The sequence below is a fragment of the Nostoc sp. genome, from assembly GCF_036917455.1.
Taxonomy (GTDB): domain Bacteria; phylum Cyanobacteriota; class Cyanobacteriia; order Cyanobacteriales; family Nostocaceae; genus Nostoc.
This window is the reverse complement of sequence record NZ_JBALDK010000035.1, coordinates 57,672-115,342: the sequence shown is the minus strand read 5'-3', so window position 1 is coordinate 115,342 and position 57,671 is coordinate 57,672. Positions and strand designations below refer to the sequence as shown.

The following is a 57,671-nucleotide window of genomic DNA, read 5'->3' as shown; positions in this document are numbered from 1 at the left end:
TAGTATCTTCAACTACTGGCAGGAATTTGCTGGGGATAGGTAGCGATCGCACTTCTTGACCTGTAGCTAAGGAAAACTCTTTAATGAAAGGATTGGTAACACGACCAGCATTAAGATTAACCTCGCCTTCAGAAGAGATAAAGACCGTCCCCTTATTGGTTAAAGCAATACCTTCTGGGTCGAGGCTGTTGGTTGCAAAAAAGTTGCCGTTGGTATCCTTTAAAGGTGTGACATTAGTAAAATTCACCCCATCAACAGTATTGAAAGTATAAAAACGGGCAGGGGCAACTTGAGAGCGATCGTCTGAGATAGCATAGTAGCGGTTGTTCTCTGCATCATAAGTAACGCCAGACAATCCACCTAATGGAGTTTCTACTCCATTTACAGTTCCCGCAGCCCCAGCAGGAATAAAGCCAGTAGCAAAGATAGTCTGTCTTTCAAAGCCTACATTAGGAATGGTATTACCTGGTTGAGTCGGCCTAGTTTGCACATCTGCGCACACCAAGCGATGGTCAGAACTGGGGAAGGGAAAAGTACCGACTGGGGAGAATGTCGGGTCAGTATTTAAAGGCCAAAAGATTCCTGAGTTGGTAATTGTTAGGTCAGCAGAGGGTAGGACGTAATCAGTTCGCAGGTTTCCGGGAGTTGTATCGGCAAAGTCTGCGGTATCAAAGCTAGGATTCCCTTTTTGGTTAGTGTTTGCACCACCTTGTAAGTCTGCTTGTTGGGGGCCGCCAAGGCTGGTGGGGATGACATTAGTATTGATATTAGGATTTTGCAATAGTTGCCGGATAGCGTTGTCATAACTATCACCATCTATAGGATCAGCATTTTGATCGCCCATAATCACAAAATCTGAACCAGCAACAATACCGCCCATTTTCCCTGCATCATCATAGATGTAATCATTTTTGCCAGGGGTTATGTAATCTGCCCAAAAGCGGATTTCGTCATGGTTGCGTTTGCCGTTGCGGTCTTCTTCTCCATCAAAGGTTGGTGGTGTAGGGTGGCTGGCGAGGATGTGAATTGTCTCACCGTTTACTTGGATGGGTACATCCCAGTGACTTTTAGAAGAAAGGCGTAAAACTGCCAGTTCATCCTCAGAATACCAATCATTTGGCTGTGGTGTTGTCGGATCGTCGGGAAGCAAAGCATTGGGCATATCCTTCCAGAGGAAGTTTTGGAAGGTGCGGACGTTTGCGGTATCAATGGGATATTTGGACAGCAACAACATTCCATATTGACCAGAAAAATTACCGAATCCAAAGGCATCGTCACCATATCCGGCTGCACCTGGGGTTGTAACTGCTGTGCCGTCGTTGTTCAAGTCAAAACCAGAGGCAATACCCGTGTTGGAAGGAGCGATGTAAAAGTAAGGGTAGTCAACGGGAGTTGAAGCATTCTGGCTGACTGCAAGGTAATTTTGCTTGAATAGTTGAACTGCTTCTGGGGAGTAATCAAACTCATTTAAAAGCAGTACATCTGGATTATTACGCTGGATAATTTCTGCAACTGCTTTTGCTTGAGGATTACCCTGGGTAGACAGATCGGTTACTAACTGCCCTTCTGCGTTGCGATTCAAGGAAGCATTGAACTGAGAAAAGCGAATTGTGTTTGTTGTAACCATAAGTTTAGGAAGTTGATTCAAGATATTAGAGTGTTTGGAAAATTGGATTTATGGAGGAGTTAGGAACCGCAGAGAAGCCAGTGCGCCCTTGCGGTTCCCCGACTTGTAGCAACTGGCGCGACACAGAGAAATGAGAGTTTGAGAGCTATTTTTTCTTGCAAAGCCTTGATTACAAACTCTTTCTCTGCACCTCTGCGTGAGATAAATGATGCGTTAAACAAAGACGAAACGAGTATCTGTTGCCAAATTAGTGTTACGGTTTAACCCGGTTTCTACAACAGCAATCAATTCCGTTCCATTGTTGGTGAAAATGCCCACAGCCGATCTCACTGACCCTAGTGAGTAATTGTTGGGAACTCCCTTAAGCTGAATCCGATCGCTTGCTTGGAAGCTGACAATATCGGCATAATCACTGTTGCGGGAACTGGCATAAAAAACTGAAGTGGCATCACCCAAAACGTAGGTATCTGCTCCTCCATCGCCGTTGAGGAGGTCGATTTCGTTTGTGCCACCCCCCCAACCAGTTAGGCGATCGCTATTATTGCCACCAGATATGATGTCATTACCAAGCCCACCAAAGATTGTGTCATTGCCATCCCCCCCAAGGAGGATATCGATACCGCCTTTACCATCAAGGTAATCATTGCCTGTTCCACCGTCGATCGCTTCACTGGCATTAGTGCCGATGACGCGATCGCTCCCAGCTAGGGCATTGACTATGTATTTGTTCAAACCAGTAAGTTGGTCGATAAAGATGATATCGTTGCCAGATGTCGCCTTATTATTGGCAACAGTCAGGTCAAAGTTATCGCTAACCTTGCCACCTTTACCATCAGCCGCCGTGACTGTGACTGCAAAAATGCCGACTTGGGAAATATTGCCGGATATCACACCTGTGTTTGCAACGATACTAGAGCCAGTGGGTAAACCCGCAGCACTGTAACTGAGGGTATCAGCTCGATCGATGTCAGCAAATTTGTTACTCACATCGAAAGAGAAGGACTTGTTCGTAGAGATAATTTTGTCATCAAGGGGTTGCACTAGCGTCGGGGCATCGTTGACACCAGTGACGGTGACGTTAACGATCGCAGTAGATTGTAAACCTTGACTGTCTGCGATCGCATAACTAAAACTATCACTGCCTGTCTGCCCTTGGGATAGAGAGTTAAAACTTGAGGCTGTGTAAGTCAAGTTTTGCGTAGTTGGGTTAAAGGAAACTTGCCCTTTTGTGCCAGTAGTGTTCACAGAAATGATGTTTTTCGTGTCTCCAGCATCGGGGTCAGTATCGTTACTGAGCAAGGTGGTATAGAGATTAGATGTTGTTGCGGATTCGGCAACGTTAACTATATCAGCTACGGCTGTAGGTGCTTGGTTCGCAGGTAGATTAAACCGAGCTAGGCTAGGGTCGTGGTCGCTATCCTGATCGGCAAACTCGGAGTTGATGTGAACGACATCATACCCATCCAGTTTGTTGAGCAAGCTATTACTCACCAAAATGTGGTCAAGGGTTTGAGCATTGCCTTCAAAGTTGTAGGTATAACGCTCATTTTGAGGCAAAGTTTCAATTAAGGAAGTCAGTCCAGCGCTTTCTACGGTGCTAACAGGGTTGGAAAACTCAAAGTCATTTAAATCACCCGCGACTACTATATTGGCATTGGGGTCGATCGCTAAAATATTCTGAACAAAGTTTTTCACCAACGTTGCTTGTTGCTGGCGCTGCACTTCACTGCTCAAGGTTGGGGGTTGATTTGGCCCGTATAAAGGTTGGTCGCCACCTTTAGAATTAAAGTGGTTGCCAATTACATAAACAGTTTTCCCGTTGAAAGTAAATTGCCCAACTAATGGTTTGCGACTGCTAGTAAAGGCTGAGTTAGTGGGGTCAATCAAACCAGGGCTAGCAGAAACCGTGGGAACACCTCCAACGTTGCTGACTGTGGTGCTAGAGGTAGAAGTACCACCGGGGGTATCTACAAAGCTGACACGATTGGGATTAAATAAGAAGCCGACGCGGATATTTCCACCAGGTTCGCCGCCATTGGTATCATCTACTGGGTTAATTTGGCGATATTGATATGTGGGGCCACCAGCAGCAGTAATTGCATCAATTAATGTTTGGAAGGTAACGCTGGCATCAACTACGCTATCATTCGTTGGCCCATTATTATCCTGAATTTCTTCCAAAGAGATGATATCTGGCGATCGCAGGTTATTGACAATGCGGCTGGCAAGGTTGTTAAACTTGGTGGCACCATCACCGATATCAAGATTTTCGACGTTGAAGGTAGCAACTGTCAGTTGGTTAGTGGTGGGAGTTAAATTAGTGACTTCCTTCGTTAGCGTGTTTGAAGTCACTGTAACCGAGGTGGGTAGAACTTCGTAGTTACTGAAACTATAATCAACCACACCCTTAATCGTGGCGAAAGTTGCACCGACGTTAACCTGCGGTGAGTTACCAGAGGTAAACAGGGTATCATCGATTTGGATTCGCTCTGGATTAAAATCGTTAGGGCTAATAGCAATACCACCGCGGGCTGTGCGTCCGGTGGCATTAGCGCCATTGTCTGCCAGTAACCAAATCTCCCCAAAAGAATTAGTCGGGCTAACTGCGACAGGATTATTTACCTGTACTAGCATTCCTTCCAAGCTTTCGTAGAAATCAATGCCATCCTGGGCAGGGTCGAAGGTGGTGGTTCCTGTTTCGATATTACCGTTAGTATCGTTATCAATTACCGAAGTTGGAATAGTTCTGCCACCATTACCCAAAATCGTCGCAGTTGGTAAAGCATTTCCACTAGAGAGTTTGACAATTGTGGGGCTAATAATTTCTGTGGTGGTCAAGTTGTTAGCACCAGTAGCACCACCAGGACGGAATTCGCTCACCGTACCGCCAACAAGTACTGAGTCGCCTATTTGGACAGTTGGGGCTGATGAGGTGAAAACAAAAATCCCTTCGGAGGTGCGATCGTCGTTATCCGGGTTGGGATCTTGCAAATAGAAGCCGTTAGATTTGATGACTGTAACAATTCCTGGTACATCACCTACTTTTTGCCCGTTTAACCCAGAGATGTGAGATGCGCCTTGGATGTCGTGAATCCGGGGAGTGAGGACTACAGCGCCCAGTGTAATACTATCGGTGCGGAATTTTTTGAAATTGTTCTCTGATAAATCTTTAGCTGCTGTGCCGTCGTTGTAGAGAACGCTGTTGCCATCATCGCTGACGAATTGAATTTGAGAGGTATTTGTCAAATTATCAGGGATGGTGATAATTCCTTCCGGGTTGAAGCTAGCAGGGAATGTAGCCGCCCGTAATTGCGCTTGGCTATGGGGATTGCCATCCCAAGTGTAGAGGCGGAAATCGTTGGGGGCTGTTCCTGCGTCTCCTGCTGGCCCGGCAATAATCGCATACTGGTTATTAGCATTTTTGCGAATTTCCCGAATACCCCGTCCGCCTAAATCTAATTCGATAGGAGCGCCAAATTGTGCCGAGCCTTGTGTACCACCACCACTAGCTGATATCAAGCTAGCAAAGTTGGTAACGGGGACGATGAGCGCGTTAGCTCTTCCAGAGGGGGGAACTTGAGGAGCGCGGAAGGCAATATAAGCTGTGGTGTTGTCGGGGGCAATTTCCAAGCCTTCGATATTGTATCCATCTGATTGTTTTGACCCGACATTAGTTGCAGCACTAGCAGCCAAGCCGTAGTAATTTGCTCCTTTGCCGTGACCATTGGTGACATCCCAATTAATGATGTCTTCTTTTAAAAAGTTGTAGCGACCCACATAGCTGAGTGTGGTGGATGCTCCTGTACCAGTAATATCTGTGGCAAAAATGCGATCGCGGTTAGGACGATTTTTCCCATCATCGCTATTGCTTTGTGACCCCAACCAGAAAATGCGATCGCCTACCTTGGTTGAAGCTTCGAGATCCACCTCTCTGAACGCGCCAGAACCGTCAGTCTGTGTCAGTCCTAGAGAGTTTGTAAAGTCAAAACCAGTTACAGGCAGTCCCGACTTGCTGTAATCGTAAAGGCGCAAAACTTGATTTTCATCATCCGCTTCTAAAAAAAATGTCCCACCCACAGGAATGGCTGTAGAAGCATCGCTTGTACCTGTTAAAAATTGAGTTGTAGCAGTACCATTATTCGCCGATGCTGCATAAGCGATCGCATAATTAGCAGTACTACCACCATCATTGACTGTTACTGTAATATTGGCAGTACCAACACCTACAGGATTAATTTTCAGATTACGGTTGCTGCCAGTGCCAGTTAGTGTAAGATTGCCGTCAGGAACCACAGCCCCATTACTGCTAGTGACTGTTACAGTCAAATTTTCTACAGGAGTATCAGAATCGGCGATGGTAAAGTTTACGCCTAGTGTCTTTGCCGGATCGTTAGCATTGCCAATGGTGCCGCTAATTGCCCCTGTTCCTGTAGTAGCTAAAGCACCGTTAGCATCTAAAAGGTCTGTGGTGCTAGCTGTATCTAGTTGAATAGTTGGTGCTTGTCCCACCATTACATTGTTAACTGTAGTTGCGATCGCAGCAGCACTATTGTTAGTTTCATCACTCTCAGCAATGGTGTTGTTCGGATCTACAATTGCTGTACCACTGGCGAGAGTACCAGCAGAGTTAGGGGTGACGCTAATAGTCAAGGTGGCAGTACTACCAGCATTTATGCTGCCACCAGAAAAGGTGACGACACCACCAGATTGGCTAGCAGTAAAGCCGTTGGCAACAGTTGTACCGTTAAAGATTATCCCACTGGGCAAAGTATATTCTACTGAAATGCCGTTGGCATTGGCAGTACCACTGTTACTGACAGTGAGAGTGTAGGTTAGGGGGTTGCCAACAATTACCGGATCGGGGGAATCTGCTTGGCTGATGGTGAGGTCTGGTTGAGAACCTGCACCGCCGGAAACAGTAATGCTGCCGGTTGGTAAAGTAGTTGCACCAGCAAACGTCCAGTTAGCGGCATTGTTAATTGCTGCTAACCACTCAGCTTTTGTCCCACTGCTAAGTGTATTGAGATTGAATGTGGCGGAAGTTGCCGAGTTGTTAAACAGAACTGCTGTATTACCAGCTTGAGATAAACCTGGGGCTACATTACCAGTATTTGATGAGGTGGCATCTTCAAATGCACCAGTGTAGTCAATTTGAGAAATGGCTGTAAAACCCGATAATAACGGGCTTGTACCTGTAGATTGCAAAGCAATGATTTGGTCGCCGTTAGTTAAACCTGTACCTTGGGAAAGAGATAGATCCGCATAATTACCTGATGCGGGCGGCGCAACTGACCCCGATTTAGCCCAAGTGAAATTAGGTGAAGATGTGTCAATGCTGCGAATAACAGTACCCGCAGGAATATCAACATTAGCAGTAAATTTAATTACGTTCTCATTCCCATCAGCATCAGTGTTAGATACGCCTCGAAAACCTGAACCAGTCCAGCCATTATCAGTGAAGTAAATAACTGTACCTGAGCCAATAGCAGTCAGGTTAACGAAAGAGAAGGAGTCAGGGCTACCATTATTAATGTAACCAACGATCGCTATATCGCCAGGAGTAAAAATTGTTGATGTCATAAATAGTGCCTGTTTAGTGAGAAATTTCTGTGCGGTCAATCTAACTTGGAGTGCCTCATTGTGGAGACATCTGTATTGGTACGATTCCTAAATAATTAAAGTTAGATAGATGTCGATTTCATGAGTCAAAATCTTGCAGCGCCAATACTTTAGAATGTAAATGCCATTGTTATTTGTGAGTAAAAAATGCTTGGTGCCAAGATGAACTTTGCAGTCGGGGGATAGGCTGCGCTGATGGCTTGAGCGATCTTGCGATCGCTGTCAGAAAATTGAGTATGTAGTGTAAAATAACTACAGTTATTACTAGTATTAATTCTTATTTAGCAAACTCAATTTATCTCAGTAATATTAAGAAACAGCTAGGAAAAGGTTAAAAAAACAAATATTTGGCATGGAGTTGCACTTAGCTAAATAAGCTGTTGTTTTGGGTGCATTCAATTTGTAGGGGCGCACAGCTTGGGCATAGAGATGAAAAGTGCTGAGTGTGGCTACAGCGATCGCTGTAACGCTCTCAAGGTAGCAGCTAGTAAAATACTTGTATCATAAATTGCAGCTTCTGATTTTTGATACCCTAATTTTTGCCTATAAGGTATCTTTTTTAGCGATGAGCATACGTGTATGTAGCTGCTTGAGCATTTATAATGCTAGCCTTTAATTATTATTAAAAAAATTAGTTAAAATCAATTATCCAGTAATAATACGTATGCGCTTTTAAGTCTTCTCACTATATGAATAGTAGAATTAGCCCATACAGGAGAAGACTGTGACGCTCTTAAATCAAGCTCAAGTAGAGCAGCTAAAGGAAATAACCACACAATTGCGACAAGTAAGACAAGAAAAATCCATACGCATAGAAGAAATAGCCGCTCAAACATTGATTCGAGCGGGTGTTTTGCAAGCTTTAGAAGAAGAACGATTTGAAGAATTGCCTGAACCTATTTTTCTTCAAGGATTCATCCGTCGCTATGGAGATGCTTTAGGGCTGGATGGAAATGCTTTATCACATACTCTTATAAGCAATGTAGTCCGTCACGACTCCAAGAGCGATCGTAAAAGTTCAGACAACAAACCAAATTCATACATACCTCTTGTTGCCACCTATATTCTCTTATTAGTAGCTGCATCTACGGGTCTTTTATATATACTTAATCCACCACAAATTACATCTGAATCCCTGACTCCAGAAGTCAATACTCAACAGTCAATGGTTACTAATCAGTGAAAAGTAATCAGGGAGTGGGGAGTGGAGAGTGGGGGAGCAGGGGAGCAGGGGAGCAGGGGAAGTATTGATTGATTATTATTGGTCAATTCCCAATTCCCAATTTCCAATTTCAAGATATTTGTGGTTTACGCAGATGCCAAGTTGTAGATTGCTCATAAGCGTAGGCTACCTGAAACAATTGGTCTTCTCGCAGTACATTGCCAATTAGCTGTAATCCTATTGGTAGACCGCGATCGTCAAAACCGCATGGCAAACTTAAACTAGGTAAACCAGCAAGATTTACAGGAATAGTCATCAAGTCAGTTAAATACATACTCAAGGGGTCAGTAGTTTTTTCCCCTGCTTTAAATGCAGTTGTGGGAGATGTAGGACAAATTAACACATCAACCACGCCAAAAGCCTTTTCAAAGTCTCGCTTAATTAGGGTGCGGACTTTTTGGGCTTTCAGATAATAAGCATCGTAATAGCCAGCCGAAAGGGCGTAAGTGCCGATCATAATTCGGCGTTTGACTTCTGTACCAAAACCAGTGGCACGGGTACGAGTGTACATTGATAGCAGATTATCGGCATCAGGAGCGCGGTAGCCATATTTAACGCCATCGTAACGAGCTAGATTAGCTGATGCTTCAGATGGAGCGATGATGTAATAGGTGGGTAAGCCATAGCGAAAGCGCGGACAAGAAACTATATGAATCTCCGCTCCCAAACCTTGTAATACTTCTACTGCTTTAGTAACAGCTTGTTCCACTACAGGGTCTAAACCTTCACCAAAAGTTTCTTTAATGATGCCAATCCTTAGCTGACCTCTGGGTTTTAAGTCTGGTTTTAAGCTGGCGGCGTAGTTGGGAATGGCAACTTTCAGGCTGGTAGAGTCTTTGGGATCGTGACCTGCGATCGCATTTAATAATATTGCCGCATCTTCTACCGTGTTTGCAAATGGCCCAATTTGATCTAAAGACGAAGCGTAAGCCACCAAACCATAACGCGAAACTAAACCATAAGTTGGTTTCATCCCCACAACGCCGCAGAAAGATGCAGGTTGGCGAATCGAACCACCAGTATCAGAACCGAGAGCAACCACACATTCTTCAGACGACACCGCAGCAGCTGAACCCCCCGAAGAACCACCTGGAACTCGTGACAAATCCCAAGGATTAGCCGTCACTTGATAGGCAGAGTTTTCTGTGGAACTACCCATTGCAAACTCATCTAAGTTGGTTTTGCCTACCATTACCGCCCCAGCATCTGCCAGTTTTTGCGTGGCCGTTGATTCATAAGGCGGCACGAAATTTTCTAAAATTCGGGAGGCACAAGTGGTAGGAATTCCCTTGGTACACATATTGTCCTTAATCCCAACAGGAATGCCTGCTAGCAGCCCGATTTCTTCTCCGGCAGCAATTTTGGCATCCACAGCACCCGCCTGCTCTAATGCCCGTTCTGCCGTCACACATAAAAAGCTATGTAATTTCGGCTCTAAGGCTTGAATGCGCTCTAAAGCTTCTTGGGTAATTTCAACGGCGGAACGTTCTTTCTTAACTAGCTGTTGGTGCAACTCGCGGATGGATGCCATTATTGCTCTCTTTGTGACTCAAGTCATTGATTTTAGTACATATTGGTCGATATGGGTATTGGGAATTGAGCAAAACAGTTCCTTTTTTTTGTTAGCGGTAGCGGGGCGTTTAGTCCGTTCTGAATAAAGATGTGAGATTCCCCACTTAACACTCACGACTCATCAATCCTGATTTAGCACTCAGCACTCCAATCCCTCTAAAGAAATAAGTAATTGTGGGGTTGGAAAATTTGCCAAACTTAAACAAAATAATATTAGGAATTTAACATCATCCGTAAATAGAGGGACTACAATCAAAACGGACAAATGTTTCATGCTCCAAAAAGAGAGGATTACAAAGCTATGTCCGATTTAAACCGAGGAATTATGAAATTTGAGGGTGCAGATTCCCCAAAAGTAGTGACTATCTCTACCGTGCTGCTTCTGGGATCGATCGCTGCTCTCATTATCTGGGCGCTGCAAGCTGCATACGCGCTAAACTAAAACCATTAGTACCTTAGAAGGACACTGGTAAAAACGGTTTCCGTTATAGCCAAGTGTCCATTCTATGACTAATAAATAAAAGCGCCCTAATTACCATTAAAAATTTCAGAAAAACTTTAGATTTTAGATTTGAGGTTTTAGATGGAAAATTTAAATCTAAAATCCAAAATTCAGAATGTTTGAACCTTGGGGTGTCTTAGCTATTTTAATTATCTGCCCCCTTTTGGGCGGATTACCCCTGATTGCCTGGATTACTTACGCGCTTACGGGTAAACAATTATCACAAATTGGTACGCGTAACATTAGTGTATCAGCTGCTTTTTACCACGGCGGTAAGTTTGTTGGAATTCTGGCAGTCTTGTCAGAAGCTTTTAAAGGAATTGCGGCAGTTTTTCTCACTCGCGTTTTCTTTCCAGAGGGATCGTTTTGGGAATTGATTGCCCTCATCGCTCTGGTAATTGGTAGATACTGGATAGGCAGAGGAGCAGGTACGACAAATGTAGTCTGGGGATTTGTCGTACACGATCCACTTGTGGCACTATTTGTATCTTTCTTTGCAGGTATTAGCTTTACAATTCTGCAATCCAAAAAGACGGTAAAATTTGGGGTTTTGCTTCTCTTTCCGTTGTTTGTAGCAATTTTGCACATTAGCGATATCCCTAGAATCCTTGCTGCTATCGCCTTAGCTGGTTTAATGGGCTGGATTTATACCAAAATTCCTAATGATATGAACCTACCAATTCAACAGGCGCAAACAGAATCCCAAGCGATGTTGGAATTTTTACGGGGCGATAGCGCGATGATTTCTTTAGATGAAGATTTAGATGCTGCCATTGTCGGAGAAAAAGCGGCTACATTATCCCAAATTAAGCGCTGGGGTTATCCAGTCCCAAAGGGATGGGTATTACCCCCAATTGACGATCCTGAAGTGTTGACAGAATTTCTCCAACCATCAGAATTATCCCCCTTGGTGGTACGTTCCTCCGCCATTGGCGAAGATTCAGAACAGGCTTCTGCGGCTGGACAGTATGAAACAGTTTTAAATGTTACTAGCCCAGAGGCATTACAGCAAGCGATCGCTCAGGTTCAAGCTTCTTACAATCATCCATCTGCTGTACAATATCGGCGCGATCGCGGTTCAAATGATACAGCAATGGCTGTGCTGATTCAACAACAAGTCCAGAGTGTATATTCTGGCGTTGCTTTCAGCCGCGATCCTATTACTCAACAAGGTGATGCAATCATCATTGAAGCCCTTCCCGGTAGCCCCACGCAAATCGTTTCAGGAAAAGTCACACCAGAACAATATCGCGCTTTTGTCGTCGAAACAGAAAAATCTCCCTCTGTGCAATTAGAGGGGACTGGACGAGTTCCATCAGCATTAATCAAGCAAGTTGCATACTTAGCTCATCGGCTCGAAAAACGTTATCATGGCACTCCTCAAGATATTGAATGGAGTTACGACGGCCAAACGCTTTGGGTGTTGCAATCTCGACCGATTACCACTCTACTACCAATTTGGACGCGCAAAATCGCTGCCGAAGTGATTCCTGGAGTAATTCACCCCTTAACATGGTCAATTAATCGTCCCTTAACTTGTGGAGTCTGGGGAGAATTTTTTACTATAGTTTTGGGCGAACGCGCTTTGGGGTTAGATTTTAATGAAACGGCAACTCTGCATTATTCTAGAGCTTATTTTAACGCATCCCTCTTAGGAAATATCTTTCTCCGGATGGGATTGCCGCCAGAAAGTCTGGAATTTTTAACCAGAGGAGCAAAATTAAGTAAACCATCCTTGCAGTCAACCTGGGAAAATTTGCCAGGACTAGGGAAGTTACTGAAGCGGGAATTAAATTTAGAAAAAGACTTCAAGCGAGATTATCATCAACGGTTTATTCCTGGGTTGTCGCAGTTGGCACAAGAAAATGTAGATAGTTTGGAACAAGCCTTGCTGCTAATCAGAATTGACTTTATTCTGGAGTTACTTCGCCACGGGACATATTACAGCATTTTAGCTCCCTTAAGTGCTGCCCTGCGACAGGCGATTTTCCGGGTGAAGGATGGCCAAATTGATAATAGCGTGACTCCAGAGATAGCGGCATTGCGATCGCTCAGTGCAATAGCTACAGATGCCAAGCAGATATTAGTTGAGTTTGAGCCACAGCAAGTATTTGAGCAATTAAAGCAAACCCCAGAGGGAGAGAAAATCCTCCAAGAATTTGATGAATTGCTTCAGGATTACGGCTATTTAAGTGAAGTAGGAACCGATATCTCCGTTCCCACTTGGCGGGAGAATCCCCAAATGATTAAGCAGATGTTTGTGCAATTAATGCAAGGGAACGAACCACAATCAGGTGCTAAAGATGCAATTAATAGCATCTTTGCAGGTAAGCGCAAACGTTCTTTTGTGCAACAGCGTGTGGATATTAAGGGGAGAGTTACTGAAGTTTATTCACGGCTATTAGCTGAATTGCGTTGGAGTTTTGTCGCTTTAGAGAATATTTGGTTAAAATCCGGCTTACTCCAGCAAACCGGAGATATCTTTTTTCTCCACTTTGATGAAGTGCAGCGTTTAGTTGGGGGTGAAGATTCTAAGTTAATTGAGGAGTTAGATAAATTAGTAGAATCGAGGCGATCGCAATTTGTCCAAGATAGCGAGTTTATTCAAATACCCCTTTTAGTCTACGGCAATACGCCCCCTCACCCCTTAGCTCCCTCTCCGCTCTACTCTGACCAAATTTTACAAGGTATTGGAGCCAGTCACGGGCAAGCGGAAGGCAGAGTAAAGGTGTTGCGAAATTTACAAGACGTGCCGGAGATAGACCGAGATACAATTCTAGTAGTGCCTTACACCGATTCCGGCTGGGCTCCTTTACTGTTAAGGGCTGGAGGTTTAATTGCCGAAGTTGGCGGACGACTTTCTCACGGTGCGATCGTGGCTCGTGAGTATGGTATTCCTGCTGTGATGGATGTTCGGGGCGCTACATGGCTTTTGCAAGATGGTCAACGAGTAAGGATTGATGGATCTAGGGGTATTGTGGAATTATCTAATGATTTAAGACCAGAATGATTACCAACTCTCTGAAAGACTTGCCAGAAGAATCTGTCTCTCACAATCCTGAAATCAAGAAAAAGGTGATGCTACGCTTCGGCGATTTACCTCACCTCACAAATTTTTCTCAAGCGCGTTTTGCTCCCGGACAAACCGCACCAGCACACGCGCATCAAGATATGTGCGAAGTATTCTTTGTGGAAGCCGGTTCGGGAGCAATTCACATTGATGGTAAAGAATATCCCTTGCTTCCGGGCAATTGCGTGGCGATAGAGCCGGGAGAAGTACACGAAGTTGTCAATAGTGGCTCAACTGAGCTTGTTTTGACCTACTTTGGTTTGCGAGTGGAATAAATCAGCGTGAATCAGATATATTAACTTCGGATTGAGAAAAAGACGTATGCGGGTAACTCAGAAACCTACATATCTATGGCTTTTCTACTATAATTTGTGCAAAATCCTAATATACCAAGGGTGTTGCACCGCGCATCTGACGTAAAGAATTTATACAGGCAGGACAATCGCAGCCAAATAAGTTAATTGCCACATTACTTTCCTCGTCATTGAACTCCAGCATGGGAGCATCTTCTTGAGAAAACTCGATTTCACGCTGATAGTTAGGAATTTGAGCCAATACGGAAGCCCTTGCACATACCAAACCCACTTTATGTTTATTGCGGATACAAGATAAACGATCTGGGGTTTGGGTTACTGGTTGTGGTCTATAGCTTGTGCTTGATTTAGCATGACTCCCATAGAGAGAATGGAGCTAATCAGCACAGGAGAAGAAAGCAAACTCAGTAGGAATTTATTCATTGATTTCCTTAGACAACAACTGCGATCGCTCAGATTATTCGATTAAATCTTACAGTGCAAGTAAAGCCTATCAGGAATATCACGAGTTTTAACATTCGGTAGCTTCTCTCCTGTTTATTGGTCAATTGTATAGCTAGTTACAGGTGATGCGAAATTAGACCCGTATTGATCGCTTTTGCTTAACTCAGAAGCTCGTAAGCACCCCCACGCTCTAGCGCACGCTGATAGGCCGGATGCGTGTGAATACGATCCAGGAAAGCCATGAGCTTCGGCCGGCTTGCGTCCAGTCCTGCTCGCGCGGCTGCCGCCTCTAGCGGGAAGCTCATCTGGATATCAGCTGCGGTGAATTCATTGCCAGCGAACCACGTGCTTTTTCCAAGCTCCGCTTCCTGGTAATCTAGGTGCTGCGCGATCTGAGGTTCAATAAACGAGTTTTTGACCCGGTTGACGATCGCTTGAGCGATTGGCCGCACGAAAAACGGTATTGGCCCCTTCTCAATTCGATCGAAGACGAGCTTCAGCAGCAGAGGAGGCATAGCCGAGCCTTCCGCGTAATGCAGCCAGTAGGTGTAGCGCAAGCGTTCTGGCGTACCCAAAGGAGGAATTAGCCTTCCGTTACCGTAGCTTTCGACCAGATACTCAATAATGGCACCGGATTCGGCTAGGGTTAGGGTACCGTCGGTAATCACTGGCGACTTACCGAGTGGATGTACCTCACGCAGCGATGCTGGTGCTAACATAGTTTTCGGATCGCGATCGTAGCGCTTGACTTCATACTCAATACCAAGCTCCTCTAGCAGCCAAAGCACACGCTGGGAACGGGAGTTGTTCAAGTGGTGGACAGTAATCATCAGATTATTTTGCTAAACAAAACTTGAGAAAACTTTTTCAAAGCTAGTCATTTAACTAGAGAAAATTTTATTTTCTGCCTCGTTCTTGCATTTCTTGCTGACGCATGGGCATAGCGTCAATTTCCTCAAAAATTGCTGTCGCCTTCACTGGAGTAGCATCACTGCGTTTAACACCACCGTCTTTACCCACCAAAATCACGCGAAAATTTTCTTTCTCAACCCCAAAGCGATCGCGCAACTTGGCAGCAGAAGATTTATCTATTGGCTGTCTGTTGGCATAGCTTTCATCTGTTGCCAAAACCTGAACGAGAACTAAATCCCGGTCTGCAAAATTGCTGTTATGAGCTTGCAATAGTTGCATTTGCTGCTGATAACTCTGGTTGTCAACAGACGGTGCAAAGACTAGTAGCACGCGGGTTTTCCATTTTTGGGAACTGAGGTTAAATGAAGACATTTTGATGGCATGATTGTTTGAATTTTGGACAATATCAGCTTTGCTAACTGGCGACAAGACTATACACGCTAATAGAGGAAGAACAATTAATACTGAATTATTCACAATGGATTTCTATCTGTTTTATCTGCTTTCAAACTATCATCATTTTCTCCATTTTTCCTCTATCTGTTGATGGTTTCTCTTCGTATTCGATAAGTAGATCGGTGAGCATAACTCCAACTACAGCAGGCTGAGAACTTATCAAAATACAGCTTAAAAAGCTCAAAATTTGCCCATGAGATGCGATCGCACTTCCTTAGATAGCAGGAGTGAAATTAAGGGACTTCCAAATAAAATTACTAGCCCAGGGTGGCGGCTGGCAAAAAGGTAAAATCCGAATTCGCTTTGAGTTTATTCCTGACAAGCCAACATCAACAAAACCAGTGATTCCTACTAACTCGACATCTCCACTGGACGATCTGCGATCGCACCTTGAGGTCTAACAGTCACAAATGCATCGCCTGCTAGCAGATAGGAAGCGATATATCCATGAGAAAGCTGTCCTTGCTAAAGCAGCTAGGATGGCTTTAATCTCGTACTTACTGTTCGGTATAGCGACGCGGTGTATAAACCCAGAGATTACCATCGCTGCGTTTGATGGTTCGGGTTTTTGTGGAACCAATGAGAATAATTGTCCGCATATCAGCGTTTGCTGGTGTTAGCTGGTCAAGTGCGATCGCTTTCACCATCTGTCCTGGTCTGCCGAGATTCCGCGCCAATACTACTGGGGTATCTGGTGTTCTATGTCGCAGTAAAATATTTCTCGCTTCTGCCAGTTGCCAGGTACGCTCTTTAGAAACAGGATTGTAAAAGGCGATTACGAAATCAGCCTTAGCAGCAGCAGCAATTCGTTGGGCGATCGCAGACCAAGGCTTCAATATATCAGACAGGGAAATAGCACAGAAGTCATGTCCGAGGGGCGCACCAATGGCTGCTGCTGCTGCTTGCATAGCTGAAATGCCTGGTGCAACATGAATGTCGATATTATCCCATTCGGGTTTAGCATAGCGATCGCATACTTCAAAAACTGCTGTTGCCATTGCATAGATACCAGGGTCGCCAGATGAAACGACAGCGACATATCGCCCAGATGCTGCCAAATCAAGAGCCATTTTTGCCCGTGCTTCTTCTTCGCGGTTGTCAGACTCATGGCGTTGCTTGCCATCAGCCAGAGAACCGATTAAATCTAAATAAGTTTTATAACCTACTAGGTCAGTTGCCGACTTAAGTATTTCCTTGACTTCGGGAGACATCCATTGCGATCCACCAGGGCCAGTGCCAATAATCGCTAACCGTCCGCGTGGCTGACCGATGGTGTTGGGGTCAATTGGTTGGGGGGCAATGGCGATCGCAACGTCAGGAGATGACGAAGATAAGGGAGATGTGCCTGTAGCTGCGATCGCTGCTGCTTGGGCGGGGCTATAACCTTGTGCTAACAGACTTTCTAGCTGATTTGGAGTAAAAAAGCGGGCAGGTACTCCCAAGGCGATCGCTACAGCGTGAATTGCGGGATTAGCTGCGGCGGTCATGGGTGCAAATATCCCGGCGACTGATGTTTTTTCTAGTTTGGCATCAGCTAGTAGCTGCTGTATTAAAGGGATTGCATCATCAATGGTGTCATTAATTGCGATCGCGATCGTTGCTGGGTGATACACAAGACAGTTAGCTGTAGGAGTCACCAAACGTTCCGTAACTTGGATGGTCAAATCTCCCTTGGGATCTATAGGTAGTTTACTATCACTTAACCAAGGCGCTATGCCTTCGAGTTTGACTTGTGTCCCAGCTAACACATCTGAGATAAATTTCTTCGCATCGTCTGGGTTTGCTAAATGGTATCCGGGGGGAGGAGACAACAACGTTGTACCCAAACGTAAATAGCCTGTGGTCGTAATTGCAGGTTTGACAGCAAGCACTTCAGCAATGCGGCGGGCCAAATCGTTTACCCCACCAAGTCCGCCCAAAAGGGGGACAACAGCACTACCATCTTCAGCCACAGCTAACACAGGAGGTTCCTGTTGTTTATCCGAAAGTAGAGGGGCTAACGTCCTAATTAAGATGCCGGCGGCACAAATGCCAATTAGCGGCGTTCCTTGAACAAATAACTCGCGCAACGTCTCGCCAAAATTAGTAAAGCTGACATCAACTCCAGATGTGCGACCCGCTAGACCGTATAGCGTCGCCCCTGGTAGGACAGTGATTATTTTACGTGCTACTGTCACGCTATTTTGACCTAGTACTACAATGGCGGGTGCAACGTTGATCATAAGTAGATATCTTGCAAAATTCGATATCCTTCAAATGAAACCACAGATTTAGTCATGAAAAAATGATAACTGTCGTTCAATACTTATCCTGACTTGATTAGAACGGGTTTCCTTTTTCAAATCTTTGTCGTTGCAATGCTTCTTCGTACCACTCTAATTCATCCAAAAATTGACCGACTCTCTTTGTCAAAGCGATCGCCTGTGAAACACCTGCTTCATCCAAAGATTCCCCAATTTTGGAAATAGCAAAAATACTTGAAATCGTAGTCATTCCCATCTCTGACAGAAAAGAACGTAACTGTATGGCTGCCCGTACTCCTCCAAAGCCACCAGCTGAGTAAGAAACAATACCAGCCGGACGGAAAAAGTATTCTTCTAGATAGTGATCCATCAGGTTGCTCAACCCTGGCTGAATGGAATGGTTATACTCTCCCGCAACAACTATAAAACCATCTGCTGTTGGATATGCTCTGCCAACTCTTCCATCTTTGCAGGAGCCTGACCTGTATCATACTCCTTATACATCCGGTCTAAAATGCCAAAGTCATACTCCTTTGCATCTACAAAAATCACCTCATGGTTTCTTTGTTTAAGCTGATTAATGATGAATCTGGCAGCTTTGATGCCCTGGCGATCGCTCCTGTAGGAACCATAGAAGACTACTGTTTTGAAGCTCATGATCAATAATTTTTAACAACATCTAGCCACAAGTTAAATTTACTATCTACTTACAGTGTCAGATAGCGACAAACCGATGTGGGTTTAGGCATTAAAGTAATTAGGGATGCGATCGCATTCCCATAAAAAATGCGATCGCTTCTTGTTTCAATTAGCTTTCCGCTCTTTAAGGACTTGATCTAACAAATTTCTCGCAGGTTGGGCTTTCGCCAACGCTATTTGATGGTCATTATAAGCCCGAACAAGGCGAGAAAGACTGCTCACACCTGTCTTGAGTTGCTCAAGTTCCTCACCAGCAACCAGTTCCCCATCCAGCATCCGCCCAATTAACGGTTTAATGTCGCCCACTTCCTGCCGGACTTTTTGGAGTTTTTCTAGGCTACTCAGCAAAGTTTTGAGTGAGTTCAAGATGTCGTCAATATCTTGCACATCCTCTACTTGTTCCGGCAAATCTTCAATTGTCTCTGTATCTTCATCTGAGATTGTAGGCAATTCCTGTGCAGACATTTCAGTTTTAACCCCGTTTGGCCGTGCCATTGATGCTTCCTCAAGGAATTTTCCTTAGTGTATCGCTGATTTAGCCTATATTAAGCAATTTCGCCATAGCTAACCGTTGCAGTTTCCCGGTAGCACCACGAGGTAGTTGATCCAAAATGTGAATTTGCTTCGGAACTTTGAAGTCTGCCAACATAGTTGAACAGTGAGCTAAAAGTTCTTTTTCGCTAGCTTCTCCCTTAAGGACAACAGCAGCGTGGATATCTTCACCTAAAGATTTGTGGGGGACTGCAAAAGCTAAAGCTTCGGCGACGGCGGTATGACGGAGCAAAACATCATCCACTTCTAAAGGAGAAATTTTTTCTCCACCCCGGTTAATCAATTCTTTAATCCGTCCAGTCAAATGGAGGTAGCCGTCTGCATCCACAGTACCCTGATCTCCTGTTCGGAACCAACCGTTGACAAAAGCTGTGGCGTTGGCTTCTGGGTTGTTTTCGTAACCATCAATGACATTAGGTGCTTTTACCACCACCTCGCCCAAGCTTCCCTGAGATAATAGGTTGCCTTCAGAGTCCATAATGCCGACATCTACACCAAAGCCATAACCTACACTACCTGGTTTCCGCACTTTTGGCGGTAGGGGATTGGTGGTCATTAAGTGCGATGCTTCAGTCATGCTGTAAGATTCCACCACGGGAGCGTTGAGAGTTGCTTCTAACTGTTCAATGATAATCGGGGGTAAAGAAGCGCTACTAGAGCGAATGAAACGAAAGCGATTAGCTTTGACAATTTCTGTATTACGGCTAGCGCGGGCCAAAATTGTCTGGTGCATAGTTGGGGCTGCGGAGTACCAGGTTGGTTTATAGGTATCTACGAGTTTCCAAAACTCTAAGGCGTTAAAACCATTGGGACAAATTAATGTGCCGCCCGATGCTAGAGTTGACAACAAACAGCCCACTAATCCGTGAACGTGGAAAAGGGGCATTAAACAAAGTGTAGTGTCAGCTGCTGTGAGTGAGTAAGCAGTAATAATGTTGTTGGCTGAGGCGATTAAATTGCGATGACGAATCGGCACGCGCTTCGGACGGCTGGTAGTGCCGCTAGTATGGAGAATCATCGCCAGATCGTCAGACTGAGGCAAGGGGGCAAGCGGCAGGGAGCAGGGGGGAAGTTTCTCTTTGACTAATTCAAAGTTTAATGTGCCGTCAGCGTTTACTTTGGCATGAATCAACATCATATTGGGTGCGATCGCGGCAATGGCTGCTTCTGGTTCCCCAGATAAGGTAATCAGTGCATCTGCTTGGGTATCTTCGTAATAAAAGGCAAATTCTTCTTGCTTGTATTTAGGATTTAAGGGTGCAGCAGTGCCACACAAGGCGGCAGCCAAAAAGGTAATAGCCATTGGTGAACCGTTAGTCATGGCAATGGCAATGCGATCGCCCCGTTTTAATCCAAATCTGTTAAGTTGAGATACCAGTCCAAGAATATTCTCGCGCAATTGCTGATAGGTTAGCGATCGCCCCCCAGGTGTAACGAGGGCCAAATGATTGTCTTCTCCTGCTAAAAGCTCAAATAAGTTCATTAAAAACCTCTATTAGTAAAATTGGGCATTGGGTATGATTATTAATGCTTCTACCTCATTCCCTTCTTTTTATTAAAAAGTATTGTGCTTTTGTATAATATCAACCATTCTTTGATTTCTTTTGTTAGTAAGTTTACGGCAAAAAACAAGAGCTAAAATTAAGTCAATAGTGTGTCTGTCGTTACTAGAGATCGGAAAAATATTTTTCAGCAACTAAACCCCATCGATAAAATATGGATCGTCGGAATTTTCTAAAGTATGTCACTTTAGCAGGATCTAGTTTTGCCTTAACGAGTTGTATTCAAGGCAAAAATTCCAAATTGCCGGGGGAGGTGTCTCCCTCAGCCTCACCTGTGGCAGTAAATGAACCTCTCAAGGTGGGATTTGTTTATGTGAGTTCTGTAGGTGATTTTGGCTGGACTTACGCCCATGATTTAGGCCGCAGAGACATGGAAGCCAATCTTCAAGATAAGGTAAAAACTACCTTTGTCGAAAATGTCAACGAAGATACTGAAGCCGAAAAAGTGATTCGCCAACTAGCATTAGATGGTAACAAGTTGATTTTTGCAACTTCTTTCGGGTACATGAACCCAACAATTAAAGTTGCCAAGGACTATAGTGATGTTATCTTTGAAGACTGTGCAGGATATAAACGTGCTGCTAATATTGGCACTTATCTAGGACGCGTTGAAGAACCGCGTTACTTAACCGGCATGATTGCTGGCAAGATGACAAAATCAAATGTAGTTGGTTTTATTGGCGCATACCCAATTCCAGAAGTAATTCGGGGCATCAGTGCATTTACTCAAGGACTACGCCTAACAAATCCCCAGGCAAAAGTTAAGGTACTTTGGGTACAAAGTTGGTACGATCCAGCTAAAGAAAGAGAAGCGGCTCAAGCTTTGGTAAATTTAGGTGTAGATGTACTAACGCAGCATACCGACTCTGGTGCTGTTGTCCAATTAGCTGAGGAAAAAGGCATTTATGCTTTTGGCTATAACACCGATATGAGTAAGTTTGGTCAAAAAGCCCACTTGACATCAGCTATTAACAAATGGGGTAAATTCTATACAGATAAAGCTTTGTCCGTAATCAATAATAATTGGAAATCTCAAAACGTTTGGGATGGTATTGGTGAAGGAATGGTGGATATTTCCCCGATGAATCAGGTGATTCCGGGGGATGTGCAACAACTGGTGAATGCAAAGCGCGATGAGTTTATTCAGGGTGTTGCACATCCTTTTGATGGCCCGGTGAAAGACCAAGAAGGCGTGGTGCGAGTACCAAAGGGTAAGGTGTTGGACGATCGGGGACAACTGGCGATGGATTGGTATGTTGAGGGAATTGAAGGAGAAATTCCAAATAGGAAATCCTAGCACTGCTAAACAATACTAGGATTTCTCTTTTTAATTTTTAAATTTAGCGATTGATGTTGTTAAATTAGCCGCAGCAGAGTTATGAATTAAAAATTTTCTTCAAATTTACTGGCTGCGTTGCTGCCAAATATTGAGCCGACATTTCCGGTGTGAGTAGTTCAATCATAATTTTATTTTCTAACCAGAACTCAATAACATCAAAAAAAGAGTCGCGGTTACAACGTAATACTCTCCAACCTTCTCGTTTGCCAATCAACTCAATTTTTTCTTGACTAGAAGAAACCGAGATTGCTGCATGAGTAGCTGTGAATCCAGAAGGGGTGGCATCTTCTACAAATATACACTGCTTATCTCCTTCACCAGGCATTAGCCGAGTTTTTAACGGATAAACTTCAATCCCTGTTCCATGTTCGTCAAGGGGAAAAACCATATAGCTGCCTGGGTTCGGAAAAAAGGGAAAAGCTTGCCCATTCAAGACTTCAGCCAGAACTTCGGCAACGTGTAGGGGGTTTTGAACAGAAATAGATAGGTGATGAATCATACTTAGTTACCTCATACCCCACAACGATTGTGGGGTTATAAATTTTCGGTTTGTGGAGTGCTTATCTTCCACGAGTAGCTTGATTATTTTTCACAGCATTTTGATTAATTTATGCACAGAGTAAAAAAATTCTTTTCCACTGAATTTGGAAAACCTCGAAAAGGCTATTACATATTGACAAAAAGTACTAAATATGTGTAATTTTAAGAACCATATCTGTGGGGGAGCAATGCTCTAACAGTAGGGGAGGCAGGGGAGGCAGGGGAAGAGAAAGAAATAAGTGTAGAAGCAGTCTGTTTCGGTAGTAAAAAATACTAAAAATGCCTCTTTACTCCCCCTGCCTCAAGAGCCTATTTCACGAGGATCTCACTTTTTCGCGTTGCTCCCTATCTGTGGTACAGGTAAAGCGCAATCCTAAACTCCGACAACGTGGGTATATTTTCTATCCAGTAATAATTAATCGAAGCCTGAAACGAGCTATTTTGCGGAATACTAATCCAGTTCTCGTTTGGCGATCGCACCGTAACTATAGACTCTTGTCTGTGCAAGTACATTGGCTTGTATAATTGCGAATTGACACATGATACTTCATACCTTAGCCAGAAGAGAACGCTGCATTAAACCATCAACTGTCTACATTTAAATTCAAATAGCGCTGCTGTAAAGGTTTGGAGTTTCGCACCGAGAACCAGTTTAACCTCCAGTCATAATAAGAATGACCGAACTTAGCTGCAAAAAGTTACAGATGCTAATTATTATTTATTAACTGTTTTAAATATTTTAATTACCCACTTAACTGTCTTAACTGTCTTAACTTATAACTATCTTACCGTCTTAACTGTCTTAACTGTCTTAACTGTCTTAACTGTCTTAACTGTCTAATTAATTATTGACTTACCTGCTATTGCATTTTTTTGATAAATCTGAGACTATTTGTAAGGCTACCTTATATCTCTTAAGTAAAAAAACTAATTAATTTCGTTTCTAAAATTTTAAAAAATGAAAATTATTAGTTCAGAAATTTAAAAAGCTTTGCAATATTAAGCAGCCAAAATAAATAGTTAAATTTAAGAATTATCGAATTTTCAGTATTTCAAAGATTAAATTTAATTTGTTTGTGGAGACTAAAACATTATGGCAAATGATGTATATAGCCAATCAGTGATTACATTCGATGGCAAAGATGATTACATAGATTTTGGTAAAAATGATTTTGGTGGTGTTTTTGCTGAGGGAAGTTCAGCTTTTACGATTTCGGGATGGGTAAATCCTCATCAGCTAACGAATAAAGCTACTACTTATGGGACACGGAATGTTTTTTTCGCGCGTTCTTCAGACAGATATAGTGATAATTTTGAGTTCGGTATTAGTGAATTAGGAAATCTAGATATATACATTGATGAGAAGATTGACAATGTTATCAAAACCTTTGGAAATGGAGAATTAACTCTTGGACAATGGCACTTCTTTGGCATTGTTTTTAACAAAGGTCAATTGAGCGTCTATCTTGATGAGCATGAGTATTTTGGCTATCTTACAGGTGATTCTTTAAATAAGGCAACTAGTTCTGTAACTCTGGGCGCGACTTTACACAATCACATATATTTCACAGGTCAATTAGCTAACATTAGCGTCTGGAATTATCCCTGTCCCCCAGTGGAAATCCAGACGCATCGCTATCAGCCTTTAGTTGGGAATGAACCGGGATTAGTAGCTTATTGGAGATTAAATGAAAGACAAGGCCCGACTGTACAAGACCAGACAGTAAATGCCCATAATGGAACTTTGCGTGGCAATCCTCGCTGGGATTTAGTAGAAATCCCATTGGGAACTCCACAATTATCTAATAGTGAAACAACTAGTAATTTAGAAACAACAACCCAGTCGGTTACAGAGGTTGCTTCTGTTGAAGAAGTAGCAAGTCTGCCAGTTACAGAAATTGTTTCTGTTGAAGAAGTAACAAGCCAGTCAGTTGCAGAGATTGTTTCTGTCGAAGCAATTGCTAATTCGGTATCCGTTGAGCTTCCTTCTGTGGAAGTTATAGCAGTATCTCCGGTAGAAGAAAAAAAAGCGAAAAAAGGTACAAAGAAACAAAGCGAAAAATCTACCAACATTTCATCTCCTATAGTCCCCGCAATAGCACAAAAAAAAGCCGAAAAAGACCAAATCGGGGAAAGCGAAGTTGCAGTCAATATTCAACAGCAACAACCCCAAACATCAACTCAGGAGCGATCGCAAAAAACTATGAATACTAAAGCCAATCCCAAATACAAAATACTTGCCATTGATGGAGGCGGTATTCGGGGCATTATCCCCACAATGCTCTTAGCAGAAATTGAAAAGCGGACACAAAAGCCGATTTTTAGTTTGTTCGATTTAATCTCTGGCACTTCTAGCGGCGGAATTCTGGCACTCGGATTAACTAAACCAAAATTAAATTTAGACGTACCTGATAGCCCACCCACCGCCCAATATAGTGCTGCGGATCTCCTGCAAATATATATTGAGTATGGGGCTGAAATATTTTACGAGCCATTCTGGGAAAAAGTACTCGGTGATCTAGAGGATATATTCGTTCAACCAAAATATTCTTCTGAAGGAAGAGAAGAAATTATTAGGCAATATTTTGGTGATACTCCTTTAGAAAATAATCTCAAAGAAGTTTTTGTAACTAGCTACGATATCGAGCAGCGAATTCCGATATTTTTTACTAACAAACTAGAAAAACAACAGACAGAATCGAAAAAATTTCGCAAGTTATGTGCAGGTTTTTCGCTCACAGATGCGGCATTGGCAACTAGTGCAACTCCAACTTATTTCGCTCCCTATCGCGTTTCTAGTTCCCATAATACCAACGGCTTCTATACTTTAGTTGATGGCGGAGTAGTCGCTAATAATCCAGCTAATTTGGCTATTTTAGAAGCGCAAATTAGTAGACAAGAAAACAAACAAGTCCTGAATATAGAAGATATCTTATTAGTATCCTTGGGTACTGGTTCTCTAACGAGTGTCTACCCTTATGATGAAGTGAAAAAATGGGGACTATTACAATGGGCAAAACCACTACTAAATATTGTGCTTGACGGTGGAAGTGAAGTAGTAGCTGGAGAATTAGAAAGGTTGTTTGAGTCTAGCAAGAAAGCTAGTAAAGCTTCTTATTATCGATTCCAAACATTCTTAAAAAGCGAACTAGAAGCAATAGATAATGCCAAGCTAGAAAATGTGCGGCAGTTACAAGTTTTAGGCGACATACTGATTCGAGAAAAAAATCAAGAAATTGATGAGTTGTGTGCCCTTTTATCAGAATAAGTCTTAATGTGAGTATTTAACAATGGAAACCCTTCCTATCAAGATTTATGATGACACACTGCGAGATGGAGAACAACAAGCAGGTATTTTCTTCTCTTACCCAAATAAACAAAAACTCGCCCATTTAATTGCCAAAACGGGAGTTAATGGAATCGACACTATGCCCTGTGTCTGCGAACCAGAAGCTGAACTGGTTAAAACATTAGTCTCGGAGGGGTTGGATAGTCAGATTTTGGCGGCTACTTTAATGAACAAGCAGTTTATCGATTTAGCCAAGGACTGTGGAGTTAAGCGGATTATTCTTTTCCATGCCGTTTCCGATCGACTACTGTTTTTACGAGATCCTCAAATCCGTCTGGTGAAAGAGTTTAAAGGGAAAACCATTGATGACGATATCCCTGCTCATGTCATCGATCGAATTCGCCAAAATGCTATCGATTTAATTGTCGAAAATTTGCATTATGCAACTGCGATCGCTGGACTGAGAGTAGACTTCGCCGCAGAAGATGCCTCTAGAGCCGATTTTGACTTTTTAGTGCAATGTATCCGCTCATGCAGTCCTTATATCGAAAACTTCATTCTCTGTGATACGGTGGGGATTCTCAGTCCAGAAAAGAGCTATATCTGGGTTAGCGACCTGCTTCAATCCACCACAGGGGTAGCTTTTGGGGTACACTACCACAATGATATGGGCATGGCTCTCGAAAATACCCTCCAATCTCTCATGGCTGGAGCGACTTTAGTATCGGGTACGTTTTGCGGGATTGGGGAACGTGCGGGAAATATTCCTATTGAGCAAGTATTGAATGGGTTACGAGTCCGCTTTGGAATTGAAGTCAAGGGCATTAACTATGAAGCGATCGCTCCTGTGACTGATTACATTGAGCAATTAGGAGTTCGTCCAGCCCCCCCTTACTCTCAAACTTCTCAATGGCATGAAACGGGTACTCATGTCAACTGTTTGTTTTCAGACCCCAACAGCTTTGCAGTTTTTCCTCATGGCAACATAGAAGTTGTATTTGGCAAATGGAGTGGAATTAGTAATTTCCAATATCTGTTTGAAAAGAAAATGCAAAATCCTCAACCCAGAACGCAATACGAGAAAATGCGCTCAGTAATTAAATCCCTTGCTATTGAGCAAGAACGCTATTTTACAGCCAACGAAGTATTGGAGTTATGGGAAAATGGGGTTTTTAAGTAATTACAACTATCGGATTGTCGCTATTCCTGGGGAAGGGATTGGGCCAGAGGTTGTGGAAGCTTCCTTAAAAATTCTCCAGCATGTCGCTCAAATTGAAAGATTTACCTTGCAGGTAGACTATGGCTGGCTTGGTGCAACTGCCTTTGAGCAATTTGGTAGTTACTTCCCTGAAGCCACCGCCCAACTATGCGATGGAGCCGATGGAATTGTATTTGGTGCCGTTAGCCAAGGGGGATTACTAGAACTACGAAAGCACTTCGACTTTTTTTGCAATCTTCGCCCCATCCGTAGCGTTGAAAGTCTCCTGCATAAATCTAGTCTCCGACCAGAAAAAGTTCAAGGACTCGATATCCTGATCGTCCGAGAACTAGTCAGTGGCATTTATTTTGGCCCATCTGAACGATCTTCAGACGAGCGGGGAACCTACGGATATCACACGATGCGCTATTACGATGAAGAAATTCGTCGGATCGCTCGGAAAGCACTACAGCAAGCCCAAAACCGCCGAGGATTACTCACCGTAGCCCATAAAGAAAATGCCTTGCCCCATTTACCCTGGACTCGGCTAGTGCAAGAAGAAGCCAGACAGTTTCCTGGTGTTGTTATTGAGCCAATGTTGGTAGATAACTTAGCCATGCAAATGGTTTTAAATCCGCAACAGTTTGATGTGATTTTGGCAGGAAATCTCTTTGGAGATATTCTCAGCGATATTGGCGGTGCATTAGTTGGTTCCATCGGCTTATTAGGATCGGCCAGTCTGAACGCTGAGGGGTTTGGTCTATACGAAGCCATTCACGGTACAGCCCCAAATATTGCAGGTTTAGGAATTGCTAATCCCCTGGGAACTCTTGGAGCCTGTGTTTTAATGCTTCAGCAATGGGGCGAAGTGCAAGCTGCCCAACGAATTATTCAAGCACAAGACCGAATTTTAGCTAAAGGATATCGCACAGCAGATTTGTCTCCTCAAGGAGAAGAAATTTTAGTCAACACTGAAACCTTAGTTGAACTTTTAATAGAAGAACTTTCAATTGGGCAATATTCGGAATTAGGAGCTATCTATGCATGAGTAACGCCAATAACATTTTGCATCTGGGAGATGATATTAATACTGATGATATTATTCCTGCCAATCGTGCCACAACAGATGACCCTGAATATTTAAAACAGTATGCTTTAGAACACCTGATTGGCGAAGGTGAACTACTAAAATATGATGGGATTGAAGCCGGAGAAAACTTTGGCTGTGGTTCTAGTCGAGAAGTTGCCCCCATTGCTCTCCAAGCTGCGGGAATTAAGAAAATTCGGGCGCGATCGTTTGCAGAGATTTTTTATCGCAATAGTATCAATATTGGACTTTCCCTAGAAATTTTTGGGGAAAAAGAGGAAAATCCAGTAGTTGATGCGATCGCAACAGCCGGTGGGCTAATGGCTTTTAATCAAATGCGTCGTCATGGTCAGATTACCATTCCTCGCAGCCTGACATCCACCCGACCCATGACTTTAGTAGAAAAACTCTTAGCGAAAGCCTCCGGTAATTCCTACGTCAAGCCGGGAGAGGTGGTTTTTGCCCAAATCGATTTAGCTTTATCTCATGATGCTGTAGCTGGCCCTGTAGCTAAAACATTTTATAAACACTTTGGAGAAGGAGCAAAGTTATGGGACTCCCAACGGGTGGTTTTAGTAGCAGATCACTTTATCCAAGTTAACGACATTCGTGCAGATAACAAAGCCCATCTGATGTACGAACAGATGGTTAAGTTTGCTCAAGACCAAGGATGTCACTTATTTGATATAGTTTCTCCAGGCGAAGCAGCAGGTATTTGCCACGTTTTACTCCCAGAAAAAGGATTTGTCCGGCCGGGAATGGTGATTGCTGGTACAGATTCCCATACCTGCACCTACGGGGCATTAGGGGCTTTCTCTACGGGTGTAGGTACGACAGATATGGCGAATATTTATGCCACAGGAGATATGTGGATTCGCGTTCCCCAAACCCTCGTATTTGAGTTGTCTGGAACCTTACCTTCTAAAATCAGTGCCAAAGATATTATTCTATTTATCTTGGGACAAATCGGCTGTGCTGGCGCTACCAGTAAGGTGATGGAATTTAGAGGTTCAATCCTTGCCCAACTACCATTTGATGAACGGTTGACTCTCGCTAATATGGCAGTTGAGTGTGGGGCAATATGTGGTTTAATCGTTCCTGATGAGGTGACACGTGAATATGTAAAAAACCGTAGTTCCCAAGAATTTGAAGAGATTACTGGGGATGCTGATGCTGAGTACGAAAGGATTTATCAATTTGACCTTAGTAACTTAGAACCACAAGTTGCACGTCCCCCGAAACCCGATCGGGTAGTGGGTATTAGTCAGTTAGAGGATATTCCCATTACCAAAGCCTTTATTGGCTCTTGTACTGGTGGAAAACTCTATGATTTGGCTCAGGCTGCGGAAGTTTTGAACGGTCGCCATCTGGCGGACGGCGTAAACTTGTTTATCGTACCTGCAACGATGGAAATTCGAGAACAAGCCCAAGAGTTAGGCTATCTCGATATTTTTGAACAAGCAGGGGCGCAGATTCTCAAAACAGGTTGTGGGGCTTGTATCAATTCTGGATTGGGAGTTTTAGCGAAAGAAGAAACAGGCATTTATGCAACCAATCGCAATTTTAAAGGACGCAGTGGCGATCCAACGGGCAAAAATTATTTAGCCTCACCTAGAACAGTGGCTATATCTGCTGTTAATGGAAAAATTAGCGATCGCCTCAATTAAAAACTGAACTTTGAGATTGGGGTAAATTCAAAAAATATTAACCCAATGCGATCGCGAATGACTCTTATCTAGTTTAGTCTAGATTCTAAGATAGGTTTCTTTATTTACAAAGACTCTATCTTTTACCCTTAGTCATCTATTAACCAACATTATAAGGATTTTAGGTAATTACAATGGACGAAATTGTTAAAAAGTTGGCTGGTCTGGGTCTTCCTGGTGTAATTCTCGTGGTTTTGACAGTCGCATCAGGAGGCAGTTCTGCGGCTATTGCAGCTGCCATCACAGCCTTGGGAGGGCCATTTGGCATCGTCGGAGGTATAGGATTGCTTGGTCTAATAACCGTTCTAGGAGATACTGTAGCGGGATATGGAATTGAAGCTATTCTTAAGGCCATTTATGCAGAACGGAGCAAAACCGAATCAGTGAGATATCTCCTCAAAGAAATTAAAGATTTACCCATTTCAGAGGAGCTAAAACTGAAATTGAAAAATGAACTTAGCCCAGAAGTGATTATTGATACCGAAGAGTTTAATCAACCAAAAACAGTTGAAATTGTGGATGAATAATTTCACTAAGTAGGTAGACGTAATTAAATATAAGATCAAACCTCACCCTCAATCCCTCTTTGATACTTTGCCCGCATTTCTCACAAGCTTGAAGGGAAGGATAGGCAGAGGGGAAAGAACTTGGTATTTGAACTCTCCCCTGCTCCTCTGCTCCTCTGCTCCTCTGCTCCTCTGCTCCTCTGCTCAAGCATAGGCTTAATCGAGATGTGGTGAGAAATCCAGATTTGGAGAGGGAAGCTAGAGGCAGGGTGAGGTTTGATATTTAATTTGACCCACTTACACTTACTTATTGCATTCAGTTAAATCCTGATAGAATGCCACTAAGTTAAAGGATTATTTCCTTTTGGTGACAGGATTTAGTAAGCACTAAATTGCTGTCAATTAAAGAAGATGACCTCTAAATTCGGTTCGGTTAATATTTCTTCCAAACTTCCTAAAAAAAGGATTATTTAAACCTGTTTTACCTCATTTTCAAGGGTTTATTGCAGGGAAGAGTATCTTAATCTAACTCTATTTGATCATTTTTGAGTACAATTTCAACGAATTAAACCCTATAAGGACATAACTTCAAATCATCTAAATAGACTATTAGGGTAATATCACAATTTATATACTAAGTTTATGGAAGAAATTATCATCAAATCTACTCAGTCTATTAATAATTCTGATTTAACTGAGCAAGAATTACACAAAATATTAGTTGAATGGAATGATACTAGAATAGATTACCCCAAACATCTATGTATACATCAGTTATTTGAGGCAGAAGTAGAAAAAACTCCAGACAGTATCGCTGTTGTCTTCAAAGAGCAACAACTAACTTATCAAGAGTTGAACTACCAAGCCAATGAAATAGCACATTATCTACAAAGTTTGGGTGTAAAACCAGAGGTACTGGTAGGGATTTGCGTTGAGCGCTCCTTAGAAACCATCGTAGGAATGTTGGGTATCCTCAAAGCGGGTGGAGCTTATGTACCCCTAGATCCAACCTATCCCAAAGAGCGCCTATCGTTCATGCTCTCAGATTCGCAAGTCCAGGTGGTGTTAACTCAAGAAAAATTTGTTGAAGGGTTAACAGCAAGCGGGGCGAAGTTGGTTTGTCTGGATACAAGCAGAGAATTGATTAACCAACATAGCCAAGAAAATGTTAATAGCAATGTCACGTCTGATAACTTAGCTTATATTATCTACACCTCTGGTTCTACAGGAACACCGAAAGGAGTAGCTGTGCCGCATCGGGCTGTAAATCGGCTAGTATGCAACACTAACTACGTCAACTTTGTGCCTAGGAATCGTGTTGCTCAAGCTTCAAATACTTCATTTGACGCAGCTACATTTGAAATCTGGGGATCTCTCCTGCATGGGGCTAGGCTGGTAATAATTCCTCAAGATGTTGTGCTTTCGCCGCAGAACTTTGCAACATACATCCGCGAACAAGGGATTAGCGTATTATTCTTGACTACAGCCTTATTTAATCAGTTAGCTAGCTTTGCTCCCCAAGTATTTAAAAACCTACAATACTTATTATTTGGAGGCGAGGCTGTAGATCCAAAATCAGTGAAAGTAGTTTTGAGGAATGGAGCGCCACAGAGATTACTGCACGTTTACGGGCCGACTGAAAGCACAACATTTGCTTGTTGTTATTTAGTGCGAGATATTCCAGAAGGGACTAGAAATGTGCCCATTGGTCGCCCAATTTCCAATACACAAATTTATATACTAGATTCTAAACTTCAACCAGTTGCTGTTGGTACTCCTGGTGAATTGTATATTGGTGGCGACGGCTTGGCCCGAGGCTATTTGAATCGTCCAGAATTAACCGAGGAAAAATTTATCCCTAATCCGTTTGAGGAAGAAGGAAGCAGCAGGTTATACAAGACTGGCGATTTAGCCCGCTTCTTAGCAGATGGCAATATTGAGTTTATTGGGCGAATTGATAATCAAGTGAAGATTCGCGGCTTTCGTATTGAACTTGGAGAAATTGAGGCGCTTTTGAGTCAACATTCGGATGTACAACAGGCTATAGTAATTACCCGTGAAGACATCCCTGGCGATAAGCGCCTTGTTGCCTATATTGTTCCTAACCAAAAACTCGATCTGAGCGTCACTACCCTCAAAGGCTTTCTTCAAGAAAAACTGCCCCACTACATGATACCAGCAGTCTTTGTGATTCTCGATTCTTTGCCCCTTACTCCTAATGGTAAAGTCGATCGGCGAAATCTTCCAGGTTGCGATCGCACCCGCCCCGATCTCGAAGAAAGCTTTGTTGCACCTCGTAACCCAATTGAAGAAAAGTTAGCTGCAATTTGGGCTGAATTACTAGGACTCGATCTTATTGGAATCAATGATAATTTTTTCTACCTGGGTGGTCATTCGCTAATTGCAACTCAGATGCTTTCTCGCGTGCGCGAAGTTTTCCCAGTCGAGTTATCCTTTGGGCAAATCTTTGAAAACCCCACGATCGCAAGTTTAGCTCAACTGCTCACCCAAGGTAACAAAGAACAACAGAGGCAACGTCTAGCCATAGAACGAATTCCCCATCAAGGACTATTGCCAGTTTCCTTTGCTCAAGAGCGAGTGTACTTCATCCAGCAATTAGCGCCGGAAAATAGTGCTTACCAATTCCAGGCAAAGATACTATTTCGAGGGCAGCTTGATGTCACAGTCTTACACCAATGTCTCGATGAAATTGTGCAGCGTCATGAAATCTTCCGCACGACTTATCCGGCAATAAATGGTAGGCTATTTCAAGTTATTAACCCACACCAACCAATTAGTTTTAAAGTAATTGACCTCCAGGCATTCCCGGAATTTGAGCAAGAAGCCGAGGCTGAAAAGCTATGTGAGGCAGAAGTGCAGCAGCCCTTGGATATGAATCAACTACCCCTGGTGAGGTGGGTTTTATTGAAGTTGAGCGAACAAGAACATCAATTGATCCATATTGAGCATCACATGGCTCATGATGGTTGGTCATTCAATGTGTTTTTGGGTGAGTTGCTAGAACTCTATCCAGCCTTCTGTGCGGGTAAACCTTCCCCACTAACTGAACCATGCTTGCAATTTGCAGACTTTGCCCATTGGCAGCGTGAATGGGTGAATACCGCAGAAGCCCAAGCCCAATTAACCTATTGGCAACAAAAGTTATCAGGTAGTTCGCCTCTGTTGGAATTACCATACGATCGCCCGCGACCGATGGAGCAAACTTACAATGGCGATCAAGTCAGAATGGAACTTCCCAGCGATTTGTGCGAATCCCTGAGAGTTCTGAGTCGGCAAGCCGGTGCAACTTTATTTATGACGATGCTGGGAGCTTTTTTAGTTATCTTGCACAGATACACTAAGCAAGATGATATTAGCATCGGAACTGCTGTTGCCAATCGACGGATGCAGGAGATCGAAAAGTTAATTGGCATGATTGTCAATAACTTGGTGTTACGCACCGATTTGTCAGGGAATCCCACATTTCGGAAATTACTCGATCGAGTGCGTCAAGTGACACTCGAAGCCTACGCTAATGAGGACTTACCCTTTGATAAAGTGGTAGACGTTCTCAAGCCAGTACGCAACTTGAGTTACAATCCCCTGTTTCAAGTGATGTTCAGCTTCCATGATTCCGCTATGCCAGATTTGAGTCTCCCCGGTTTGGACATCAGCTTGTATGAACCGCTCAGTAATAAATCTGCAAAATTTGATCTAGATTTCCTCGTCATACCGCGTTTTGAACAAAGCGTGCAGAATGGTGCTAAAAGGGGAGCAAAAGGAATCACTCTAGTTTTAGAATACAATAGCGATCTTTTTGATGCTGCCACAATCCAACAAATGCTAGAGCAGTATCAAATATTACTAGAAGGAATTGTAGCAAATTCAGAGCAGCGAATTTCCGAATTACCATTACTAACGCAGACTCAGCAGCAATTATTGGTGGAATGGAATCAAACTCACCGGGAGTATTCCTCAACTAAATGTGTGCATGAGTTATTTGCGGCTCAGGTGGAGTTAACTCCCCATGCTGTGGCTATTCAGCAAGAAGGTCAAAAGTTAACTTACCGCGAATTGAGCGATCGCGCCAATCAATTAGCCCACTATCTCCAAAGTTTGGGAGTCAAAGCAGAAACGCTGGTTGGTATCTGCATTGATTGTTTCCTAGACAGGATTGTGGCCTTGCTTGCTATTCTCAAAGCCGGGGGTGCTTATGTTCCCCTCGATCCTGCCTATCCCAAAGAGCGATTAGCTGACATTCTTGAAGATACGCAATTAGGTATTTTGCTGACTCAAGAAAGATTTCAGGACAAATTAGCAGATTATCCTGGCAAAACAATCTGTTTAGATAGCGACTGGGGAATAATTGCTCAACAAAATACAAGCAATCCAATTTGTGACGTTAAACTTGACAACCTCGCCTATATTATTTATACCTCTGGTTCTACGGGAAAACCGAAAGGGGTAATGCTTGAACAGCGATCGCTAATAAATTTCGTTATCACCGCCACCGATAAATATGGAATTAATGCAGGCGATAATATTCTCCAATTTGCGTCAATTTGCTTTGATACATCCATTGAAGAAATCTTTCCTTGTCTTTTGGTCGGTGCAACATTAGTACTACGTACCGAACAGATACTGCACTCTAGCGATGAGTTTTGGCGATGTTGCCGAGAATGGCAGTTGACTGTTTTGGATCTTCCCACAGCGTACTGGCATCAATTAGTAGCAGAACTTACTCTTGAAGACTCCCGAATTCCTGAAAATCTCAGGGTTGTGATTATTGGGGGAGAAGAAGCTCAACTAGAAAAAGTGAAGCACTGGCACAGTAGTATTGCTCATTTTTATCAGCCACCGCAATTATTTAATAGTTACGGCCCAACGGAAGCAACGGTTGTAACCACTTTAGATTGCTTAACCCCAGCAGCCACCTCTGTTAGCATTGGACGACCCATTAGCAATGTTCAGGTTTATGTTTTAGATCAATATCTGCAACCAGTACCAATCGGAGTTCCTGGAGAACTGCACATTGGTGGAGCAGGTTTAGCTAGAGGATATTGGCAACGTCCTGAACTCACCGCAGAGAAATTTATCCAAAGTCCAAAATTGGATCGCCTCTACAAAACTGGGGATTTAGCACGATTTCGCGCAGATGGCAACCTAGAATATCTCGGTAGAGTTGACGATCAGGTAAAGATTCGCGGTTTCCGCATTGAGTTAGGAGAAATTGAGACAGTGTTACGCCAACATCCACAGGTGTTTCAGACTGTCGTGATTGCCCGTGAAGACATCCCTGGACAAAAGCGCCTTGTGGCTTATGTTGTTCCGCACGAACAGCAACCAAATACCGATGAACTGCGCGATTTCCTCAAGGAGAAACTGCCGAATTATATGGTTCCCTCGGCTTTCGTGCTGCTAGAGGCGCTACCGATGACATTCAACTGCAAAGTAGACTACCGCGCTTTACCAGCCCCCGATCTTTCTCGGAATGCAGAAGATAAAGATAACTTTGTTGCTCCTCAAACCCTGATAGAAGAGAGATTAGCGGCGATTTGGTCAGAAATCTTACGACTAGAGCAAGTTGGCATCCATGATAACTTCTTTGAACTGGGTGGAGATTCGATTCTCAGCATTCAGGTAATTTCTCATGCCCAGCAAGCGGGAATTCAAATTGCTCCCAGACAGCTATTTAAATACCAAACTATTGCTGAGTTAGCTGCTGTGGCGGGTATGACTCGCCAAGTTAAAGCTGAACAAGGATTAGTTACTGGCGAAGTGGCGCTGACACCCATCCAACATTGGTTTTTCGAGCAGAAATTGCCGGAACCTGATTACTTTAACCAGTCAGTGTTACTAGAAGTGTCACCAAACTTGCAACCAGGGTTATTACAGAAAGTTGTGCAACAATTGTTACTGCATCATGATGCTTTGCGATCGCGCTTTGCACGTCTCCCAAGCGGAGAATCGCGGTTTGTGCAAAAAATGAAAAACTGGCAGCAGTTTAACGCTGTTCCCCAGGAAATAGTGCCATTTAGCGTAATCAATTTGTCGCACCTCTCAGCAGAAGAACAGCAAACAGCAATGAAAGCTGCCGATGCTGAATTCCAAGCTAGTCTGAATTTATCTACTGGGGCGATCGCACAAGTAACACTATTTCAATTAGGCAACAATCGACCTGGTTGGTTACTATTTATCATCCATCATTTAGCGGTAGATGGTATTTCGTGGCGGATTTTGCTAGAAGATTTGGCTACAGCTTACCAACAAATTAGCCGTGGCGAAGCGATTAAATTACCAGCCAAGACAACTTCCTTTCAATATTGGAGCGATCGCTTGGTAGAATATGCCCAATCAGATGCGATCGCTACTGAGTTAGATTACTGGCTAAGTGAATCTAGTTTTCAAGTTACTCCACTACCAGAAGACTATCCTGCATCTGACGACAACACAATCGCTTCAGCCGCTTCTGTATCCCTTGCTTTAACTGAAGAACAAACCCGCGCCCTTTTGCAAGATGTCCCCTCTGTCTACAACACTCAAATTAATGATGTATTGCTAACAGCTTTAGTGCAAAGCTTTGCCCAATGGACAGGAGAAAATTCACTACTGGTTGACTTAGAAGGTCATGGAAGGGAAGATTTATTTGAAGATGTAGATTTGTCGCGTACTGTTGGCTGGTTTACCACTTTATTCCCGGTTCGGTTACAGCTAGAAGAAATTGAGCATCCTGGAGAGGCTTTAAAGTTAGTCAAAGAACAACTGCGGCGCATTCCCAACCGAGGTATTGGTTATGGAGTGTTGCGTTATTTGCGGCGGGATAATGTCAAATTACAAGCGCTACCTCAAGCGGAAAGTGCGGGCTTGGGTTCTACCCAAGAGGATCAACTTTCCAAGAAAGCGCAAGTTAGTTTTAACTACCTTGGGCAGTTTGATCGGGTGCTTGAAGCTTCCGAGGTGTTGGGTTTAGTTAAAGAAATGAAAGCGCAACAAAGTGCAATTGGTAAGCGCAGCCATCTATTAGGAATAAGCGGATTCATTCGCGGCGGTAAGCTAGAGATGACTTGGGCTTATAGCGATCGAGTTCATCACAAAGCTACGATTGAACGTTTGGCTTTTGGGTTTATTGAAGCATTAAAAAATATAATTACTCACTGTCAGTTGAAAGAGTCTCAAGGCTATACACCTTCAGACTTTGTAGCCGCTAAACTCAATCAGAAACAGCTTGATAAATTCTTGGCTAAAGTCAATAAAAATAAAACGAAGTAGTCATTTGTCATTTATCATTTGTGACTGATTATTTCTCCTTAATTCCCAATTCTCAGTTCCCAATTCCCAGTCCCCAGTCCCCAGTCCCCAATCGCCAATCCCCAATTCCCATGAACAACATCGACGATCTTTATGAACTTTCGCCTATGCAGCAGGGGATGTTGTTTCATACCCTTTATGCGCCAGAATCGGAAGTTTATTTTGAGCAGTTGCTTTGTACTCTCTTTGGAGAGTTAAATTTTTCTGCGTTCCAGCAAGCTTGGAACCAGGTTGTGGCTAGACATCCAGTTTTACGCAGTTCTTTTTATTGGGAAGAGATAGAAAAGCCCTTGCAAATGGTGAGCAAGCAAGTGGATCTCCCGTGGGAAGTACTGGATTGGCGTAATTTCACAGCCGATGAACAACAAGAACATCTAGCGGATTTTCTGAAATGCGATCGCCAAAAAGGATTGGATCTGGCTGAATCTCCCTTAATGCGCTTCACTCTGATTTATCTAGAAAAACAGACTTATCAATTTATTTGGAGTCATCATCATATCCTTTTTGATGGCTGGTCGATGCAGATTATCTTGAAAGAAGTTTTAGCTTTCTATGAGGCTAATCATCAAGGTGAATCTTTACGCCTTAAACCTTGTCGTCCTTATCGAGATTATATTCATTGGTTGCAAGAACAGGATATTGCTCAAGCAAAAAACTTTTGGCAACAAACTCTTCAGGGGTTTGAAGTTCCTATCTTAATTGGAAATAGGGAACAGGGAATAGGGAATAGGGGACAGCAAACATATAATGAGAAACATTTCGAGTTATCTCAAACGGTAACTGAAAAGTTGCAATATGCTGCTCGACTACACCATTTAACTTTGAATAATTTGGTGCAAGGTGCTTGGGGGTTATTACTTTCCCGCTACAGTGGAGAAAGTGATGTGGTTTTTGGTGCAACTGTATCCGGCCGTCCACCAAATTTTGAAAATGTAGACTCGATGGTGGGGTTATTTATCAACACTCTCCCCATCCGTTTACAAGTCGATGGAAAAACAGAATTATTATCCTGGCTTAAGCAGTTACAAACTCAACAATTTGAACAAGAACAATATGCTTATTTTTCTCTAGCAGAAATTCAAAAAATAAGTGATGTTCCTGCCGGAATGCCATTGTTTGAAAGTATTCTAGTATTTGAAAACTATCCGTTAGATTCTGCCGAACAAAAAACTAAACAAGCTTTAGAAATTAGTGATATCTGCTGTTTTGAACGGACAAATTATCCTCTAACGGTGGTTGTAAATCCTCAATCACAATTATCTGGAAGGATTGTTTATGATACCAAACGTTTTGAGCAACAGACAATTGCCCGCATGATTGGGCATTTCCAAACACTGTTAGCAGGGATGGCAGCTAATTTACAACAAGATATTTCTCAAATTTCCTTACTCAATGCAGCCGAAGAAGAAGAATTAGTGCTGCAAGAGAATCATCAAAATATAGATTATATTGAATATAAATGTCTTCATATTTTATTTGAAGAACAGGTAGAAAAAACCCCTGATGCAGTCGCAGTTGTATATGAAAAAGAACATTTAACTTATCGGGAGTTGAATAACCGCGCCAATCAATTAGCCCATTATTCACAAGCACTGGGAGTTAAACCAGAAGTACGGGTGGGAATTTGTGTCGAGCGATCGCTTTTAATGGTGATAGGGATACTGGCTATCCTTAAAGCGGGTGGGGCTTATGTACCGCTAGATCCTGCTTATCCTTCCGAAAGATTGGCGTTCATGATGGCAGATGTGCAGACACCCATCTTACTAACACAAACTCATTTGTGCGATGCTCTCCCCATCCATAACCAAATTGTGGTTAATCTGGACTCAGATTGGCCAATAATTTCTTTACATAAAGAAGATAATTTGTCAAGCAAAGTTAATCCAGAAAACTTAGCTTATATAATTTATACCTCTGGCTCGACGGGCAGACCAAAAGGAACAGAAGTTCCCCATCGTAGCTTTATTGGTTTTATGTTTGGGGTTGATTACATTCACCTTGATGCAAAGCAAATTTGGCTGCAACATTCATCAATTTCATGGGATGCATTGACTCTAGAACTTTGGCCGCCTTTGCTTTATGGTGGGCGTTGTGTGCTTTACCCAGACAAAATTCCCACACCTGAGAAGTTAAGCAAAATTATCCAAGAACAAAAGGTTAACATCCTATTTCTAACTACCGCCCTTTTCAATCTGATGATTGACACCATGCCAGAGGGATTGTTAGGGGTTAAACAACTGCTATTCGGGGGAGAATCTGTTTCTGTACCTCATGTTCATTGCGCCTTAAAATTATTACCAGAAACGCAAATTATTCATGCTTATGGCCCTTCAGAATGTACAGTATTTACCTCTTGTTATCCAATTCCCAAACAACTTGCTAAAAATGTTCATTCTATCCCTATTGGTAAACCCATAGGCGATAGGAAAGTTTACTTACTTGATGGAGATTTACACCGAGTTCTGATTGGATGCCCTGGAGAACTTTATATAGGTGGGGCAAGTGTTGCTAGAGGTTACTTAAATCAACCAACATTAACTCGTGAAAAATTTATTGCTAGTCCTTTTATTGAGGGAGATATACTTTACAAAACTGGAGATTTAGTCCGCCGTCTCCCTGATGGAAATCTGGAATTTCTGGGACGAATTGATTCACAGGTGAAAATTCGCGGGTTTCGCATTGAATTAACAGAAATCGAAGGATTTTTAACTCAATATACTGACATCAAACAAGTTGTTGTTATTGTGCGGGAAGATGAACCAGGTAACAAGTATTTAGTGGCTTATCTCGTTACTAAAGATAATCAACCAACGCCTAGTAGTTTGCGAAACTTCCTCAAGAAACATCTGCCTGATTACATGATTCCCACGGCGTTCGTATTTCTGGAAGCATTACCTTTAACACCTAATGCTAAGATTAATCGTCGTGCTTTACCTGTTCCAGATACTTCCCAAAGAACTGTAGGAGTTGATTTTGTTGCTCCTTACACACCTACCGAACAAGAATTAGCCACGATTTGGACTGAAATTCTGCGATTAAAAGAAATTGGGATTCACGATAACTTCTTCGAGTTGGGAGGACATTCTTTATTAGCGACTCAAGTAATTTCCCGATTGAGAGAAGCCTTTTCTCTAGATTTCCCTCTGCGTTATCTATTTGAAAATCCAACCATTGCAGAACTCTCTCAAAAAGTAATTGCTCAACAAATCGAACAAGCAGAAGACGATGCCCTAGCACAGATTTTATCAGAAATTGACGAATTATCAGAAGAACAAATAACGCAAAAATTACTTCCTTAAATAATAATTTAATATTTTCTCAAATCCGCAAAAATTCACAAAGCCTGTTTTTAATTACGAATTACGAATTATTATGAGCGATATACTAAAACGTCTAGAATCCCTTTCTCCAGAAAAGCGAGAATTAGTTCTACAACAACTGAAAAAGCAACAGCAATCTTCACAAAATAATGGTAAGCGAACTCCGCCTCTAACACCCATATCGAGAGAAAAAACCCTTCCCCTCTCTTTTGCTCAACAAAGATTATGGTTTATCGATCAACTAGAAGGCGAAAATTGTGTATACAATGTCCCGTTTTTCTTGCAAATTAGCGGATGTCTTCAGATAGCAGTTTTAGAACAAGCTATTACAGTAATTGTTCAACGTCATGAAGTATTACGCTCTAGTTTTTGTGTTGTGGATGCTTCGCCAATACAGGTAATTCATGCCAATCCCAAGTTGACGATGCAAGTGTTAGATTGGCGACAATTGACTGAGGCAAACCAGTTAGAGAAAGCGCAGCAGTTAGCAATAGAAGAATTACAACAACCCTTTAATTTATCAAACCCACCTTTGTTGCGGGTAAAGTTGTTGCAATTGAGTAACCAATCTTATGTACTGTTGCTCGTCATTCATCATATCGTTTGTGATGGCTGGTCAATGCAGATATTCCGCCGGGAATTATTCACGCTTTATACCGCCTTCTGTGCTGGGAAACCTTCTCCTTTACCAGAATTATCGCTGCAATATGCCGATTTCGCTCACTGGCAAAGACAATACTTACAGAAAGAGGTACTCCAAAAGCAACTCAATTACTGGCAAAAACAATTAGCTGGAATCCCGCCACTGTTAGAATTACCCACAAACCAACCCCGCCCTTCAACTCAAACCTATCGTGGGCGTAGCGAGTTTGGCGCACTCAATCAGGATTTAACTCAGAAGTTAAAGCGTTTGAGTCAGGAGTCAGGTACAACTCTGTTTATGACTTTACTGACAGCATTTGTGCTGTTACTTTCGCGCTACAGTGGACAGGAGGATATTGTTGTTGGTTCTGCGATCGCTAATCGGAACCTTCGTCAAATAGAACCATTAATTGGCTTTTTTGTCAATACCTTAGCTTTACGTACCAACTTGCAAGGGAATCCCACCTTCTTAGAATTACTCGAACGGGTGAAGCAAGTAACCCTAGATGCTTATGACCATCAGGATTTACCCTTTGAGAAGCTAGTTGATGAATTGGGTTTAGAGCGATCGCTCTCCTCTCATCCTATATTTCAAGTGGCTTTTGGCTTGCAAAATGAAACGCAAGAGATACTAGAAATCCCTGAATTAACCCTGAATCCCTTGAAATGGGAAAACACAACAACGCTGTTTGATTTGTCCCTAATGGTTCGGGAAACTCCCCAAGGATTAACAACAGAATGGGAATATGCCACCGATTTGTTTACAGCTACAACTATTCAACGGATGGTAGGAAATTTTGCAGTTTTGATTCAGGGAATTGTTGATAATCCTCAACAACCAATTAACACTCTACCGTTACTCACAGAAGTTGAACGCCAACAACTACAAAACTGGAATCAAACAGAAACCGATTATCCTCACAATCAAACTTTGGTTGACTTATTTGAGGCTCAAATTGCGAAAAATCCTAATAATTTGGCTTTGGTGTTTGAATCTCAAAGCCTAACTTATCAACAACTTAATCAAAAAGCAAACCAACTAGCTCATTATTTAATTCAAAATCATCAAATTCAGCCAGACACTTTAATTGGTATCTGCGTTGAACGGTCTTTAGAAATGATTATTGGTGTACTCGGTATCCTCAAAGCGGGTGCAGCTTATGTGCCGATCGATCCGAATTATCCTCAAGAACGAATTGAGTTCATGTTAGGAGATTCTGGGACATCGGTGTTGCTAACCCAAAGTCACCTCAAAGAGCAATTACCTTTAACTAAACTTAAACATCAGACTATTTGTCTAGATAAAGAAACTTTTAATTCGGCATTAACAGATAATCCCAATACTCAAAGTAATCCTGATAATTTAGCTTATATAATTTATACCTCTGGTTCAACAGGACAACCCAAAGGGGTGATGATTGAGCATCGCGCAATTGTCAATTTAAGTTTAGCCTGGGCTGAAACTTTTCAAGTTCAACACAATAGCCGTTGGCTTCAGTTTGGATCTTTTAGTTTCGATTTATCTATTGGTGAAATTGCTACTGCTTTATCCGCAGGTGCTTGTTTGTATTTAGCCAATAAAGAAACTTTGTTACCTAGTCAAACTTTAGTTGACTTATTGCGCGATCGCAAAATTTCCCATTTCACTTTACCTCCTTCCGCCTTATCTGTATTACCTCAAGCCTCATTACCTGATTTGCAAGCTGTAATTGTTGGTGGTGAAGCTTGTACAGCCGAGTTGGTTACACAATGGGGCATCGAACGACGTTTTTTCAACTGTTATGGGCCGACGGAATCCACCGTTATCGCCAGTATATCTAATTGTGAACCGAATGGGAAAAAACCTTCCATTGGGCAACCTATAGCTAATAACAGCATCTACATTTTAGATGCTCATCATCAACCGTTACCGCCTGGACTTCCTGGTGAATTGTGCATCGCTGGAGTGGGTTTAGCTAAAGGCTATCTCAACCGTCCCGATTTAACCGCCGAAAAATTTATTGAAGTTGAATTATTTGGCAAAAATGAGCGAATTTACAAAACTGGCGATTTGGCAAGATGGGCAGATGATGGCAACCTTGAGTATTTAGGTCGCATTGACGATCAAGTTAAATTACGGGGCTTTCGGGTTGAATTGGGTGAAATCGAATCGCTATTATTGCAAAATCAATCAGTGAAAGAAGCCGTTGTAATTTTATATGAAACTGATAATAATCCCAGGTTAGTAACTTATGTCACGGTAAAGGAAAAATCCAGCAATTTAGCGAGTCAACTTAAAGATTATCTGAAAACTCGTCTGCCAAATTATATGGTTCCTAGCCAGATTATGGTATTGGATCATCTGCCACTTACACCTAACGGTAAATTAGATCGCAAAGCATTACCAACACCAGATCCAGCCGCTTCCAATGACTTTGAAATGCTTGTTACGCCAACAGAAGAACTTCTGGCTATTTTATGGCAAAGTCTTTTAAAAGCTAAGTCAGTTGGTCGTCGAGACAACTTTTTTGAATTGGGTGGACATTCCCTATTGGCGACTCAATTAGTTACCCGCATTCGTGATAGTTTTGGGGTGGAAATACCTGTACGCAAGATATTTGAGCAAAGTGTTTTATCTGAATTGGCAACAGAAATTGAGAAAGCATCTTCAGGAATCGCTTTACCTCCCATTACACCACAACCTGAAAATACTCCTAAAACTCTTTCTTTTGCCCAATCGAGACTCTGGTTTTTAGCCCAACTTGAAGGTACTGGAACCTCAGCTACCTACAATATGTCAACGGCTCTGCAACTTGAAGGCAAGTTAAATATAGATGCGTTGCGGGCAAGTTTTGATTACCTCATCGATCGCCATTCCATTCTCCGTACATATTTTCCAGTCTTGGAAGGAGAGGCGCAAGTAGTTGTCCAAAATTTAGAAGATATTGAAGTGTTGGCGATGCCTGCGGCGGGCTGCGCCTACGCAGATTTACAGTCACTCGATCCTCAGACTCAAGCAGAAACCGTACAAAGGTTATCAAATAACCACGCTCAAGAACCCTTTGACTTAAATGCTGGCCCTCTTTTCAAAGCAACATTACTGCAATTAAGCGAACAAAAAAATGTGTTGCTGCTGAATATGCACCACATTATCAGTGATGGCTGGTCAATGGGGGTATTTAAACGCGAATGGGAACAAGCTTATGCTGCTTTTGCTGCGGGGGATGCTCCAAAATTGTCACCATTGCCGATTCAATATAGTGATTATGCAGCTTGGCAGCGCAGTTGGTTACAAGGGGAGATTTTAGAAAGTCAGGAAAATTACTGGAAGCAACAATTAGGCGATGCTCCCCGATTGCTGGATTTACCTACCGATTATCCCCGTCCGGCGCAGCAAAGTTACCAAGGTGGGCGCGAGGAATATCGTTTGAGCAAAGAACTGACTCAACAACTCAAAATCTTGAGTCAAAAATACGGGGTTAGTTTATTTATGACCTTGTTGACGGCTTTTAATATCTTGCTATCGCGTTATAGCCGTCAAGAGGATTTATGTGTTGGTTCTGCGATCGCTAACCGCACTCATAGCTATACAGAATCACTAATTGGCTTTTTTGTCAATACCTTAGTATTGCGGAGCAAAATCAAGCTAGAGCAAGGATTTAATGAGTTACTTCAACAAACGCGCCAAACTTGCTTAGATGCCTACGCTCATCAAGATATTCCCTTTGAGTATTTGGTAGAACAGTTACAACCAGAACGCACTCTCAGCCATAACCCTTTATTCCAAGTGATGATAGTGTTGCAAAACACCGAAGGGGCGGGGACAAATGTTAGTCTACCAGGGCTTGATATTCACTGGTTGAATCAAAGTTATCCTTATGCCAAGTTTGATTTGACACTGGATCTTTGTGAAAGGGACGAGCAACTACATTGTATGTGGGAATATGCCACCGATTTATTTGAGGCAGAAACCATTCAACGCATGGCGGGACACTTTGAAGTCTTGCTTGGTGCAATTACCGAAAATCCTCAACAGCCGATTAGTAAGCTGCCCTTGATGACTACAGCAGAAATTCAACAACTGCGAGTTTGGAATCAAACTAACATTGATTATCTTCAAGACCAGACACTCGTAACTTTGTTTGAAGAACAAGTTGCACAAACCCCCGATAATATTGCCGTGGTGTTTGAAGATTGCAGCCTGAGTTATCAAGAACTGAATCAAAAAGCTAATCAACTGGCGTATTCGCTATTAGAACTTAAAAAAGAGCAACAATTACCCGATAATCCATTGATAGCGATTTGTGTGGAGCGATCGCTAGAGATGGTCATTGGCTTGTTTGGTATTCTCAAAATGGGCGGGGCTTATGTGCCAATTGACCCCAACTACCCACAAGAGCGGATTCGTTTTATGCTGGAAGACTGTGGGGCAAGGGTTTTGCTAACTCATAGTCAACTTAAAGATAGATTAGCGATTAAAGAGTGCGACAGGCAATACCAAGTACTCTATTTAGATCGAGAGGGAACAGGGAAGAGGGAACAGGGAACAGAAAACCCGAAAATCCAAAATCAAAATGATTTAGCTTATGTAATTTATACATCAGGTTCTACTGGGCAACCAAAAGGTGTAGAAATACTGCACCGTGGTTTAAGTAACTATTTGCACTGGGCAAAAGACTTTTATGCAGTAGCGCAAGGGCAAGGGACACCTGTACAGTCTTCTCTGAGCTTTGATGCAACCATTACCTCCCTTTTTCTACCTCTAATTTGTGGGCGTACCACCACCTTGGTGAAAGAAAAACAAGAAATTGAAGCTTTAGCAAACATCGTCAAACAGAATAAGCATCTCTCCCTTGTCAAAATCACACCGTCCCATTTGGAAATCTTAAATCAGCAACTCGATGCAGTTACTATGCCAAATCGAGTTAATGCCTTTATTTTAGGTGGTGAGGCATTACACGCTAACCAAATAATACCGTGGCTGACTCATGCCCCCGATACCCGCTTGATTAACGAATATGGCCCTACAGAAGCAGTTGTGGGGTGTTGTGTCTATGAAGCAACTGGAAAAAGGGATGTAGTAGGCGATTTATTGATTGGACAACCAATTGCCAATGTACGAATTTACATTTTAGACAACCAAAATCAACCTCTACCTCCAGGTATTCATGGCGAACTTTGTATTGCGGGTGCTGGTTTAGCCCGTGGCTATCTAAACCGCGCCGAACTCACAGCAGAAAAATTTATCGAACTGGAATTATTTGGGGAAAAAGAACGAGTTTATAAAACTGGGGATTTAGCAAGATGGTTGCGAGACGGGAACTTAGAATATCTGGGGCGGATTGATAACCAAGTAAAACTGCGGGGCTTTCGGATTGAATTGGGTGAAATTGAAGCTTTATTAGCTCAACACCCCAAAATTCAGCAAGCAATTGTGATTTTAGCAGGAGAAAGTGCGATCGCTCAACGCTTGCTAGCTTATATTGTACCCACATCAACAGATAACGATCTGGAAGATAAAAGTCTGCAAGTTGAACAGGTTGAATTATGGCAGCAAGTTTTTAATGATAGCTACTCTCAGCAAGAAGCCCCAACTGAAGATCCAACTTTGAATCTAGCAGGCTGGAATGATAGCTACACAGGAAAACCAATTCCCCAAGCGGCGATGCAAGAATGGCGAGATACAACAGTTGCCCAAATTCTGGAACTACAACCACAACGAATTTGGGAAATTGGTTGTGGAACAGGGCTGTTATTATTTAAAATTGCGCCTCATTGTCAGCAATACTTGGGTACGGATCTTTCACCTGAAGCATTGCACTATATTGAACGACATCTCAAACAACAATCTCTCGAAGACAAAGTTAGCTTAAAAGCTAGTGCTGCAAATCAGTTTGACGGCATTGAAACAAATGCTTATGACTTGGTAATCATGAATTCAGTAATCCAGTATTTTCCCTCCTTGGATTACTTTTTGTCAGTATTGGAGGGGGCTATCAATGCTGTGACAAATCAAGGATCGATCTTTATTGGGGATGTGCGAAATCTGCATCTCTTGAAAGCTTTCCACACCGCAGTCGAGTTTCATCGCGCCCCCGATGAGTTATCAATCAAGGACTTGCGCCAACAGATTCAAAAAAGCATTAACACTGAAGGCGAGTTACTTATTGATCCTGATTTCTTTATCGCCTTAAAACAAAGATTTCCACGAATTAGCCATCTGCAAATTCAATTGCAACGGGGTTATGCCCAAACGGAAATGAGCCGTTTTCGTTATGACGTTATTTTACATTTGGATCGAGTAGATATTCCTGTCGCATCACCTCAATGGTTAGATTGGCAAGGTGGAGAACTGAATTTGGAAACAATCGAGAAAATTTTAACGACTCAGCAACCTGATTTGTTAGGTATCAAGAATATTCCTAATGCTCGTCTCACCTCAGAAATGACTCTCTTAGAAGAAATTGCTCAATTAGATGGTACTGTTGCAGATTTAAAAGCGGCAATTGCCCAAGCGAAACCGGGCATAGAACCCGAAGCATTCCGAACTTTAGCAGGAAATTTGCCTTATACGACTTTTATCCAATATAGCCCCACAGCTTTTTCCGATTACCATGTTATTTTTCAACAAGATATTTTTGGGAACGTGACATTACCCCGATTTACTCAAGGGGATAATTTGCAACTGAAACCTTGGCAAGATTATGCAAAACAACCATTACAATATCGTAGCAATCAAGTCGATCAAACCTTATTAGCTGAATGGCGGGATTTTCTGGAAAAAACGCTCCCTGATTATATGATTCCTAGCCATTTCACTGTTTTAGAACAACTGCCATTAACACCAAATGGTAAAGTAGACCACAAAGCTTTACCTGCGCCAGACACAGGACTTGCAGTAACAAATATTGAATTACCCATAACAGCAACAGAAAAACTGCTTGCCGAATTGTGGGTAAAGCTGCTTAAATATGAAGCGATCGCTCGACAAGATAACTTCTTCAATTTAGGGGGACATTCATTATTAGCAACCCAACTTATTGCCCGCATTCGTGATACATTCAAAGTGGAACTGTCGCTGCGGAAGGTATTTGAATTCCCTATCCTCAGTGAATTAGCTAATTATCTTGATACCTGCATTTGGGTTAATTCCACCGACGAAAATATGCAGTCTCTCAACTCAGACGAAGAGGAAATCGAATTTTAAAGTACCACATCTTAAAACACATCTTCAAGTAAAAATTATCTTTAATTTAACCTATGATTGCCCTATCTGATTCCGTTTTTCTCACTCCCGAAGCCTACCTAGAACTAGAAGAAAAAAGTAACATTAAACACGAATATATCGATGGTCAAGTTTATGCAATGGCAGGAACAACTGACACCCATAACACTATTGCCGGAAACCTATTTCTTCTGATTCGTAATCAATTGCGAGGGGCAGACTGTCGAGTTTACTTTGCCGATATTAAAGCCCAACTTGAAAAACGTAACCGCTTTTATTACCCCGATCTCATCGTAACCTGTGACCCTAAAGACCGAGAAACCCCGAATTATAAACGCTTTCCTAAACTTATTATCGAAGTGCTATCCGAGTCCACCGAAGGCTTTGACCGAGGCGACAAATTCAACGACTATCAAACCCTTGATAGCCTAGAGGAATATGTTTTAGTTAACAGCAAACACAAACGAGTTGAAACCTTTCGCCGTAACGATCAAGGCTTATGGGTGCTACAAACTTATACACCTGATGACCAAACATTTGAACTCAAAAGCATTAACCTAACTGCCCCTTTTACCGAACTTTATGAGAATGTAGAATTGGAAGCGATATCTACGCCTACAGTCCAAAACCAAAGTTAAGTTAAAAGTTGTAAGAACCTTCAGATTATTACTATTTTCTGTTAATATACGCCTCCTAAAATTGACAATCAATTTTGATTGTGTACGATTAAAAATATGACTAAAAATGAGCAAGTTGTTGGTTTAATGCTACGTTTGCAGAATATAGGATGCCGAATTTGGGCTGAAGATGATAAGCTCCGAATTCGGACTAATAAAAACACTCTCACTTCTGAACTCAAGCAAGAAATTCAAACCAACAAAGCAGATATATTAGCATTTTTAAATTCTGCCAAAGCTACAACTACCATCGCCGAAGAAATCCCAGCCTTACCAGATGATGCCCCAAAGTATCTTTCATTTGCTCAACAACGCCTCTGGCTTTTAGCGCAACTCCAAGGGCCGTCAGCTAGTTATAATATGCCGATGGTTTTACAACTGGACGGCAACCTCAATATTGATGCCCTGCGCTCTAGTTTTGCTTATCTGCTTAACCGTCATACCAGCCTACGGATGTATTTTCCCACAGTGGCGGTAAATCCCCAAGTTGCGATGCCTGCGGCGGTAAACTACGCAAATTTAGATAATATCGAAGTTCTAGCGATACAAGACTACCAAAATCTTGATGAATATCCCCAATCCTCAACTATTCAAAATTTTATCGATGTTCATGTTCAAGAACCCTTTGACTTAAATACTGGCCCTTTATTTAAAGCGAAACTGCTGCAAATCAAAGAGCAAAAATATGTTTTGCTAATTAATATGCACCACATTGTCAGTGATGGCTGGTCAATGGGAGTATTTGTCCGTGAGTTCAGACAAGCTTATACCGCTTTTGTCCAAAATCAGACACCAAGTCTTGCACTATTACCCATTCAATACAGCGACTACGCAAACTGGCAACGAAATTGGCTACAAGGTGAGGTATTAGAAACTCAAATTAACTACTGGAAACATCAACTTCAGGATGCTCCCCCATTACTGGAGTTACCTACCGATTATCCCCGTCCAGCATTGCAAAGCTACCGAGGCGCACGTTATCTCTACTCCCTAACACCAGAATTAAGCGCTGGTATTAAAGCCTTAAGTCAAGAACAAGGCATAAGCTTATTTATGACTTTGTTGGCAGCTTTGAATGTTCTGCTTTCTCGTTACAGTCGCCAAGAAGACTTATGTATTGGTTCTCCCATTGCTAACCGCACCCATAGCCAAACAGAATCATTAATTGGCTTTTTTGTCAATACTTTAGTACTGCGTAACCACATCAAATCTGAGCAAAGCTTTATTGAGTTGCTTCAACAAACTCGCCAAATTTGTTTAGATGCATACTCTCATCAAGATATTCCCTTTGAGTTTCTGGTAGAAAAGTTACAACCAGAACGCAGTATGAGCCATAATCCTTTATTTCAGGTAATGTTAGCTCTAGAAAATAATGAAAGTCCCGATCTAAATTTGCCAGGATTAGAGATTCAATGGCTCGATTTCAATTGTCCGTTTGCTAAGTTTGACCTCACACTTCTGGTCATAGAATCTGATAACCAGTTAAATTGCTCTTGGGAATACGCTACCGATCTTTTTGAGAAAAGTACTATCCAACGCATGGCGGAACAGTTTGAAGTTTTGCTTAAGGGAATTATTGATAAACCTCAGCAATTCATCAAAACTCTACCATTACTCACAGAAGTTGAACGTGAACAACTAGAAAACTGGAATCAAACTCAAGCCGATTATCCCCTTAATCAAACTTTAGTTGATATGTTTGAGGCTCAAGTTGCCAAAACTCCTGATCATCATGCTTTGCTATTTGAATCTCAAAGCCTAACTTATCAACAACTTAATCAAAAAGCAAACCAACTCGCTCATTATCTAATTCAAAATTACCAAATTCAGCCAGATACCTTAATTGGTATCTGCGTTGAACGGTCTTTGGAAATGATTATTGGCGTACTCAGTATCATTAAAGCGGGTGCTGCTTATGTGCCGATTGACCCCAATTATCCACAAGAGCGTATTGGGTTTATGCTACAAGATTCTGGAATATCGTTATTGCTGACCCAAAGTTTTCTCAAAGAAAAATTACCTTTAGTTGAACTAAACCATCAGGTGATTTGTTTAGATGAAGAAACTTTTAGCTCGGCGTTAATAGATAATCCAAATGTGAAAATTACGTCTGAAAATTTAGCTTATATAATTTATACTTCTGGTTCCACAGGACAACCTAAAGGGGTGATGATTGAGCATCAAGGAATTGTTAATCTAGCTTTGAGTTGGGCGAAAACTTTTCAAGTTCAACCCCAAAGTCGCTGGCTTCAATTTGGTTCTTTTAGTTTTGATTTATCAATTGGTGAAATTGCTACTGCTTTGGGAGCAGGTGCTTGTTTGTATTTAGCCCAGAAAGAAACTTTGTTACCTAGTCAAGCCTTAATTGACTTGTTAGCTAATTGCAAAATTTCCCATTTGGCATTATCTCCTTCCGCCTTATCTGTATTACCTCCAGCCACCTTACCTGATTTGCAAGCCATAATTCTTGGTGGTGAGGCTTGCCCAGCCGAATTGGTGACACAATGGGGAACAGGACGACATTTTTTTAATTGCTACGGCCCAACGGAATCGACAGTTATTGCCACCATAGCTAATTGTGAACCGAATGGGAAAAAACCTTCCATCGGGCAACCATTATCTAATATCCGCATCTACATTTTAGATGCTCACAACCAACCATTGCCCCCAGGAATGCCAGGAGAATTGTGCATCGCGGGAGTGGGTTTAGCACGAGGCTATTTGAATCGCCCTGATTTAACCTCTGAAAAGTTTATTCAAGTTAACTTATTCGGTAAAACTGAACGAATTTACAAAACTGGTGATTTAGCAAGATGGAATTTGGATGGTAATCTTGAGTACCTGGGTCGCATTGACGATCAGATTAAATTACGAGGATTTCGGATTGAACTCGGTGAAATTGAATCAATTTTATTGCAACATCCCTTAGTTAAAGAAGCAATTATAACTCTATATAAAACTGAGAAAAACCAAAGTTTGATTGCATATATAACCGGAATTACTAGTGATTTATCTACCCAATTAAAAAACGATCTCAAATCCCGTCTGCCGGATTACATGATACCTGCTCAGATTATCGTCCTAGATAAGTTGCCTTTAACTCCCAATGGTAAAATTGACCGAAAAGCTTTACCCGTTCCCAATGGTGAGATCGAAGGCTTATATGAACCCCCACGCAACAAAGTTGAACAACAGCTAGCAAAGGTTTGGTCTGCTGTTCTCGAATGTCAAGAAATTGGAATTCATGATAACTTCTTTGACTTGGGTGGACATTCTTTACTAGCGGTAAAACTGCTAAATAATATTCAACAAGTATTTGATCGACAACTTTCTTTAAGTAGTTTATTTCAGAATCCTACTATTGCTGAACTGGCACAACAACTAAGTAATAATGAGATTCAACAGTCAAATCCCGATTTACTTGTACTTCAAACTCTAGGAAATGCAACCCCTCTATTTTGTCTTCCCGGCGCAAACGGACACAGCTTCTATTTTCGAGATTTAGCAATCAATTTCACAAATGAACGGCCAGTGTATGGACTCGAAACTCCAGGAAGAAATGGCTCTACTGCGCTCCCTGAGTCGGTTGAGCTTCATGCTAGTCAACTGATTGAGCTATTACGCCAACAGCAACCCAAAAGTCCATACATACTGGCAGGATATTCTTCAGGTGGTGCCGTTGCTTTTGAAATGGCTTCCCAACTCGAACAGCAAGGTGAAACAGTTAGTTTACTAGCTATCTTTGATGCCGGACTGGTTTCTTGCTCTGAGTATATTACTGATAGAACAGACCTTGATTGGATTTGGCAAACTATTCAACGAATTGAAGCTTTGAAGGGAATCTCTTTAGGTCTGCAATATGATGATTTAGCCGCTCAAACTGATGACCAAGCTAGATGGGAACTGACGGCAGAATATTTGTACCGTCATAATGTTTTACCGGAACACTCAACCCTCTCTTTACTCAAAACAAATCTGCAAGTTATGAAAGTGCTGACGCTCAATTATGCTAAATATCAGCCTCATCATCCAATTTCTGCACCCATTGTTTTATTCCGCGCTCAAGAAGTTCAGGAGATTGTTTTGCAAGAACTCCAAGCTTTTTCCGATTGCTATCTACCCGATTGGGGATGGCAAGCCTATACTCAACAGCCGATTAGAGTGATTGAAGTACCTGGAAACCACGGTCGAATGCTTTATGAACCCAATGTAAAAATCTTAGCCAGACAATTACAGCTTGCGATCGCAGATGGAGCGTGGTAAAGATTAATACCAAAATAGGAGTACGATATGCAATCCAAAACTTTTCGCGATCAACCCTTAAAGAAAGATTCTTTTATTTCAACTTTTACTCAATTTTGGGAAGATGTAAGAGCGATCGCAGGGCCTTACTGGTATCCCACTGAAGCACAAGGAAGAGTATTTTCAAATGTAATTCGCGCATGGGGAATGCTCATCCTATTAATATTATTAATAATTGCGCTTGTGGGTGTAACAGCCTTTAATAGCTTCATTAGTCGCTATTTGGTCGATGTCATTATTGAAGAGAAAAATTTTGATAAATTTGTTGAGACAGTATCGCTTTATGGTGCTGCTCTTGTCTGCGTAACACTCTTAGTAGGATTTACTAAATTTATCAGAAAAAAAATTGCTCTTGATTGGTATGAATGGCTAAATAATCACACCTTAGAAAAATATTTCGGCAATCGAGCTTATTATAAAATCAACTTTAAATCTGATATTGATAACCCAGATCAACGTCTATCTCAAGAAATTGAACCTATTACCAGAAGCGCTCTCAATTTTTCAGCTACTTTACTAGAAAAAACGCTGGAAATGATCACTTTTTTAGTAATTCTCTGGTCAATTTCCCAATTTGTCGCAGTTGCTTTGGTTGCTTATACCATCGTAGGTAATGTGATTGCTGTTTACTTGACTCAAGAATTGAATAAGATTAATCAAGAGGAACTTGAATTTAAAGCTGATTATGCTTATGCTCTAACCCATGTTCGGAATCACGCTGAATCGATAGCTTTTTTTCAGGGAGAAAAACAAGAATTAAATATAATTCAGCGTCGATTTGCTAATCTTCTAAAAAGTGCTACACGCAAGATTAATTGGGAGAGAAATAAAGATATTTTTAGCAGAGGATATCAGGCTGTTATCCAAATATTTCCCTTTATAGTACTCGGCCCTTTATATATTAGAGATGAAATTGATTTTGGAGAAGTTGGTCAAGCTAGTTTAGCTTGCAATCTGTTTGCTAATGCTATGGCAGAAGTAATCAATGAATTTGGAACTTCTGGAAGATTTTCTAGTTACGTTGATCGCTTAAGTGAGTTGTCAGATGCGTTAAAAGCTGTAACCAAAGAACCAGAGAATGTAAGTACGATTAAAACTATAGAAGAAAACCGTCTTGCTTTCGAGCATGTCACCTTACAAACACCAAACTATGAGCAGGTAATTGTCGAAGATTTATCACTTTCTGTTCAGCCTGGAGAAGGTTTATTGATTGTTGGGCCGAGTGGTCGAGGTAAGAGTTCTCTGTTGAGAGCGATCGCTGGTTTGTGGAATGCTGGAAATGGTCGTCTAGTGCGACCTCCCTTAGATGAAGTATTGTTTTTGCCCCAACGTCCTTATATAATTTTGGGAACTTTGCGCGAACAGTTACTCTATCCTCAAACAAATCGTAAAATGAGCGATCGAGAACTTGAAGGAATTTTGCAACAAGTTAACTTACAAAACTTGCTGAGTCGAGTAGATGGTTTTGATACTGAAGTTTCTTGGGAGAATATACTCTCGTTGGGAGAACAACAGCGTCTTGCATTCGCACGATTATTAGTTACTCATCCTAGCTTTACTATATTAGATGAAGCAACAAGTGCTTTAGATTTGAATAATGAAGGGAATTTATATCAACAGTTACAATCAACGAAAACAACTTTTATCAGTGTTGGACATAGAGAAAGTTTATTTAATTATCATCAATGGGTTTTAGAATTATCACAAGATTCTAGTTGGCAACTTGTAACTGTAGAAGATTATCGGCTTCAAAAAGTAACCCAAATTGTCAAAAATCCACCCGAAAATGCTGAAGTAACAATAGATGTTTTACCCAATAATCAAGACCGAAATCAACCAGAAATATCTCTTGTGGCAAGCACGATTGGCGGACTTTCTCATAAGGAAATGCATATATTAACAGACTCTCCTATTAACACTATTAGAAGCAAAGCTAGTCTGGGAAAATTCATTACTACTAAGGATGGCTTTACATACCGATATGATAAAGACCCCAATGTGTTGAAATGGATAAAAGCTTAACAACTATTTATACTTTTGAAACCCGGAAACATGCTAACTAAACAGCAAAGACAACTAATTGCTTACGAAAATATTTCCATTTACGAACAAACTTATAAATTGCCCGTTTTAAAAAATAACGGTGTAAAAAGAGTTCAAAAAAAACTTAGAGAACGTCAAAGATTAATTAAAGAAGGCGTTCGATATAACCATCAGTTTGGAGGGATAATTAAACGGAAAGAAGAAGTTAGTCAGGGAGAAATTTTTGAGGAGATCCAACTATTCATTAAAGACTACATTCATATTATTGATTTACTAGAAAACTATAAAGATAGTTATCATAACTTTTTGTTAAAACTTACGGATGACTTAAAAAAGTTATTTAAGCAAAAATATCTGGAAATCAAAAACTTAGAAGATGAACAAAGCAAAATAGAGATAAAAAATAAAGAAAATCTAAAAATAGTTGAGGAGTTAAGATGGGAAAAACAAGAAAACTTTAAAGCAGTTTTATTATTAAGCAATACATATTTTATGATGTTAGATAAAATAAAATTGCTTAGTAAAGGAATTAAAAATCTTACAGAGGATACAAAAAATCAAAAAAAAATTGTTCAGCAAATAATTAGAGATTTAGAAGTCTATCAAGAAATTTATGAATATCAAATAAAAGCTAATAAAATCCGTCAGGAAATAGCTAAAATTGCTCAGACTGCAATCAATTTTGAAAATTCTCTGCAAGATTATTTTAGTCCATTTCAATCTTTAATAGATGAAGTTGTTAAAGTAGATGAATATTTTTATAAAACTGTTGGAGATATTAAAATTTTAGGAGATAATATTTTGAAGTGCAAGTTCAATTTATTAAATCTTGAAACAACCGAGACAATTTCTGATACTTTTCTGGATTTTATGGTGACAAGTTATGAGAAACAAACCAGATTAAAAGATGCTTTTATTGAGTCTCAATTATTCGATTGGCAAATCAATAATTTTGATTTGAGTGAAAATGATGTCTTTTTAAATAAGGGGATTGATTTAATATCTAATTACATATCTAGTGAACTCACCGATCAAAGAAGACTCCTAGGTATAACAGAAGTAAACTTTGTCTCTACAGCGCCTCTATCTTCTGTTCAAGAAACAGGATTGATGGAACTGACTAATAACAATGTTACGTTCCAAAACAATAGAAATATCGATTATACCCAACTGCGGGATCTCCTCGCGCAGCACAAGTGGAAAGAAGCTGATATTGAAACTACTAAATTAATTTTACAAGTAATGAATAAGACTTATTGGAATGAAGTTTATAAGGAAGATATTGATAACTTTTCTTGTCAAGATCTCCACACCATCGATCAACTTTGGGAACAATACAGTTATGGTTATTTCGGCTTCAGTGTTCAGGAAAGTATCTGGAGTGAAATGGGTGGTCAAGTAGACTATGAAACAGAAAAGAGACTTGGCGATCGCCTTGGTTGGCGAAAGGAGGGAAACTGGTTAGACTATGAGCAACTAACTTTTAAATTGTCCCCGATGACACCGATGGGACATTTACCAGCCAAATGGTTACACTATGACCAAAATACCTATGACTTATCCTCAAAGTCATCTACAGAAGACCTTTCAATGGGAGCGTGGCGGGTGGGGTCTTGGTTAGTTTGGCAGATGCACTTATTTTTCTCTCGTGTAAAAATTTGTAACAGAATATCAATACTTTAATACATTTAAAATATCAACATGGATAATATTAAT

28 protein-coding genes and 2 pseudogenes (2 of these 30 cut by a window edge) are annotated in these 57,671 nt (G+C 41.8%); 19 read left to right on the top strand and 11 right to left on the bottom strand.

Features of this window, described 5'->3' with window-relative positions:
- Together V7K42_RS03790 and V7K42_RS03785 are read right to left on the bottom strand one after the other, a co-directional pair.
- Positions 1–1,627: the 5' end (the start) of a phytase gene (locus V7K42_RS03790; RefSeq protein WP_334913678.1), read on the bottom strand. Its footprint begins 3,821 nt before the window's first position; 1,627 of the gene's 5,448 nt are visible here — the first part of the coding sequence; its start codon is at positions 1,625–1,627; the stop codon falls past the left edge of the window.
- Between the two features lie 213 nt (positions 1,628–1,840).
- Positions 1,841–7,207 (bottom strand): CARDB domain-containing protein, encoded by a 5,367-nt coding sequence (locus tag V7K42_RS03785; RefSeq protein WP_334913676.1) that lies wholly within the window; start codon positions 7,205–7,207, stop codon positions 1,841–1,843.
- 763 nt (positions 7,208–7,970) lie between these two features.
- Here V7K42_RS03785 and V7K42_RS03780 point away from each other — a divergent pair.
- Positions 7,971–8,429, top strand: coding sequence for a helix-turn-helix domain-containing protein (locus V7K42_RS03780; RefSeq protein WP_334913674.1), 459 nt, complete (start codon positions 7,971–7,973; stop codon positions 8,427–8,429).
- Positions 8,430–8,538: 109 nt separating this feature from the next.
- On the opposite strand, the gene gatA is transcribed toward V7K42_RS03780, so the two are convergent.
- Positions 8,539–9,999, bottom strand: coding sequence for an Asp-tRNA(Asn)/Glu-tRNA(Gln) amidotransferase subunit GatA (gene gatA, locus V7K42_RS03775; RefSeq protein WP_334913672.1), 1,461 nt, complete (start codon positions 9,997–9,999; stop codon positions 8,539–8,541).
- A 342-nt stretch (positions 10,000–10,341) separates the two neighbouring features.
- Here gatA and V7K42_RS03770 point away from each other — a divergent pair, with 342 nt between their 5' ends.
- The 3 genes from V7K42_RS03770 to V7K42_RS03760 all read left to right on the top strand — a co-directional run bounded on the left by V7K42_RS03770 (position 10,342) and on the right by V7K42_RS03760 (position 13,887).
- On the top strand, positions 10,342–10,482 hold the full coding sequence (locus V7K42_RS03770; RefSeq protein WP_041565237.1) for a hypothetical protein: 141 nt from the start codon (positions 10,342–10,344) through the stop codon (positions 10,480–10,482).
- Between the two features lie 175 nt (positions 10,483–10,657).
- Positions 10,658–13,552 (top strand): glycerol-3-phosphate acyltransferase, encoded by a 2,895-nt coding sequence (locus tag V7K42_RS03765; RefSeq protein ID WP_334913670.1) that lies wholly within the window; start codon positions 10,658–10,660, stop codon positions 13,550–13,552.
- Positions 13,549–13,887: a cupin domain-containing protein gene (locus V7K42_RS03760; protein WP_334913668.1), complete on the top strand. Its 339-nt coding sequence runs from the start codon at positions 13,549–13,551 to the stop codon at positions 13,885–13,887. Before V7K42_RS03765 ends, V7K42_RS03760 begins: the two co-directional genes overlap by 4 nt.
- Before the next feature lie 106 nt (positions 13,888–13,993).
- Here V7K42_RS03760 and V7K42_RS03755 read toward each other — a convergent pair.
- The 3 genes and pseudogenes from V7K42_RS03755 to V7K42_RS03745 all read right to left on the bottom strand — a co-directional run bounded on the left by V7K42_RS03755 (position 13,994) and on the right by V7K42_RS03745 (position 15,759).
- Positions 13,994–14,349 (bottom strand): annotated as a pseudogene (locus V7K42_RS03755) (hypothetical protein).
- Positions 14,350–14,528: 179 nt separating this feature from the next.
- Complete coding sequence (locus tag V7K42_RS03750; RefSeq protein WP_334913666.1) at positions 14,529–15,200, bottom strand: glutathione S-transferase family protein; 672 nt, start codon at positions 15,198–15,200, stop codon at positions 14,529–14,531.
- 67 nt (positions 15,201–15,267) lie between these two features.
- Positions 15,268–15,759 (bottom strand): DUF4174 domain-containing protein, encoded by a 492-nt coding sequence (locus tag V7K42_RS03745; RefSeq protein WP_334913664.1) that lies wholly within the window; start codon positions 15,757–15,759, stop codon positions 15,268–15,270.
- A 206-nt stretch (positions 15,760–15,965) separates the two neighbouring features.
- On the opposite strand from V7K42_RS03745, the gene V7K42_RS03740 reads away from it, so the two are divergent.
- Positions 15,966–16,139: a KGK domain-containing protein gene (locus tag V7K42_RS03740; RefSeq protein ID WP_334913662.1), complete on the top strand. Its 174-nt coding sequence runs from the start codon at positions 15,966–15,968 to the stop codon at positions 16,137–16,139.
- Between the two features lie 96 nt (positions 16,140–16,235).
- On the opposite strand, the gene cobJ is transcribed toward V7K42_RS03740, so the two are convergent.
- The 4 genes and pseudogenes from cobJ to V7K42_RS03720 form a co-directional block, all read right to left on the bottom strand.
- Positions 16,236–17,960 carry a precorrin-3B C(17)-methyltransferase gene (gene cobJ, locus V7K42_RS03735; protein ID WP_334913661.1) on the bottom strand — a complete coding sequence of 575 codons (1,725 nt, stop codon included), beginning with the start codon at positions 17,958–17,960 and terminating at the stop codon, positions 16,236–16,238.
- 97 nt (positions 17,961–18,057) lie between these two features.
- A pseudogene (locus V7K42_RS03730) lies at positions 18,058–18,638 on the bottom strand (NADPH-dependent FMN reductase).
- A 147-nt stretch (positions 18,639–18,785) separates the two neighbouring features.
- Positions 18,786–19,175 carry a hypothetical protein gene (locus V7K42_RS03725; RefSeq protein ID WP_334913659.1) on the bottom strand — a complete coding sequence of 130 codons (390 nt, stop codon included), beginning with the start codon at positions 19,173–19,175 and terminating at the stop codon, positions 18,786–18,788.
- Between the two features lie 40 nt (positions 19,176–19,215).
- Positions 19,216–20,715, bottom strand: coding sequence for an acyl--CoA ligase (locus V7K42_RS03720; protein WP_334913657.1), 1,500 nt, complete (start codon positions 20,713–20,715; stop codon positions 19,216–19,218).
- A 233-nt stretch (positions 20,716–20,948) separates the two neighbouring features.
- On the opposite strand from V7K42_RS03720, the gene V7K42_RS03715 reads away from it, so the two are divergent.
- Positions 20,949–22,091, top strand: a complete 1,143-nt coding sequence (locus V7K42_RS03715; protein ID WP_334913655.1) for a BMP family ABC transporter substrate-binding protein — start codon at positions 20,949–20,951, stop codon at positions 22,089–22,091.
- A gap of 79 nt (positions 22,092–22,170) precedes the next feature.
- Here the strand turns inward: V7K42_RS03715 and V7K42_RS03710 are convergent, their stop codons facing one another.
- Positions 22,171–22,632, bottom strand: coding sequence for a hypothetical protein (locus V7K42_RS03710; protein WP_334913653.1), 462 nt, complete (start codon positions 22,630–22,632; stop codon positions 22,171–22,173).
- A 1,134-nt stretch (positions 22,633–23,766) separates the two neighbouring features.
- Here V7K42_RS03710 and V7K42_RS03705 point away from each other — a divergent pair.
- The 13 genes from V7K42_RS03705 to V7K42_RS03645 form a co-directional block, all read left to right on the top strand.
- Positions 23,767–25,941, top strand: coding sequence for a patatin-like phospholipase family protein (locus V7K42_RS03705; RefSeq protein WP_334913652.1), 2,175 nt, complete (start codon positions 23,767–23,769; stop codon positions 25,939–25,941).
- A 22-nt stretch (positions 25,942–25,963) separates the two neighbouring features.
- Entirely contained in the window at positions 25,964–27,142 is a 1,179-nt protein-coding gene (locus V7K42_RS03700; RefSeq protein ID WP_334913650.1) for a 2-isopropylmalate synthase, read from the top strand.
- Positions 27,126–28,208 (top strand): isocitrate/isopropylmalate dehydrogenase family protein, encoded by a 1,083-nt coding sequence (locus V7K42_RS03695; protein WP_334913648.1) that lies wholly within the window; start codon positions 27,126–27,128, stop codon positions 28,206–28,208. The genes V7K42_RS03700 and V7K42_RS03695 overlap by 17 nt, the downstream gene beginning before the upstream one ends.
- The gene (locus V7K42_RS03690) at positions 28,205–29,914 is read left to right on the top strand and encodes an aconitase/3-isopropylmalate dehydratase large subunit family protein (RefSeq protein WP_334913646.1); all 1,710 of its coding nucleotides are present in this window, start codon (positions 28,205–28,207) and stop codon (positions 29,912–29,914) included. Before V7K42_RS03695 ends, V7K42_RS03690 begins: the two co-directional genes overlap by 4 nt.
- A 173-nt stretch (positions 29,915–30,087) precedes the next feature.
- Positions 30,088–30,480 carry a hypothetical protein gene (locus tag V7K42_RS03685; protein ID WP_334913644.1) on the top strand — a complete coding sequence of 131 codons (393 nt, stop codon included), beginning with the start codon at positions 30,088–30,090 and terminating at the stop codon, positions 30,478–30,480.
- Between the two features lie 621 nt (positions 30,481–31,101).
- The gene (locus tag V7K42_RS03680; protein WP_334913643.1) at positions 31,102–37,728 is read left to right on the top strand and encodes an amino acid adenylation domain-containing protein; all 6,627 of its coding nucleotides are present in this window, start codon (positions 31,102–31,104) and stop codon (positions 37,726–37,728) included.
- A gap of 110 nt (positions 37,729–37,838) precedes the next feature.
- Entirely contained in the window at positions 37,839–41,066 is a 3,228-nt protein-coding gene (locus V7K42_RS03675; RefSeq protein WP_442938518.1) for an amino acid adenylation domain-containing protein, read from the top strand.
- Positions 41,067–41,139: 73 nt separating this feature from the next.
- Positions 41,140–48,915 carry an amino acid adenylation domain-containing protein gene (locus tag V7K42_RS03670; protein ID WP_334913639.1) on the top strand — a complete coding sequence of 2,592 codons (7,776 nt, stop codon included), beginning with the start codon at positions 41,140–41,142 and terminating at the stop codon, positions 48,913–48,915.
- A gap of 53 nt (positions 48,916–48,968) precedes the next feature.
- The gene (locus V7K42_RS03665) at positions 48,969–49,571 is read left to right on the top strand and encodes a Uma2 family endonuclease (RefSeq protein WP_334913637.1); all 603 of its coding nucleotides are present in this window, start codon (positions 48,969–48,971) and stop codon (positions 49,569–49,571) included.
- Positions 49,572–49,667: 96 nt separating this feature from the next.
- On the top strand, positions 49,668–53,873 hold the full coding sequence (locus tag V7K42_RS03660) for a non-ribosomal peptide synthetase (RefSeq protein ID WP_334913635.1): 4,206 nt from the start codon (positions 49,668–49,670) through the stop codon (positions 53,871–53,873).
- Between the two features lie 27 nt (positions 53,874–53,900).
- Positions 53,901–55,934, top strand: a complete 2,034-nt coding sequence (locus V7K42_RS03655; protein WP_334913633.1) for an ABC transporter ATP-binding protein/permease — start codon at positions 53,901–53,903, stop codon at positions 55,932–55,934.
- Positions 55,935–55,964: 30 nt separating this feature from the next.
- The gene (locus V7K42_RS03650) at positions 55,965–57,638 is read left to right on the top strand and encodes a GUN4 domain-containing protein (RefSeq protein WP_334913631.1); all 1,674 of its coding nucleotides are present in this window, start codon (positions 55,965–55,967) and stop codon (positions 57,636–57,638) included.
- Positions 57,639–57,656: 18 nt separating this feature from the next.
- Positions 57,657–57,671: the start of a hypothetical protein gene (locus V7K42_RS03645; RefSeq protein WP_334913629.1), read on the top strand. Its footprint extends 423 nt past the window's final position; 15 of the gene's 438 nt are visible here — the first part of the coding sequence; the start codon lies at positions 57,657–57,659; its stop codon lies beyond the right edge, outside the window.

Bases quoted from the DNA above. Each gene is read 5' to 3' on its own strand.
- V7K42_RS03785 (WP_334913676.1), bottom strand. From the start codon at position 7,207: ATGACATCAACAATTTTTACTCCTGGCGATATAGCGATCGTTGGTTAC.
- gatA (WP_334913672.1), bottom strand. From the start codon at position 9,999: ATGGCATCCATCCGCGAGTTGCACCAACAGCTAGTTAAGAAAGAACGT.
- V7K42_RS03770 (WP_041565237.1), top strand. From the start codon at position 10,342: ATGTCCGATTTAAACCGAGGAATTATGAAATTTGAGGGTGCAGATTCC.
- V7K42_RS03765 (WP_334913670.1), top strand. From the start codon at position 10,658: ATGTTTGAACCTTGGGGTGTCTTAGCTATTTTAATTATCTGCCCCCTT.
- V7K42_RS03760 (WP_334913668.1), top strand. From the start codon at position 13,549: ATGATTACCAACTCTCTGAAAGACTTGCCAGAAGAATCTGTCTCTCAC.
- V7K42_RS03750 (WP_334913666.1), bottom strand. From the start codon at position 15,200: ATGATTACTGTCCACCACTTGAACAACTCCCGTTCCCAGCGTGTGCTT.
- cobJ (WP_334913661.1), bottom strand. From the start codon at position 17,960: ATGATCAACGTTGCACCCGCCATTGTAGTACTAGGTCAAAATAGCGTG.
- V7K42_RS03725 (WP_334913659.1), bottom strand. From the start codon at position 19,175: ATGGCACGGCCAAACGGGGTTAAAACTGAAATGTCTGCACAGGAATTG.
- V7K42_RS03720 (WP_334913657.1), bottom strand. From the start codon at position 20,715: ATGAACTTATTTGAGCTTTTAGCAGGAGAAGACAATCATTTGGCCCTC.
- V7K42_RS03715 (WP_334913655.1), top strand. From the start codon at position 20,949: ATGGATCGTCGGAATTTTCTAAAGTATGTCACTTTAGCAGGATCTAGT.
- V7K42_RS03710 (WP_334913653.1), bottom strand. From the start codon at position 22,632: ATGATTCATCACCTATCTATTTCTGTTCAAAACCCCCTACACGTTGCC.
- V7K42_RS03705 (WP_334913652.1), top strand. From the start codon at position 23,767: ATGGCAAATGATGTATATAGCCAATCAGTGATTACATTCGATGGCAAA.
- V7K42_RS03700 (WP_334913650.1), top strand. From the start codon at position 25,964: ATGGAAACCCTTCCTATCAAGATTTATGATGACACACTGCGAGATGGA.
- V7K42_RS03695 (WP_334913648.1), top strand. From the start codon at position 27,126: ATGGGGTTTTTAAGTAATTACAACTATCGGATTGTCGCTATTCCTGGG.
- V7K42_RS03690 (WP_334913646.1), top strand. From the start codon at position 28,205: ATGAGTAACGCCAATAACATTTTGCATCTGGGAGATGATATTAATACT.
- V7K42_RS03685 (WP_334913644.1), top strand. From the start codon at position 30,088: ATGGACGAAATTGTTAAAAAGTTGGCTGGTCTGGGTCTTCCTGGTGTA.
- V7K42_RS03680 (WP_334913643.1), top strand. From the start codon at position 31,102: ATGGAAGAAATTATCATCAAATCTACTCAGTCTATTAATAATTCTGAT.
- V7K42_RS03675 (WP_442938518.1), top strand. From the start codon at position 37,839: ATGAACAACATCGACGATCTTTATGAACTTTCGCCTATGCAGCAGGGG.
- V7K42_RS03670 (WP_334913639.1), top strand. From the start codon at position 41,140: ATGAGCGATATACTAAAACGTCTAGAATCCCTTTCTCCAGAAAAGCGA.
- V7K42_RS03665 (WP_334913637.1), top strand. From the start codon at position 48,969: ATGATTGCCCTATCTGATTCCGTTTTTCTCACTCCCGAAGCCTACCTA.
- V7K42_RS03660 (WP_334913635.1), top strand. From the start codon at position 49,668: ATGACTAAAAATGAGCAAGTTGTTGGTTTAATGCTACGTTTGCAGAAT.
- V7K42_RS03655 (WP_334913633.1), top strand. From the start codon at position 53,901: ATGCAATCCAAAACTTTTCGCGATCAACCCTTAAAGAAAGATTCTTTT.
- V7K42_RS03650 (WP_334913631.1), top strand. From the start codon at position 55,965: ATGCTAACTAAACAGCAAAGACAACTAATTGCTTACGAAAATATTTCC.